36 protein-coding genes and 2 pseudogenes are annotated in these 46785 nt (G+C 66.6%); 24 read left to right on the top strand and 14 right to left on the bottom strand.

From position 1 onward, the window contains the following. Positions 1-24: 24 nt before the first annotated feature. Positions 25-1371, bottom strand: coding sequence for a D-alanyl-D-alanine carboxypeptidase/D-alanyl-D-alanine endopeptidase (gene dacB / locus C666_RS08670; protein ID WP_004337047.1), 1347 nt, complete (start codon positions 1369-1371; stop codon positions 25-27). A gap of 246 nt (positions 1372-1617) precedes the next feature. Between dacB and C666_RS08675 the strand changes: the two genes are divergently transcribed. Next, positions 1618-1959, top strand: a complete 342-nt coding sequence (locus C666_RS08675; protein ID WP_004337049.1) for a hypothetical protein — start codon at positions 1618-1620, stop codon at positions 1957-1959. Positions 1960-1990: 31 nt separating this feature from the next. On the opposite strand, the gene lysA is transcribed toward C666_RS08675, so the two are convergent. Both lysA and lptM read right to left on the bottom strand, forming a co-directional pair. Next, positions 1991-3271 (bottom strand): diaminopimelate decarboxylase, encoded by a 1281-nt coding sequence (gene lysA / locus C666_RS08680; protein ID WP_004337050.1) that lies wholly within the window; start codon positions 3269-3271, stop codon positions 1991-1993. Beyond that, a complete protein-coding gene (lptM, locus tag C666_RS21185; RefSeq protein WP_081593407.1) occupies positions 3268-3447 on the bottom strand; it encodes an LPS translocon maturation chaperone LptM in 180 nt (59 codons plus the stop codon). The genes lysA and lptM overlap by 4 nt, the downstream gene beginning before the upstream one ends. A gap of 36 nt (positions 3448-3483) precedes the next feature. On the opposite strand from lptM, the gene cyaY reads away from it, so the two are divergent. Further along, the gene (gene cyaY / locus C666_RS08685; protein ID WP_004337051.1) at positions 3484-3810 is read left to right on the top strand and encodes an iron donor protein CyaY; all 327 of its coding nucleotides are present in this window, start codon (positions 3484-3486) and stop codon (positions 3808-3810) included. A 15-nt stretch (positions 3811-3825) separates the two neighbouring features. Here the strand turns inward: cyaY and C666_RS08690 are convergent, their stop codons facing one another. Further along, the gene (locus C666_RS08690; RefSeq protein ID WP_004337052.1) at positions 3826-6231 is read right to left on the bottom strand and encodes a penicillin-binding protein 1A; all 2406 of its coding nucleotides are present in this window, start codon (positions 6229-6231) and stop codon (positions 3826-3828) included. A gap of 178 nt (positions 6232-6409) precedes the next feature. Here C666_RS08690 and C666_RS08695 point away from each other — a divergent pair, with 178 nt between their 5' ends. From C666_RS08695 to C666_RS08745, 12 genes and pseudogenes are all read left to right on the top strand, one after another. Continuing rightward, positions 6410-7486, top strand: a complete 1077-nt coding sequence (locus tag C666_RS08695; RefSeq protein WP_004337053.1) for a pilus assembly protein PilM — start codon at positions 6410-6412, stop codon at positions 7484-7486. Beyond that, a complete protein-coding gene (locus C666_RS08700) occupies positions 7483-8088 on the top strand; it encodes a PilN domain-containing protein (protein WP_004337054.1) in 606 nt (201 codons plus the stop codon). The genes C666_RS08695 and C666_RS08700 overlap by 4 nt, the downstream gene beginning before the upstream one ends. After that, positions 8085-8765 (top strand): type IV pilus inner membrane component PilO, encoded by a 681-nt coding sequence (locus C666_RS08705; protein WP_004337055.1) that lies wholly within the window; start codon positions 8085-8087, stop codon positions 8763-8765. The genes C666_RS08700 and C666_RS08705 overlap by 4 nt, the downstream gene beginning before the upstream one ends. Further along, entirely contained in the window at positions 8762-9280 is a 519-nt protein-coding gene (locus C666_RS08710; protein ID WP_004337056.1) for a pilus assembly protein PilP, read from the top strand. Before C666_RS08705 ends, C666_RS08710 begins: the two co-directional genes overlap by 4 nt. Then, positions 9277-11430, top strand: a pseudogene (locus tag C666_RS08715) (type IV pilus secretin PilQ). The gene C666_RS08710 and the pseudogene C666_RS08715 overlap by 4 nt, the downstream one beginning before the upstream one ends. An 87-nt stretch (positions 11431-11517) precedes the next feature. After that, on the top strand, positions 11518-12063 hold the full coding sequence (locus C666_RS08720) for a shikimate kinase (protein WP_028792428.1): 546 nt from the start codon (positions 11518-11520) through the stop codon (positions 12061-12063). Continuing rightward, the gene (gene aroB / locus C666_RS08725) at positions 12051-13133 is read left to right on the top strand and encodes a 3-dehydroquinate synthase (RefSeq protein ID WP_004337059.1); all 1083 of its coding nucleotides are present in this window, start codon (positions 12051-12053) and stop codon (positions 13131-13133) included. The genes C666_RS08720 and aroB overlap by 13 nt, the downstream gene beginning before the upstream one ends. A 117-nt stretch (positions 13134-13250) precedes the next feature. Further along, positions 13251-14375 carry a deoxyguanosinetriphosphate triphosphohydrolase gene (locus tag C666_RS08730; RefSeq protein ID WP_004337060.1) on the top strand — a complete coding sequence of 375 codons (1125 nt, stop codon included), beginning with the start codon at positions 13251-13253 and terminating at the stop codon, positions 14373-14375. A 178-nt stretch (positions 14376-14553) separates the two neighbouring features. After that, a complete protein-coding gene (locus C666_RS20420; protein ID WP_154666251.1) occupies positions 14554-14772 on the top strand; it encodes a hypothetical protein in 219 nt (72 codons plus the stop codon). A gap of 55 nt (positions 14773-14827) precedes the next feature. Further along, positions 14828-19510, top strand: coding sequence for a glutamate synthase-related protein (locus tag C666_RS08735; protein WP_004337061.1), 4683 nt, complete (start codon positions 14828-14830; stop codon positions 19508-19510). A 1-nt stretch (position 19511) separates the two neighbouring features. Continuing rightward, positions 19512-20975: a glutamate synthase subunit beta gene (locus C666_RS08740; RefSeq protein ID WP_004337062.1), complete on the top strand. Its 1464-nt coding sequence runs from the start codon at positions 19512-19514 to the stop codon at positions 20973-20975. A gap of 225 nt (positions 20976-21200) precedes the next feature. Then, positions 21201-23135: an LTA synthase family protein gene (locus C666_RS08745; RefSeq protein WP_028792429.1), complete on the top strand. Its 1935-nt coding sequence runs from the start codon at positions 21201-21203 to the stop codon at positions 23133-23135. 15 nt (positions 23136-23150) lie between these two features. Here the strand turns inward: C666_RS08745 and C666_RS08750 are convergent, their stop codons facing one another. Next, positions 23151-24602, bottom strand: coding sequence for an aminotransferase-like domain-containing protein (locus C666_RS08750; RefSeq protein ID WP_004337064.1), 1452 nt, complete (start codon positions 24600-24602; stop codon positions 23151-23153). 134 nt (positions 24603-24736) lie between these two features. Between C666_RS08750 and C666_RS08755 the strand changes: the two genes are divergently transcribed. Beyond that, complete coding sequence (locus C666_RS08755; protein ID WP_004337065.1) at positions 24737-25339, top strand: LysE family translocator; 603 nt, start codon at positions 24737-24739, stop codon at positions 25337-25339. A gap of 56 nt (positions 25340-25395) precedes the next feature. Here the strand turns inward: C666_RS08755 and C666_RS08760 are convergent, their stop codons facing one another. Both C666_RS08760 and C666_RS08765 read right to left on the bottom strand, forming a co-directional pair. Next, positions 25396-26580 (bottom strand): acetate/propionate family kinase, encoded by a 1185-nt coding sequence (locus C666_RS08760; protein ID WP_004337066.1) that lies wholly within the window; start codon positions 26578-26580, stop codon positions 25396-25398. Further along, positions 26577-27980 carry a bifunctional enoyl-CoA hydratase/phosphate acetyltransferase gene (locus C666_RS08765; protein WP_004337067.1) on the bottom strand — a complete coding sequence of 468 codons (1404 nt, stop codon included), beginning with the start codon at positions 27978-27980 and terminating at the stop codon, positions 26577-26579. The genes C666_RS08760 and C666_RS08765 overlap by 4 nt, the downstream gene beginning before the upstream one ends. Positions 27981-28212: 232 nt before the next feature. On the opposite strand from C666_RS08765, the gene glmU reads away from it, so the two are divergent. After that, on the top strand, positions 28213-29574 hold the full coding sequence (glmU, locus tag C666_RS08770; RefSeq protein ID WP_004337068.1) for a bifunctional UDP-N-acetylglucosamine diphosphorylase/glucosamine-1-phosphate N-acetyltransferase GlmU: 1362 nt from the start codon (positions 28213-28215) through the stop codon (positions 29572-29574). A gap of 57 nt (positions 29575-29631) precedes the next feature. Then, on the top strand, positions 29632-31458 hold the full coding sequence (gene glmS / locus C666_RS08775; protein ID WP_004337069.1) for a glutamine--fructose-6-phosphate transaminase (isomerizing): 1827 nt from the start codon (positions 29632-29634) through the stop codon (positions 31456-31458). Positions 31459-31617: 159 nt separating this feature from the next. Here the strand turns inward: glmS and C666_RS08780 are convergent, their stop codons facing one another. Continuing rightward, positions 31618-31926: an AzlD family protein gene (locus C666_RS08780; protein WP_004337070.1), complete on the bottom strand. Its 309-nt coding sequence runs from the start codon at positions 31924-31926 to the stop codon at positions 31618-31620. Further along, positions 31916-32638, bottom strand: a complete 723-nt coding sequence (locus C666_RS08785) for an AzlC family ABC transporter permease (RefSeq protein WP_028792430.1) — start codon at positions 32636-32638, stop codon at positions 31916-31918. The genes C666_RS08780 and C666_RS08785 overlap by 11 nt, the downstream gene beginning before the upstream one ends. A 130-nt stretch (positions 32639-32768) precedes the next feature. Here C666_RS08785 and C666_RS08790 point away from each other — a divergent pair, with 130 nt between their 5' ends. Further along, positions 32769-33638, top strand: coding sequence for a LysR family transcriptional regulator (locus C666_RS08790; protein WP_004337073.1), 870 nt, complete (start codon positions 32769-32771; stop codon positions 33636-33638). 70 nt (positions 33639-33708) lie between these two features. Here C666_RS08790 and C666_RS08795 read toward each other — a convergent pair whose 3' ends face one another. Then, entirely contained in the window at positions 33709-34404 is a 696-nt protein-coding gene (locus C666_RS08795; protein WP_004337074.1) for an alpha/beta fold hydrolase, read from the bottom strand. 137 nt (positions 34405-34541) lie between these two features. Next, positions 34542-36137: a 4-hydroxyphenylacetate 3-hydroxylase family protein gene (locus tag C666_RS08800; protein ID WP_004337075.1), complete on the bottom strand. Its 1596-nt coding sequence runs from the start codon at positions 36135-36137 to the stop codon at positions 34542-34544. Positions 36138-36276: 139 nt separating this feature from the next. Between C666_RS08800 and C666_RS08805 the strand changes: the two genes are divergently transcribed. From C666_RS08805 to C666_RS08815, 3 genes are all read left to right on the top strand, one after another. After that, positions 36277-36888, top strand: a complete 612-nt coding sequence (locus C666_RS08805; RefSeq protein ID WP_004337076.1) for a TetR/AcrR family transcriptional regulator — start codon at positions 36277-36279, stop codon at positions 36886-36888. A gap of 183 nt (positions 36889-37071) precedes the next feature. Further along, entirely contained in the window at positions 37072-37752 is a 681-nt protein-coding gene (locus tag C666_RS08810) for a TetR/AcrR family transcriptional regulator (RefSeq protein WP_004337077.1), read from the top strand. Continuing rightward, on the top strand, positions 37749-39464 hold the full coding sequence (locus C666_RS08815) for an acyl-CoA dehydrogenase family protein (RefSeq protein ID WP_004337078.1): 1716 nt from the start codon (positions 37749-37751) through the stop codon (positions 39462-39464). Before C666_RS08810 ends, C666_RS08815 begins: the two co-directional genes overlap by 4 nt. A 33-nt stretch (positions 39465-39497) precedes the next feature. On the opposite strand, the gene C666_RS08820 is transcribed toward C666_RS08815, so the two are convergent. Both C666_RS08820 and C666_RS19315 read right to left on the bottom strand, forming a co-directional pair. Then, entirely contained in the window at positions 39498-40553 is a 1056-nt protein-coding gene (locus C666_RS08820; RefSeq protein WP_004337079.1) for an HD-GYP domain-containing protein, read from the bottom strand. 72 nt (positions 40554-40625) lie between these two features. Next, the gene (locus C666_RS19315; RefSeq protein WP_004337080.1) at positions 40626-43274 is read right to left on the bottom strand and encodes an ATP-binding protein; all 2649 of its coding nucleotides are present in this window, start codon (positions 43272-43274) and stop codon (positions 40626-40628) included. 99 nt (positions 43275-43373) lie between these two features. On the opposite strand from C666_RS19315, the gene C666_RS08830 reads away from it, so the two are divergent. Continuing rightward, positions 43374-44810: an aldehyde dehydrogenase family protein gene (locus C666_RS08830; protein ID WP_004337081.1), complete on the top strand. Its 1437-nt coding sequence runs from the start codon at positions 43374-43376 to the stop codon at positions 44808-44810. Between the two features lie 114 nt (positions 44811-44924). Here C666_RS08830 and C666_RS08835 read toward each other — a convergent pair whose 3' ends face one another. Further along, on the bottom strand, positions 44925-45812 hold the full coding sequence (locus tag C666_RS08835) for a pirin family protein (RefSeq protein WP_004337082.1): 888 nt from the start codon (positions 45810-45812) through the stop codon (positions 44925-44927). A gap of 197 nt (positions 45813-46009) precedes the next feature. Here C666_RS08835 and C666_RS08840 point away from each other — a divergent pair, with 197 nt between their 5' ends. Together C666_RS08840 and C666_RS20425 are read left to right on the top strand one after the other, a co-directional pair. Next, a complete protein-coding gene (locus C666_RS08840; protein WP_004337083.1) occupies positions 46010-46549 on the top strand; it encodes a DUF924 family protein in 540 nt (179 codons plus the stop codon). 161 nt (positions 46550-46710) lie between these two features. Further along, positions 46711-46785, top strand: a pseudogene (locus tag C666_RS20425) (electron transfer flavoprotein subunit beta/FixA family protein); the annotation flags it as partial.

A 46785-nucleotide genomic window follows, 5' to 3' on the forward strand; every position in this document is an offset into this window, starting at 1 on the left:
GGGCGCTGAACGCTCCGGGCGCGTTCAGCGCCCGCCGGCCCAGATCCATTCGAGCAGGGCGTCCTGCGCGGCGGTGCTGGCGGCGGCCTCGGGGTGGTTGACCATCATCACCAGCGCATGGCGCCGGCCGTCACGGTCGAGCAGGTAGCCGGCGATGGCGCGCACGCCGTTCAGCGTCCCGGTCTTGATATGCGCCTGTCCGCTTGCGGGGCTGTCGCTCAGCCGCCGGCGCGCCGTGCCGTCGAGGCCCGCCACCGGCAGCGCCGAGATGTACTCGGGCATCCACGGCCGGCGCCAGGCCAGCAGCAGCATGTTGCCCAGGGTGTCGGCGCGGATGCGTTCGATGCGTGACAGGCCCGAACCGTTCTCGATCCGCAGTCCGTCGGCATCGAGGCCCGCCGCGGCGAGCACTTCGACGGCAATGCGGGCGCCGCCGGCCACCATGTCCGCCGTATCGGCCGGAGCGGCGGCAAGGAAGGTGCCGAGGTTGGCCAGCAACTGGCGTGCGATGACATTGCTCGACCATTTGTTCATGTCGCGGATGACGTCGGCCAGCGATGGCGATTCGTGGGTGAGCAGGCTGCGGATGCCGACCGGGGCGACGCCGCTGCGTACCTGGCCGTCGAGCCGGCCGCCGGCTTCCGACCACAGTGTGGCGACCAGCGCGGCGCCGTATTCGGCAGGCGGCAGCGGCGCCGCGCTCCAGGTGCGCGGGCCGCAGGCTGCCGGCAGGCTGCCGCTGAGCACGAGGCGGCGGCCGGGTTCGATCCGCGCTTCGAGATCGCGGTACCAGACATCGCAGTTGCTGGCGGACGTCTGCAGACGGTTTTCGATGACGACACCGGCCAGCGGCGGCTCGGCGACCACGGTCACCGATGCATTGCTTCCGTTGCCCGGGAAGAGCGCGAGCTGCAGGGTGTTGTAGTGCATCAGCAGGCCGTGCGGGCCGCTGTTGTAGGGGCGCAGGCCACGTCCGTCGAAGGCGTCGGGGTCATGGGGCGGCAACTGCAGCACGGAGGCGTCGAGTACGATGTCGCCCGCGATGCGTTCGATGCCCAGTCCGCGCAGGCGCCGCAGCAGTTTTCCGACCCGGTCTTGGTCCAGCACGGGGTCTCCGCTGCCGACGATGTACAGATCGCCGGACAGGACGCCATCGGCAAGGGTGGCATTGCTCGCGAGCCGGGTCGTCCAGGTCCACGCCGGGCCGAGGCGCTCGAACGCGGCAAAGGCGGTGACGAGCTTCATCACCGATGCCGGGTTCATCGGCGTGTTTGCATTGATGCTGAGGCTGGGATGCGTTTCGTCTACCGCCTGTACCCAGACCGAGACCGCATCATCGGTGATGCGGGCGCGCTCCAGCGCCAGTTTCACCGGTGGTGGGAGCCCTTGCGAGGCAAGCGCAGGCGGTGTCGCCAGCGCAGGCACGCCGAAAAAGATGCACAGGCCCAGGCAAATGCGAAACAATAGTGCAGTGCAACACGGTCGATGCGGGAGGGCGGGCAAGCGCCCTTCTGCGCGTCGGTAGAATGAAGCCGATGAAAGTTGAATTCGCCCGCTGGATTTCATGGGTGCCTGCGCCGGGAACTGCTTTGCCGGCGTAATTGCAAGGTTTCGAGAATGAGTGGATTCGGACATTATGCGCGCACGGCTGACGAGCTCGAGCGCGAGATCTACAAGCGCGGGCTGGCGCTGGGGCTGGACTGGGACGATCAGGCGCGATTGCGGGAACTGGCCCGCCAGGCCTTGAGCTATGAGCCGGGAGGGGTGATGAAACTGCTGCGCAGCCCGATCCGGCAGGAAAAACTCACCGGCGAACTGTTCGCCCTGTCCGATCTGATGCTCGGGACCATGCGCCAGAGCGCACAGATCGGTGTGCATACCAGTGGCGGCAGGGCCTGGAAGGCATTTGGCCGGGCGCTCTACCAAGAGGCCGAGCGCCTCGGCAAGGCGGATACCTGAACGGCGCGGCCCGTCCGCCGGGCCCGCCGCGTCAGCTAAGCGGCTTTTCGTCCGCGAACAGCGCGGCAACGGTTTCGCGCGCACGGACCAGATGGGCCTGGCCGCCATCGACGATGATCTCTGCCGCCCGCGGGCGGGTGTTGTAGTTCGAGCTCATCGTCATGCCGTAGGCGCCGGCCGACAGGATGGCGAGCAGATCGCCCTCGGCCACGGCAAGCCTGCGTTCGCGCGCGAGGAAGTCGCCGCTTTCGCAGATCGGGCCGACGACGTCGTAGACCTGCGATTCGGTACTGGGCGCCACGACTTCCACCACTTCGTGCCAGGCGTCGTAGAGCGCGGGGCGGGCGAGATCGTTCATGGCGGCGTCGACGATGACGAAATTCTTCGTCTCGCCCGGCTTCAGGTATTCGATGCGGGTCAGCAGCAGGCCGGCGTTGCCGACCAGCGAGCGGCCCGGCTCGAAGTAGAGTTCCTCGTTGCGTCCCTCGAACACCTTCAATAGCGGTGCCAGGTAGTCGGCAACGACGGGCGGGGCTTCGTCGCGATAGCGGATGCCGAGCCCGCCGCCGAGATCGATGTGGTCGAGCGTGATGCCGTCGTCCGCGAGGCGGTCGACCAGACCGGCCACTTTCTGCGCGGCTTCCGCGACCGGCGCGGGGTCGAGCAGTTGCGAGCCGATATGGCAGGCGATGCCGCTGATGCGCAGGTTCGGCAGCGCGGCGGCGCGGCGGTAGAGGGCCTGCGCGTCGGCGAAGGCGACGCCGAATTTGTTGCCTTTGAGGCCGGTGGAGATGTAGGGGTGTGTCTTCGGATCGACATCCGGATTGACGCGCAGCGCCACCGGAGCCAATACGCCGAGTTCGCCTGCGACGGCGTCGAGGCGTTCGAGTTCGGCGGCGGACTCGACGTTGAAGCAGCGGATGCCGGCCTTCAGCGCCTGGCGCATTTCGTCCCGCGTCTTGCCGACGCCGGAGAACACGACCTTGCCGGCATGGCCGCCAGCGGCCAGTACGCGTGCAAGTTCGCCGCCCGACACGATGTCGAAGCCCGCGCCCAGGCGGGCGAACACCGACAGGATACCGAGATTCGAGTTGGCCTTCACCGCATAGCAGACGAGGGCGCGGCGGCCGGCGAGTGCTTGCTGCCAGGACTCGAAGGCGGCCGTCAGCGCGGCTTTCGAATAGATGTAGCTCGGCGTGCCGAACTGCTCGGCGAGTTCGGGCAGCGCCAGCCCTTCGAGGGTGAGCACGCCGTTTTCGGCGTGCAGCGTCGGCGTCGGGAGCGCGCCGGAAATCTTGTCGTTGGCGGTCATTGGATCGGTGTGTATTGGCCCGGGGCCGGTGGCTGGGCGGGTTTGCTATGATCGGCGCCCGGCGCGGGCTGGCCGGACGGGGTCGGGGGCAAGTAGAGCGACCCCTTGATGCCGCAGGCCGACAGAAGCGCGCAGGCAAGCGCAGTCGCGGTAAGTTTGGCTCGCATCGCCATCATTCACGAAAAACCGGAATGCTATCAGAAGGAATCCGCATGGAAGAGTCCGCATTCAATACGCTGGCCGAAGCCGAGCTCGCGCGCATCGAGAGCGCCCTCGATGCATCGGGCGCCGATGTCGATATCGAGCCCAAGCCGGGCGGGGTGCTCGAGATCGAGTTCGAGAACGGCAGCAAGATGATCATCAACCGTCACACCGCTGCGCGCGAGATCTGGGTTGCGGCCAGATCGGGGGGTTTCCACTTCCGTCCGCAGGATGGCGCCTGGCTCAATACCCGTGACGGTGTCGAGCTGTGGGCCATGCTGGCGAAGCTCGTGAGCGAACAGGCGGGCGAAACCGTCGGGCTGGCGCGTCCCGCCTGACGATGTGGTCTGCCCTCAGCGCCGGATCGGCACCGGCATGCGGTCTTCGACCGGCGCGGGTGCCTGGGCGGCAGGAATGGGGCGCGGCGCCACTGGCGGGGTAGCTTCCTCGGGGGCTTCCAGGGCTGGCTCGTTGTCCGACGCGAACATCTGGCGCAGCCAGTCGGGCGCGAGGGGCGGTTCGGGGGGCTCGTACTCGGCGTACTGGTAATCGCTGCGGCTGCCGTCGCCCGCTTCGATCTGGATCAGCCCGCCCGGTTGGGGACGCTGTATTTCCGGGGTGCCGGCGAGCGCAACCCCCATGTAGTTGATCCAGATCGGAAGTGCGGCCGCGCCGCCCGTCTCGCCCCGTCCCAGGTTGCGCGGCTGGCTGAAACCGACCCAGGACACGGCGACCAGGTCGGGGTTGTAGCCGCAGAACCAGGCGTCGAGGTAGTCGTTCGTCGTGCCGGTCTTGCCGGCGAGGTCGTTGCGCTTGAGGCTGCGCGCGCGCGCGGCGGTGCCGCGCGTCACCACGTCCTGCAGCATCGAATCGATCAGCCAGGCATTGCGCGGGTCGAGCACGCGCGGCGCGCTTTCGCCCGCGACGGGCGGGTCGGTGCGGGCGATGAGCTTGCCGTTGCCGTCATAGATCTCCTTGACCACATAGGGGTCGATGCGGAAGCCGCCGTTGGCGAACGCGGCGTAGCCGCCCGCCAACTCCCAGGGGGTGACGCTGCCGGCGCCCAGCGCCATCGTCAGGTAGGGGGGGTGCTTGGCCGAGTCGAAGCCGAAGCGGCCGACGTAGTCCTGGGCGAAGCGCGGCGTGATGTCCTGCAGCATGCGGATCGACACCATGTTCTTCGAGCGCACGAGGGCATCGCGGATCGTCATCGGTCCGCTGTACTTGGCGTCGTAGTTCTTTGGCTCCCAGGCCTGGCTGCCGGTGACGCCCGCGGGGAAATACAAGGGGTCGTCGGCAACGACGTGGCCCGGTCCGTAGCCGCGCTCGAGCGCCGCCGAGTAGATGAAGGGCTTGAAGCTGGAGCCCGGCTGGCGCTGGCCTTGCGTGACATGGTTGAACTTGCTGCGGTTGAAGTCGAATCCGCCCACCAGCGCACGCACCGCGCCATCCCGGGGGTCGATCGAGACCAGGGCCGACTGTACCTCGGGTACCTGGGCGATTTCCCAGCCGTTGCTGCCGGTATCGCGGATGCGCACGATCGCGCCGCGACGGATGCGGCGCGTCTGCGGCGCCTTGTCCGCCAGCATGGGCGCGGCGAAGCGCAGGCCGTTGCCGCTGATGGTGATCTCTTCGCCGCGGCGGTACACCTTGACCTGCTTGGGGGAGGCTTGAAGCACTGCCGCGGCGAGCAGGTCGTCGTAGTCGTTGCGTTCGGCTAGGAGTTCGTCGAGCTGTTCGTTCGATACGCTGTCCGGCGGAAGTTCGGCGAAGGCCTCGGGGCCGCGATAGCCGTGGCGGCGGTCGTAGTCCATGACGCCCTTGCGCAGTGCGGCGTAGGCGGCCTCCTGATCCTTGCGGGTGACGGTCGTGAAAATGCGGATGCCCAGTTCGTAGGCCTTGTCGCCGAATTGCTCGACCGCGATCTGGCGTGCCATTTCGGCGACGTAGTCGCCATGGATGCTGCTTTCCTGTTGTTTTCGCGCAACAGCCGTATCGCGCTGGCTGCGTGTCGGCGTGGCGACAGCAATGGCGGCTTCGAAGTCGGCATGGCTGATGATGCCGGTTTCGAGCATGCGGCGCAGCACGTACTGTTGGCGGATGGCGGCGCGCGACGGATTGACGATCGGGTTGAAGGCGGAGGGCGCCTTCGGCAGCCCGGCCAGCATCGCTGCTTCGGGCAGGGTCAGCCCATCCAGCGTCTTGCCGTAGTAGGCACGCGCGGCCGCCGCGAAGCCGTAGGCGCGCTGTCCGAGGTAGATCTGGTTGATGTAGAGCTCGAGAATCTGGTCCTTGCTCAGTTCGTGTTCGATCTTGAACGACAGCAGGATTTCATAGAGTTTGCGGTTGTAGGTCTTCTCGCGCGTGAGGAAGAAGTTCCGCGCCACCTGCATCGTGATCGTCGACGCACCCTGGCCGCGTCCGCCGGTGGTCAGGTTGGACAACGCCGCGCGCGCGATGCCCATCGGATCGACGCCGGCATGCTCGTAGAAGCGTTCGTCCTCCGCCGCCAGGATGGCGTGCTTGAGCAGGGCCGGGACTTCGGCGATGCGAACCACATCGCGCCGCTCTTCGCCGAACTCGCCGAGCAGGTGGCCATCCGCCGTATATACTCGCAGCGGGACGCGTGGCCGGTAATCGGTCAACGACTCCAGCGAAGGAAGATTGGGCCAGGCGAACAGCGACATCGCTGCCAGCGTGGCGAGGCCGAGAATCGCAAGCGCCAGCAGCGCTGCGACCGGATAGAGGACCCAGCGCATCAGCAGTCCAGGAAACGTCGATAGAGGGTGCGCATTATACGAGATGGCCCCGGCGCTGGCTGTTTCGCGGTGTGGCGCGTGAAACAGTTCGCTTTACACTTATCCAGGCTTGTTGATACGATTTGAGAGCAAAAATCAAGTCTTGCTCCTAACATAAAGAAATGTAAGGACTTTCTTTGTGATTGAACTCCCCTTTTTCGGCGCTGCGGCACGCCAGCTGGCAGGGCTCGATATTTCATCTTCATCGGTCAAGCTCGTCGAGCTCTCCGGGGGGGACAAGGAAGCTTACAAAGTCGAGCGCTACGCCATCGAGCCGCTGCCGCGCGATGTCGTTGCCGATGGCAACATCGCCAACCTCGAAGCGGTCAGCGAAGCGCTTCGCCGCGCCCTCAGGCGCTTCGGGCCGGGTGTCAGGAATGTCGCCATGGCCTTGCCGGCCTCGTCCGTCATCACCAAGAAGATCATCCTGCCCGCGGGGCTGCGCGAGCAGGAGATGGAAATGGCGGTCGAGTCCGAGGCCAACCAGTACATCCCGTTCGCGATCGACGAGGTCAATCTGGATTTCCAGGTCATCGGCCCGGCTGCGGGCAGCCCGGGCGAACTCGAAGTGCTGATCGCCGCGTCGCGCAAGGACAAGGTCGAGGACCGTGTCGCGGTGGCCCAGGCCGCCGGACTGAAGGCCACCGTGATCGACGTCGAATCGTTCGCGATCGAATCGGCGCTCGAGCTGGTCAGCCGGCAACTGCCCAGCGGTGGCCAGGACAAGGTGATCGGCCTCATCGACGTCGGCGCGAACGTCATGAACGTTGGCATGTTCCGTAACCGGCAGCAGGTCTACGTGCGTGAACAGGCGTTTGGCGGCAATCAGCTCACGCAGGACATCGCGCGGCAGTACGGCATGAGCGTCGACGAGGCCGAATCGGCCAAGCGCGCGGACGCGCTGCCCGACACCTATGCCCGCGAGTTGATGCGCCCCTTCCTCGACAGCCTGGCGCTCGAGGTCTCGCGCGCACTGCAGTTCTTCTTCACGTCCACCCAATACAACCAGGTGGACCACCTCGTGCTGGCGGGCGGATGCGCCCTGATGCCGGGTCTGGCCGAAATCGTTGCCGCGCGCACCCAGGTCGAGACCATCGTCGGCAATCCCTTTGCCGGGATGAGTGTTTCGTCGAAGGTGAGGCCGAAGAACCTGCTGGCCGACGCGCCGTCGTTGATGGTGGCCTGCGGGCTGGCCTTGCGGAGGTTCGACGAATGATCCGTATCAACCTTCTGCCGCATCGCGCGGAGAAGCGCAAGCAGCGGCGAACGCAGTTCTATGCGTTGTCGGCCGCGATGATCGTACTGGGCGCGCTGATCGGCATTCTGGTGCATTCCGTCTATGCGGGCTACATCGAGCGCCAGGCCTCGCGCAATGCCTTCCTGAAGGCCGAGATCGCCAAGCTCGACCAGCAGATCGCGGAGATCCGCCGCTTGCGGGAGCAGATCGATGCCTTGCTCGCACGCAAGAAGGTCATCGAGGATCTGCAGAGCACGCGCGCGGAATCGGTCCATCTGCTCAATGAACTGGCGAAGGGCATGCCGGACGGGGTGTACCTGAAATCGGTCAAGCAGGCCGGGAGCCGCATCACCCTGGTTGGTCATGCCCAGTCCAATGCGCGCGTGTCGCACCTGATGCGCAACCTCGAGGATTCTCCCTTCCTCGAACGTCCGACCCTGGTCGAGGCGAAGGCCGTGACGGTGGATGATCGCCGCCTCAGCGAGTTCACGCTTGGCATCGGCATAGAGCGAACGGCGGTCGAAGAGCCGGCTGCCGACGCCAAGGGTGGCAAAACCCAGGCGAGGGGGGCGCGCAAGTGAAGACAAGCGACACGCTCAAGTCAGCGCGCTCGATCGACTTCAAGCGGTTGGCACAGGATTTCAAGGGGCTTGACGCGAACGACCCCGGCATGTGGCCACTGGCGCCGCGGGTGGCCGTCATGGTCGGCCTGCTGGCGGCGACGCTCGGTGCCTTCTGGTGGTTCGACTGGCAGGAGCAGGCCGAGGCCCTGGCCCAGCGCGAACAGGAAGAAACGCAGTTGCGCGACGGTTGGGTCGCGAAGAAGCGGCAGGCCGTCAATCTCGATGAGCATCGCCGCCAACTGGCCGAGATCGACCAGCAATTCGGCGCCCTGCTGAAGCAGTTGCCGAATCGCGCCGAGATGGATTCGCTGCTGTCCGACATCAACCAGGCCGGTCTTGGCCGCGGGCTGCAGTTCGAACTGTTCAAGCCGGGCAGCAACGTGGTCAAGGAGTTCTACGCCGAGATGCCGATCGACATCCGCGTCACTGGCGACTATCACGAGCTCGGCGAGTTCGCCAGCGACGTCGCCCGCATGCCGCGCATCGTCACGCTGAACAACCTTGCGATCAATGCCGACAAGGACGGCCGGCTCAAGCTCGAAGCCAAGGCGATCACCTACCGCTACCTGGACGAGGAAGAGATTGCCAAGCAGCGCCAGGATGCCAAGGCTGCGACCAAGGGGAGAAAACGATGAAGCGCGCATTGATCCTTGTGTGCGCAGCCGTTCTTGCGGCCTGCGGCAGCGGCGAGCAGGAAGACATCCGGGCCTGGATGGACGAGCAGGCCAAGGGGATGCGCGGTGCGGTCAAGGCCCTGCCGGAGATCAAGCCCTTTCCCATCGTCGAATACGCGGGCATCGGCGCGGACGATCCGTTCCGCAAGGGGCGAATGGAAGTGGAGAAGCGGGCGAATACCGCATTGCGGCCGAACCTCGACCGCCGCAAGGAGCCGCTCGAGGCCTATCCGCTGGAGTCGCTGCGCATGGTCGGTGTGCTGTCGCAAGGCAAGAGCGTCCATGCCCTCGTGCTCGCGGGCAAGAACCTGCATCAGGTCAAGGTTGGAAACTACATGGGGCAGAACTTCGGCGTGGTCACCGGCATCAGCGACGGTGACATGACCTTGAAGGAGCTCGTCGAAGACGTGCAGGGTGACTGGGTCGAGCGGATCAGCACGCTGACCCTGCAGGAGCGGCAGGAGGCCGGGAGATGAAGAAACACATTCGCGTTTTGGTTCTGGCAGCAGCCTTTGCTGCGGGCCTGATGTCGGGGCCTGCAGCGCTTGCGCAGGATGTGGCGCAGGCGCAGAGCCAGCCGAACCAGATCGAGAGCCTGGATGTCGCCGAGCACGGCGATGCGCTCTACCTGCGCCTGACGATGAAGGAGCCGCTCGCCAGTCCGCCGCCGAGCTTCAGTGTCGCGAATCCGGCGCGCATCGCGTTCGATTTCCGCGATACGGGCAATGCGCTGGGGCGCAATGTGCAAAGCGTCGAGCAGGGCGACCTGCGCAGCGTGAACATCGTCCAGGCGGGCGACCGAACGCGGCTGGTGCTCAACCTGGTCCGGGTCAGCCCCTACGAGACCCGCATCGATGGCCGGAACGTCATCATTGCCATCCGGCCTGCCAGCACGCAGGACACGCAAGCGTCCGTCGTGGTGCAGGCACAGGGCAACTTCGCTGCATCCCGGGTTGCGGCTGGAGGTGGTGTGGCGGTGCGTGACATCAACTTCCGTCGCGGTACGGAAGGCGAGGGGCGGGTGGTGGTTGATCTGTCGAATGCCGAAACCGGAATCGACATCCGCCAGCAGGGTGGCAATCTCGTCGTCGATTTCCTCAAGACTTCCCTGCCCGAGCACTTGCGCCGGCGTTCCGACGTGATCGATTTCGGCACTCCGGTGACGGCGATGACCGCGCAGCAGTCGGGCGACAACGTGCGCCTGACGGTGACACCGAACGGCTTGTGGGAGCACAACGCCTACCAGAGCGACAACCGCTTCGTGCTCGAAGTGAAGCGCGTGGTCGAGGATCCGAACAAGCTCGTGCAGGGCGCGCGCGGGTAGTACCAGGGCGAGAAACTGTCCCTGAACTTCCAGAACATCGATGTGCGCTCGGTCCTGCAGGTCATCGCCGACTTCACCGATTTCAACATCATCACTTCCGATTCGGTGCAGGGTAGCCTGACGCTGCGCCTCAAGGATGTGCCCTGGGATCAGGCACTGGACATCATCCTGCAGGCCAAGGGCCTGGACATGCGCAAGAACGGCAACGTGATCTGGATCGCGCCGGGTGATGAATTGGCAGCGCGCGAGAAGCTGCAACTCGAGTCCAAGGCGCAAATCGGCGACCTGGAGCCCCTGTCGACGGAGAGCTTCCAGATCAACTACCACAAGGCAAAGGAGATTCAGGCTTTCCTGAGCAGCAGGGACCAACCCTTTCTGTCGAAGCGTGGTGCGATCAACGTCGATGAGCGCAGCAACAAGTTGTTCGTGACCGACGTTGGGTCGCGTCTGCATGCATTGCGCCGTGTCGTTCAAGAGATTGATGTCGCGCCGCAACAGGTGCTGATCGAAGCGCGTATCGTTGAGGCCAACAAGACTTTCGCGCGGGACCTTGGTGTGCGCCTGGGGTTTGGTGATCGAACCAATCGTAGTCTTGGCAACGGGGCTAAGCTGGGGTTCGGTAGTTCCGAATTTGCATCGGTCAATCCTGACGGAACGATCAACACGGGAGATGATGCATCGATCAATTCGATCATCCGGCGAGTGGGCGAAAGTGCGACTAGTGGGCCGGGTGCCGTTACCAACAGCTTCGGCAATTTGAACCTAACACTGTTCAACAGCAGTCTGACGCGCTTTCTCAATCTGGAACTCAACGCCCAGGAGACGGATGGTCGCATTCGTCTGGTGTCGAGCCCCCGTGTCCTGACGGCTAATCAGGTCGAGGCGCTGATCGAGCAAGGTACCGAAATCCCCTATGAAGAGGCGAGCAGTTCGGGGGCGACCAGTGTGTCGTTCAAGAAGGCCGTGCTGTCGCTGAAGGTCAAGCCGCAGATTACTCCGGATGGCCGTCTGCAATTGTCGATCGAGGTCAATAAGGATTCTCGCGGAGAAGATACGCGTGCAGGGCCGGCGATTGACACCAAGAAAGTCAAGAGCGAAGTGTTGATCGAGAATGGCGGGACGGTCGTGATTGGCGGTATCTATGAAGAAACCGATACGAGCACGACCCAGCAGGTGCCTTTGCTGGGTGATATTCCGGTCCTGGGGCATCTGTTCAAATCGAACATGAAGAACTCCGAGCGCCGGGAGATGCTCGTCTTCATCACCCCGCGCATCGTCGCCGACGCACTCACGCTGCGGTAAGTTTTCACACTGCTGATACAATGCCGGGGCGGGCATCCTCGAAGGGTGCCCGCCCCTTTTTTCATCTGGACTTCCGGCGAATCGCGCGTGAGCTGCTTGATACTGATCGGCATGATGGGAGCCGGCAAGACCACGGTCGGCAGGGAGCTTGCGCGTCGGCGCAAGGTCCGCTTCGCCGATTGCGACCAGGAGATCGTCGCCCGTACCGGGGTGAGCATCCCGACCATCTTCGAGATCGAGGGCGAGCAGGGCTTCCGGCGCCGCGAGACGCAGATGATCGATGAGCTCTCGCTCGAACCGGACATCGTCATCGCCACCGGCGGCGGCGTGGTGACCACGCCGACCAACCGCGCGCTGATGCGCGGCCGCGGCGTGGTGGTCTATCTCAACGTGCCGCCGCAGATCCTGTACGAACGTACCCGCCACGACCGCAACCGCCCCCTGCTGCAGGTCGACGATCCGCGCCAGCGCATCGAGGAGCTCTATCGGCAGCGCGACCCGCTCTACCGCGAGGTCGCGCACCTGGTCATCGACGGCGGCCGAGGCAATCCGGGGACGATGGTGCGGATGATCGAGAATGCGCTGCAGAAACTCGCGCAGCAGACACTGAAGAACACGCCATGCGAACCCTGAACGTCGCCCTCGGCGATCGCGCCTACCCGATCCACATCGGCCGCGGCCTGCTCGACCGCGCCGAACTGATCCTGCCGCATCTCAAGACGAAGCGTGTCGCGATCGTCACCAATGACGTGGTCGGACCGCTCTACCTCGATCGGCTGCGGAGCACGCTGGAAGCCGCCGGCGTGCGGGCTGCGTCGGTGGTCCTGCCCGATGGCGAGGTGCACAAGGACTGGCCGACGCTGAACCGCATCTTCGACATGCTGCTGGCCGAGCGCTGCGAGCGCTCCACTACGCTGGTCGCACTCGGTGGCGGCGTCGTCGGCGACATGGGCGGCTTTGCCGCCGCCTGCTACCAGCGCGGCATGCCTTTCATCCAGATTCCGACGACGCTGCTTGCGCAGGTCGATTCCTCGGTGGGCGGCAAGACGGCGATCAACCACCCGCTGGGCAAGAACATGATCGGCGCCTTCTACCAGCCGAAGCTGGTGCTCGCCGATATCGACACACTGGCGACGCTGCCGGCGCGAGAGCTGTCCGCCGGCCTGGCCGAGGTGATCAAGTACGGGCTGATCCGCGACGGAGAGTTCCTCGGCTGGCTGCAGCACAATCTCGAGCGTCTGATGGCGCGCGACCCTGAGGCGCTGGTCCATGCGATCGAGGTGTCCTGCCGCAACAAGGCCGAGGTGGTGGCCGCTGACGAAACCGAGCAGGGCGAGCGTGCGTTGCTGAACCTCGGCCACACTTTCGGTCACGCCATCGAAACCGGGCTGGGCTACGGTGAGTGGCTGCACGGCGAGGCCGTGGCGGCGGGGACGCTGATGGCAGCGGAGCTGTCGTGCCGCCTGGGCTGGCTGGACGAAGCCGGCGTGGAGAACATCGCCGCCTTGTTCGAGCGTGCGGCGCTGCCGGTCCGGGGGCCGAAGCTGGGTGTCGAGCGCTACCTGGAGCTGATGGCGCACGACAAGAAGGTCGAGGCCGGCAGGCTGCGCTTGGTGCTGCTGCGCGCGCTCGGCCAGGGTGTCATCCATGGCGATGCGCCGCAGGCCGACATCGTCGCGGCGATCGAGGCGCGTTGCCGCTGAGCCGGGGCGGTATGCGGTCGCCTCCCACTTCGCCGGCATGTCCGGCCGCGGGCGGGCGTGTGGCGGATACGCCTCGTGCGCTGAACCTGGCCTGATTTCCGAGTCGAGGACGAACCGATGCTGCAGCTTGCCCCCTATGCCGTCACCGAAGGCAATTCCCGCGGACGCATCCATGACGAACCGGCGCCGGTCGCGCGGGGCAACTTCCAGCGCGACCGTGACCGCATCGTCCATTCGACCGCTTTCCGGCGCCTGGAGTACAAGACCCAGGTGTTCGTCAATCATGAAGGCGACCTGTTCCGCACCCGCCTGACGCACAGCATCGAGGTCGCCCAGATCACGCGCGGCATCGCCCGCCAGCTCGGCCTCAACGAAGATCTTGCCGAATCTATCGCCCTCGCCCACGATCTCGGCCACACGCCCTTCGGTCATGCCGGCCAGGATGCGTTGAACGCCTGCATGAAGGAGCATGGCGGCTTCGAGCACAACCTGCAGTCGCTGCGCACCGTCGACCGGCTCGAAGACCGCTATGCCGGCTTTGATGGCCTGAACCTGATGTTCGAGACGCGTGAAGGCATCCTCAAGCATTGTTCGCACGCCAACGCCGAGCGCCTGGGCGACGTCGGCCAGCGCTTCCTGGACGGCACCCAGCCTTCGCTCGAAGCGCAACTCGCCAACCTGGCCGACGAGATCGCCTACAACAACCACGACGTCGATGACGGTCTGCGCTCCGGCCTGATCACGCTCGAACAGCTCGACGAAGTGCCCTTGTTCGCGGCGCAGCGCCGCGAGGCCGAGGCGCGCTGGCCCGGCCTCGCGGGACGTCGACTGATCAACGAGACCGTGCGCCGCATGATCCACCTGATGGTGATCGACCTGCTGGAGCAGGCCCGTGCCAACATCGCCGCGGCCGGCGTGGCCTCGCTCGACGAGGTGCGCGCGGCGCCACGGCTGGTGGCGTATTCCGATGCGCTGCAGCCGCGCCTGCGCGAGCTCAAGCTCTTTCTGCGCGAGCAGCTCTACCGCCACTACCAGGTGCTGCGCATGACCAACAAGGCGCGCCGCATCGTGGGCGAACTGTTCGCGGCCTTCATGGAAGATCCGCACATCCTGCCGCCGCAATACCAGGCGATGGCACGCGAGGACAAGGCACGCGCCATCGCCGACTACATCGCCGGCATGACCGACCGCTATGCGATGAAGGAGCACCGGCGCCTGTTTGCCGTCGGCGAGATCTACTGAAACTTGCCGTAGGAGTGGGTTTAGCCGCGACAGCAGCCGTGGAAGCGGCATCGCAGCTCTGTTCGCGGCTGAAGCTCCTACGGCGGGGCTCCTTGGGAGGCTCTGCGAGCCGGGCTGCGCAGCTCACCGCCGTTCCAGAATGGTGCCTGTTCTGGCCCGATTCCTGCTTGAAAAGCCCATGTCGCAGCGCAAAAAAATTCTTGAAGCCAGTGTTTCCGGGGCGTATAGTTTTTTTGTCAAGCAGGTTTTCGATTTAGATGACCAAAATGGTGCATGCGGTGGTTCCATCGTGGTGCATCGGTCGATAAAACCAGAGTTTTTGCACCATTGTGGTGCGGGACATGAAGCCGGTGCGCACGCGCCCGGCTTTTTTGTGCGCGTTCGGTTTGTCTGCTGAACTTCGAATGAGAGGCCAGCGCGTGATTTCTTCTGTCGTTTTTGAGGAAAAGAAGATGGATCTGCCCCAAAAGCAGGGTCTTTACGACCCGGCCAACGAACATGATGCCTGTGGCGTGGGTTTCATCGCCCACATCAAGGGCAGGAAAACGCATGACATCGTCCTCCAGGGCCTCGAGATCCTGAAGAATCTCGACCACCGCGGCGCGGTCGGCGCCGACCCCCTGCAGGGCGATGGCGCCGGCATCCTGATCCAGATCCCGGATCAGCTCTACCGCGAGGAAATGGCAAAGCAGGGCGTGACCCTGCCGCTGTCGGGTGAATATGGCGTGGGCATGGTCTTCATGCCCAAGGAAGCCGCATCGCGCCTGGCCTGTGAGGAAGAAATCGAACGCGCGGTCGCGGCCGAAGGGCAGGTCGTGCTCGGCTGGCGCGACGTGCCGGTCAACCCCGACATGCCGATGTCGCCGACGGTCAAGGCCAAGGAGCCGGTGATCCGCCAGATCTTCATCGGCCGCGGCCCCGACGTGATGGTCACCGAGGCGCTCGAGCGCAAGCTCTACGTCGTGCGCCGCCGCGCCGCGAACGCCATCGGCGCCCTTGCCCTCAAGCACGGCAAGGAGTTCTACATGGTGTCGATGTCGGCGCGCACGGTGAACTACAAGGGCCTGCTGCTGGCCAACCAGGTCGGCGAGTACTACCTCGATCTGGTCGACCCGCGCACGGTATCGGCGCTGTCGCTGGTGCACCAGCGCTTCTCGACCAACACCTTCCCGAAGTGGGATCTGGCCCACCCCTTCCGCTACATCGCCCACAACGGCGAAATCAACACCCTGCGCGGCAACTACAACTGGATGCGCGCGCGCGAGAAAGGCGTGCATTCGCCGCTGCTGGGCGAGGACCTGCAGAAGATCTGGCCGTTGATCTATCCCGGCCAGTCCGATTCGGCTTCCTTCGACAATGCGCTCGAACTGCTGGTCATGAGCGGCTATTCGCTCGCCCACGCGATGATGATGATGATTCCCGAAGCGTGGGAATCGCATGCACAGATGGACGAGAAGCGCCGCGCCTTCTACGAATACCACGCCGCGATGATGGAGCCGTGGGACGGCCCGGCCGCGGTGGCCTTCACCGACGGCCGCCAGATCGGTGCCACCCTCGACCGCAACGGCTTGCGCCCGGCACGCTACCTCGTCACCGACGACGACCTCGTCGTCATGGCGTCCGAATCCGGCGTGCTGCCGATTCCGGACAGCAAGATCGTCAAGAAGTGGCGCCTGCAGCCGGGCAAGATGTTCCTGATCGACATGGAACAGGGCCGCATCATCGGCGATCAGGAGCTCAAGGAGTCGCTCGCCAACGCCCGCCCGTATGCCGATTGGCTGCGCCGCATCAACATCAAGCTCGACAGCCTGGCCGCTCCGGTCGGCAGCGTGGCCGACGCCGAGGGCGGACGCGTGGCGCCGCTGCTCGATCGCCAGCAGGCTTTCGGCTACACCCAGGAAGACATCAAGTTCATCCTCGAACCGATGGGCAGGGCGGGCGAGGAGGCGACCGGCTCGATGGGCAACGACTCGCCGCTGGCGGTGCTGTCGAGCAAGAACAAGCCGCTCTACAACTACTTCCGCCAGCTCTTCGCGCAGGTCACCAACCCGCCGATCGACCCGATCCGTGAGCAGATGGTGATGTCGCTGGTGTCCTTCATCGGGCCGAAGCCCAACCTGCTCGAGATCAACGAGATCAATCCGCCGTTCCGCCTCGAAGTGAGCCAGCCGGTGCTGGATTTCGACGGCATGGCCAAGATCCGCAACATCGCGCGCTACACGCAGAACAAGTTCCGCTCGGCCGAGCTGGACATCTGTTATCCGGCGCAATGGGGCAAGGAAGGCGTCGAGGCGCGCCTGGCCTCGCTCTGTGCCGAAGCCGAAAACGCGGTGCTGGGCGGCAACAACATCCTGATCGTGTCCGATCGCAAACTGACGGCCGAGCGCATCGCCATTCCCGCGTTGCTGGCGCTGTCGGCCATCCACCAGCACCTGGTGGCGAAGGGTCTGCGCACCCGTGCCGGCCTGGTGGTCGAGACCGGTTCGGCACGCGAGGTGCATCACTTCGCGGTGCTGGCCGGCTATGGCGCCGAGGCGGTGCACCCCTACCTCGCGCTGGAAACCCTGCAGCACCTCGCGGGCGATACGGAAAGCGCCGCCAAGTACGTCAAGCACTTCGTCAAGGCCGTCGGCAAGGGCCTGATGAAGGTCATGTCCAAGATGGGCATCTCGACCTACATGTCCTACACCGGCGCGCAGATCTTCGAGGCCGTCGGCCTGCAGCAGGCGCTGCTCGACAAGTACTTCACCGGCACCACCAGCCAGGTCGAAGGCATCGGCGTGTTCGAGGTCATGGAAGAGTCGATCCGCCAGCACAAGGCCGCGTTCGGCGCCGACCCGGTGCTGCACGACATGCTCGACGCCGGTGGCGAGTACGCCTTCCGCATCCGCGGCGAAGAGCACATGTGGACGCCGGACGCCATCGCCAAGCTGCAGCACTCGACGCGCTCGGGCAAGTTCGACACCTACAAGGAATACGCCCGCATCATCAACGACCAGAGCAGGCGGCACATGACGCTGCGCGGCCTGTTCGAGCTGAAGGCCGCCGCCACGCCGGTGCCGCTGGAGGAGGTCGAGCCGGCCAAGGAGATCGTCAAGCGCTTCGCCACCGGCGCGATGTCGCTCGGCTCGATCTCCACCGAAGCGCACACCACGCTCGCGGTGGCGATGAACCGCATCGGCGGCAAGTCGAACACCGGCGAGGGTGGCGAGGACCCGATGCGCTTCAAGCCGCTGACCGAGGCGATCAGGCTGTCGCAGGTCATCGGCGAGAAGCGCATCGCGCGCGACCTCGACCTGCAGGCGGGCGATTCGCTGCGCTCGGCGATCAAGCAGGTCGCCTCGGGCCGTTTCGGCGTCACCACCGAATACCTGGTCAATGCCGACCAGATCCAGATCAAGATGGCCCAGGGCGCCAAGCCCGGCGAGGGCGGCCAGCTGCCCGGCCACAAGGTGTCGGAGTACATCGGCTTCCTGCGCCATTCGGTGCCCGGCGTCGGCCTCATCTCGCCGCCGCCGCACCACGACATCTACTCGATCGAAGATCTGGCGCAACTGATCCACGACCTCAAGAACACTAATCCGGTGGCCAGCATCTCGGTCAAGCTGGTGTCCGAGATCGGCATCGGCACGGTGGCGGCCGGCGTGGCCAAGGCCAAGGCCGACCATATCGTCGTCGCCGGCCATGACGGCGGCACCGGTGCGTCGCCGTGGAGTTCGATCAAGCATGCCGGTTCGCCGTGGGAACTGGGTCTCGCCGAGACCCAGCAGACCCTGGTGCTGAACCGCCTGCGCTCGCGCATCCGCCTGCAGGTCGACGGCCAGATCAAGACCGGCCGCGACGTCGTCATCGGCGCGCTGCTGGGCGCGGACGAATTCGGCTTCGCCACCGCGCCGCTGGTCGTCGGCGGCTGCATCATGATGCGCAAGTGCCATCTCAACACCTGCCCGGTGGGCGTGGCGACGCAGGACCCGGTGCTGCGCGCCCGTTTCTCGGGCCAGCCCGAGCACGTGGTCAACTTCTTCTTCTTCATCGCCGAGGAAGTCCGCGAACTGATGGCTCAACTGGGCGTGCGCAGGTTCGACGAACTGATCGGCCGCGCCGACCTGCTCGACATGAAGGCCGGTATCTCGCACTGGAAGGCGCAGGGTCTGGACTACTCGCGCATCTTCTACCTGCCGCCGGTGCCGGCCGACGTGCCGCGCCTGCATGCCGGGGCCCAGGACCATGGCCTGGAAGGCGCGCTCGACCAGCAGCTCATCGCGCTCGCCCAGCCCGCGCTGGACAAGGGCGAGAAGGTTAACATCGACCTGCCGGTGCGCAACATCAACCGCACCGTCGGCGCGATGCTGTCGGGCCGGCTGGCAACCGCCCATGGCCACGCCGGACTGCCGAGCGACACCATCCACATCCGCCTGAACGGCACCGCGGGCCAAAGCTTCGGCGCCTTCCTGGCGCGCGGCATCACGCTCGAACTGGTGGGCGAGGGCAACGACTACGTCGGCAAGGGCCTGTCGGGCGGGCGCATCATCGTGCGCCCCAAGGCCGAGTTCCGCGGCGACACGCCGCACAACATCATTGTCGGCAACACCGTGCTGTACGGTGCGACCGAGGGCGAGGTGTACTTTGCCGGCGTCGCCGGCGAGCGCTTCGCGGTGCGCAACTCCGGCGCCACCGCGGTGGTGGAAGGCGTAGGCGACCATGGCTGTGAGTACATGACCGGCGGCACGGTGGTGGTGCTCGGCGAGACCGGGCGCAACTTCGCCGCCGGCATGTCGGGCGGCGTCGCCTACGTGCTGGACGAGGACGGCAGCTTCGAGCAGCGCTGCAACATGGCGCAGGTCTCGCTGGAGCCGCTGCCCGACGAGATCGCCGCGCGCCAAGGCTCGGAGTCGGGCGACGAGCTCGAATCCCATGGCCGCGTCGACATCGACCACCTGACGATGGGCGACGAGCTGATCCTCAAGGGCCTGATCGAGCGCCACGTCCGTTTCGCCGGCAGCGTCCGCGCCCGCGAAATCCTGAACAACTGGGCTGTCTGGCGGAAGAAGTTCGTCAAGGTGTTCCCGCATGAGTATCGTCGCGCGCTGACGGAAATGGCCGAACAGCGCGAAGCAGAGAAGGAGGCCGCATAAAATGGGCAAGCCAACCGGATTCATGGAATATCAGCGTCTGTCCGAAGCCTATGCGCCGGTCGACAAGCGCCTGAAGAACTACAAGGAATTCGTCGTCCGCCTGAATGATGAGCAGGCTGCCATCCAGGGCGCGCGCTGCATGGACTGTGGCGTCCCGTTCTGCAACAACGGCTGCCCGGTCAACAACATCATTCCCGACTGGAACGACCTCGTGTATCGCGGCCATTGGCGCGAGGCGATCGAGGTGCTGCATTCGACCAACAACTTCCCTGAGTTCACCGGCCGCATCTGCCCCGCACCCTGCGAGGCGGCATGCACGTTGAACATCAACACCGACGCGGTGGGCATCAAGTCTATCGAGCATGCGATCATCGACAAGGCCTGGGACGAAGGCTGGGTCGTGCCGCAGCCTGCGGACGAGAAGACCGGTCGCAAGGTCGCGGTGGTCGGCTCCGGCCCCGCCGGCCTCGCCGTCGCCCAGCAACTGGCGCGTGCCGGCCACGACGTGACGGTGTTCGAGAAGAACGACCGCGTCGGCGGGCTGCTGCGCTACGGCATCCCCGACTTCAAGCTGGAAAAGTGGCTCATCGACCGCCGCGTCGAGCAGATGCAGGCCGAGGGCGTGCGTTTCCGCACCGGCGTGCTCGTCGGGGCCAAGGACATGCCCGCCGGTATCGTCAACGACGCCAGGGAAGTCATCAGCGCCGAGCAGTTGCAGCAGGATTTCGACGCCGTCGTGCTGGCGGGCGGTGCCGAAGTGCCGCGCGACCTGCCGGTGCCGGGCCGCGAGCTCGGCGGCGTGCATTTCGCGCTCGAGTTCCTCATCCCGCAGAACAAGCAGGTGACGGGCGACACGCCTAACCCGATCTCGGCCAAGGGCAAGCATGTGGTCGTCATCGGCGGCGGCGACACCGGCTCGGACTGCGTCGGCACCTCCAACCGCCATGGCGCGGCGAGCGTCACCCAGTTCGAGCTGATGCCGATGCCGCCCGCGCAGGAGAACAAGCCGCTGACCTGGCCGTACTGGCCGACCAAGCTGCGCACTTCGTCCTCGCACGACGAAGGCTGCGAGCGCGACTTTGCGGTCGCAACCAAGGAGTTCATCGGCAAGAACGGCAAGGTCAAGGCGCTCAAGGCCTGTCGTCTGGAATGGAAGGACGGCAGGATGTCCGAAGTGCCGGGCTCGGAATTCGAGATCAAGGCCGACCTGGTGCTGTTCGCGATGGGCTTCACCAACCCGGTGGGCGGCGTGCTGGAAGCCTTCGGCGTGGACAAGGATGCGCGCGGCAATGCCAGGGCGAGCACCGATGGGGACGGCTGCTACACGACCAGCGTGCCCAAGGTGTTCGCCGCTGGCGACATCCGCCGCGGGCAGTCGTTGGTGGTGTGGGCAATCAGGGAAGGGCGCCAGTGCGCGCGCGCCGTCGATGAATTCCTGATGGGCGGGAGCCTGTTGCCGCGCTGACGGCTGGCGGATGTAAGGGATTGCGAGGCGACCTGCGGGCCGCCTCGCCGTCTTTCCGGGCGAAGCGCATTGGATTCCCGCGCCGGGGCGGAGCGCTGATTCCGTGGGGCAGCAATACCTTGTGGCAATTCCGCGTGCCGGATCGCCGCATGTCCGGGCTGCATTGCTTATCACGATTATGTTACAGCGGTATTATTGCGCTCCGACTTCGTCCGGAGTGCCGCCGTGCCGTGTTCCACCCGCTCTCCGTCATCGGCCGTTCCGGCCATCGCCGCCACGAAGGCACGTGAATGGGTGTGCGTGCTGGGGCTCGTGGCGTTGTGGTACCTGGCCGCACAGGCCGGTGCCGCTTTCTTCATCGGCGTGTCGCCCGCAGCGCAGGCGTGGGCGCAGGACCTCGGCGCGCATCTGCTCGTGGGCGGGCTGCTGTTCGCTATGGCACGCAGCCTGAAGCGCTTTGCGCTGGCGATGATGGTGTTGTTCTCGGCGTTCACGGTGTCCAATGCGATCAAGCTCGCGGTGCTCGGCGGGCCGGTGATGCCGGACGATTTCATCGCGGCGAAGAATCTCTTCCTGTTGCTCGAAGGCTGGCAGTTGTGGGGCAGCGCCGCCATGCTGGCGCTGCCGCTGGCGGCGCTGCTGTGGATGTTTGCCTGGCGGCAGCCGCGGGCGTGGCTGGCGCTGGCGGGCGTGGTGCTGGCGGTCATGGCGGTGGCGAAGCATCCCGTGCCGGTGGTCGGGTGGATGGATGCCCGCTTCGGCGACTGGGTGTGGAACCAGCGCGGCAACTATGAAATGCGCGGTCTGCCGATCCACCTGGTGCAGGAGACGGCGCGCAATCTCTCGCGGCGCACGCCGCCGCCGCAGATGGATGAAGTTGACCAGGCCATGAGGCTGCTCGGCGCGAAGGCGCCCAGCGGCTTCTTCAAGGCGGCGCAGCGGAGAAGCGACGGCACGGGCCGCAACGTGCATATGATCGTGCTCGAATCCTTCTGGGACCCGCTGCCATTGAAGGCAGCCGGCCTGTCGTCCGATCCGCTCGATCCGGAGTTCCGCAGGCTGTGGAGGGCCGGGGGCGGCGCGAGCGCGCTGTCGCCGGTGTTCGGCGGCTATACCGCGAATGCCGAATTCGAGGCCCTGTGCGGCTTTCCGGTGCACACCGACGGCGTGTTCTTCGAGGGCCGCCTGCGCCGCGACGTGCCCTGTCTGCCGCGCCACCTGGGCGAGGCCGGCTACCGCAGCATCGCCTCCCACCCCAATGCCGCGCCGTTCTGGAACCGCGTCAATGCCTATCGCCGCGTGGGCTTCGATCAGTACTGGTCCGACCGCGACTTCGCGCTCGACGACATGAATGGCGAGTTCCTCAGCGATGCGTCGCTGTATCGCCAGGTGCTCGAGCGCATCGGGCCGGATCTGGACGGCGGCCCGCCGCTGTTCAACTACGTGCTGACCTACTTCGGCCATCTCGACTATCCGCTCAACGAGGCCCGCCCGGACATCATCGATGCCAAGGCCGACAACGTGCTGGTGCGCGCCTATGCCAACACCGTGCATTACAAGTCGCGCGAGCTGATGGCCTTCCTGCGCGAACTGCGCCAGCGTGATCCCGATGCCATCATCGTGCTGTTCGGCGACCATCTGCCCTCGCTGGGTTGGAACTACGGAGGCTACGCCGAATCCGGCCTGCTCGCGGCGGATCGCAGCGAGTTCGACGATGCGATGTTCAAGACGCTCGTCGCAACGCCGCTCGTCGTCATCAACGGCCGCCGGGGGCCGGTCCGCACCGGCGACCTGCCGATCTACGCGCTGCCGGCCCTGATCCTCGATCTGCTCGGCGACGAGCGCGAAAGCATGCTGCGTTTCGCCGCGCATGCCGACGATGCGGTGCGCGTACGGCCGTTGCCCGGGGTGCGTTTCAGCCTGGAGGGCAAGGCCTTGACGGTGTGCCGCGATGGCGAGGTGCAACTGGGGTGCGAGGCCTCACGCGCCTGGATCGAGGCCGTTTCGCTGCTCAAGCGCGATCTGTTCAACGGTGAGCAGCATGCCCTGAAGGCCCCCGAACGCCTGCGCCGCCTGCAGACCGTGGAGCTGGAGATCGAAGACATCGGCGGGGGAGACGTGTCCGAGCCGATCGGCGACGACACCGACAACGACGTCTGAGCGGCGCTGCGCCGCTCAGCGCAACTGCCCGCTGGCCAGTTCGCCCAGCGTCATCAGCGCGTGCACGTGGCGGTCGGTGAACGGGTAGCAGCCCGACAGGCGCAGGTGACGGGTATAGCGGCCGGAAGGCGAATAGAGCTTGCCCGGCGTCATGCTGATGCCGCGCCGCAGGGCGAGGTCGAACAGGCGGTTGGTTTCGCAGCCCTCGGGCAGCTCCACCCAGACCAGGAAGCCGCCGCTGGGCTGCGTAGCCCGCGTGCCGGTGGGAAAGGCATCGTGGATCAGGCCGCGCAGGCGCTCGGTCTGGGCGGCATAGGTGCGGCGCAGGCGGCGCATGTGCTGGCCGTATCCGCCGCTTTCGAGAAAGCGGCCGACCGCCTCGCACAGCAGCGCCGGCTGCGCGACCGAGGCGCAGAACTTGAGTTCAGCCAGTTCGCGGCCGTAGCGCCCGCCTTCCATCCAGCCTATCCGCATGCCCGGCGCCAGGGTCTTGGTGTAGGACGCGCACACGATGATCCAGCCGTCCCGGTCGAAGGCCTTGGCGGTGGGCTGCAGCGGGGCGCTGAACTGCAACTCGGCGTACAGCGCGTCTTCGATCACCGGCACGCGGTAGCTGCGCGCCAATTCGGCCAGCCGCCGCTTGGCCGCCGGGCTCATGCTGCTGCCGAGCGGGTTGTGCACGGTCGGCATCGCGACCACCGCCTGCAGGCGCTTTTCAGACAGCAGCAGTTCGAGCGCATCCAGCGACAGCCCGCCTTCGGGGTGGGTGGGGATCTCGATTGCCTTCAGGCCGAGGCGGTCGAGCAGCGGGATCAGGTTGAAGTAGGTCGGGGATTCGAGGCCGACCGTGTCGCCGCTGCGGGTGGTGGCGCGCAGCGCCAGTTGCAGCGCTTCCATGCAGCCGTTGGTGAGCAGGATGGCATCGGGCTGCAACTGCATGCCCAGCTCGGCGGCGTGGCGACAGATTTCCCGGCGCAGCACCAGCGGCCCGGGCGGCAGCGAATAGTCGGTCAGCAGCTCGGGGTGGCGGCGGGTCAGGCCGGCGACGATGCGGCCGAGCTTTTCGCCGGGATAGAAATCGCTGCCCATCGGGCAGGCGAGCGACAGGTCGATGGTGTTCGGGCGCATCTGCGCTTCCAGGACCGTCGTGATCCGGTTCAGCACCGTGCTTTCGGCCGCCATTGCCGAACTGGGTTCGGCCGCCGCGGCCTGCGGCGCGGGCGGCACGGCCAGGCGGGTGCGGACGAAGTAGCCGGCCTGGGGCCGCGCGTCGACCAGCCCCTGGGTTTCGAGCTGGCGATAGGCGGCGATCACCGTGTTGATGCTGATGCCGCGGCTGGCGGCGGCCTCGCGTACCGAGGGCAGGCGCGCGCCGGCGCCCAGGCGGCCGTCGCGGATCGCTTCGCGCAATTCTTCGCTCAAGGCCTGGTAGAGCGGTGGCGTGGCCGGACTGGCGGCAGAGGACACAGTGCGGGCTCCCAGTGATGGCTACAGATGTCTTGAATGGCTGATTGTACCCAGTTTATTTTTTTAAAACTGGCTCTGTAACCATCGATTCGTGGTTCGTATAGTGTGTTCCCGATGACGCCGAGGAGCGCAACATGATCGACCTGCCGCTGATGACTTACGTGGCCACGATGTCCGTGACGCCGGGGCCGAACAACATCATGCTCGCCGCCAGTGGGGTCAATTTCGGCTTTCGCCGTACCTTGCCGCACATGTTCGGCGTCAGTGTCGGCAGCAGCGTGCAGGCCTTGATCGTGGCCAGCGGCCTGGCCTGGGTGATGGCGTGGCTCGATACCCTGCGCCTGCCGCTGGTTGCAGCAGGCTGCAGCTATCTGCTGTGGCTGGCGTCGCGCCAGGCGCGCGCAGGGCAGCCGGGCCAGGGCGGGCGGGTTGCGCCGCTGGGCTTCCTCGGTGCGGCGCTGTTCCAGTGGGTCAACCCGAAGGCGTGGATGATGGTGCTCAACGCCGCCATCCTGTTCCTGCCGCGGGATGCGGGCTGGCAGGCCGCGGTCGTGCTGGCGCTGGTGTGCATGGCGGTCAACCTGCCGTGCATCGCGTTGTGGGCGGTGGCGGGCGCGCGCCTGCGCGAATGGCTGCAGCAGCCGCTGGCGCTGCGCGCCTTCAACTACACGATGGCGGTGCTGCTTGCCGCGACCGCGGTGTGGATCGCGGCCGACGAGACGGGCTTGCTGCGATAGTGCCGTTTCGGCGCCGCTGGCGGGCGCGGCCCGGCCGGCCGCGCCCGTGGCCGGGGTCAGAGCCCCAGCGCGTCGGCCGTGTAGCGCGCGATCATGCGCTCTTCGTTGGTCGGCACCACCGCCACCGCGACGCGGCTGCCCGCGGCGTCGATGCGCTGGGCATGGTCGGCATTGGCTGCGGCGTCGATCTCGATGCCCATCCAGGCCGCCAGCTCGGCAACCTTTTCGCGCACCGGGGCGGCATGCTCGCCGATGCCGCCGGTGAACACCAGCGCATCCAGGCCGCCGGCCGCCGCCGCCAGCGAACCGAGTTCGCGTGCGATGCGGTAGCAGAACAGGTCGACCGCTTCCTTGGCCTCGGGGGCGTCGGAGGTGAGCAGGGTGCGCATGTCCTGGCTGATGCCGGACACGCCGAGCAGGCCCGATTCCTTGTACAGCAGGTTGGTCAGCGCCTTGGCGTCCATGCCTTTCTGCTCCATCAGGTAGAGCATCACGCCAGGGTCCAGGCTACCGGTGCGGGTGCCCATCATCAGGCCCTCGACGGCAGTGAAGCCCATCGTCGAGGCCATGCTCCTGCCGCCGCGCAAGGCGCACATCGAGGCGCCGTTGCCCAGGTGGGCGATGACGACCGCGCCTTGCGCACGCTCGCCGATGATCTTGGGCAACTGGCGTGCGACGTAGTCGTAGGACAGGCCGTGGAAGCCGTAGCGCTTGACCCCCTCGGCCGAGAGGCGGCGCGGCAGCGCGAAGGCCTGGGCCACGGCCGGCTGGGTGCGGTGGAAGGCGGTATCGAAGCAGCCGACCTGGGGGATGGAGGGCATCAGCGCCGTCACCGCACGTACCGCGCGCAGGTTGTGCGGCTGGTGCAGCGGGGCGAGGGGGACGAAGCGCTCCAGCTCGTCGACGAGCCCGGCGTTCAGCACCACCGGCGCGCTGTAGTGCTCGCCGCCGTGCACGATGCGGTGGCCGGCGGCGGCGATGTCCAGGTTCGGATTGTGCGCCGACAGCAGCTGGAAGACGTGGTCCAGGGCATCGCGGTGCTGCGTGCCCTGGCTGCCCGAGGTGCGCACCGCTTCGTGGATGCGCTCGCCGGCGGCGGTCTTCAGCGTGATCTCGGGGGTGGCGCCGATGCCTTCGACCTGGCCGGAGACGGCCGGCGCCACAGCGACTTCGCCGTTGATCGGGTAGAGCGCGAACTTCAGGCTGCTGGAGCCCGCGTTGAGGACGAGAACGGCTTTCATGGCTTGATCATCTCCCGCTTGCGGTGCGCCATCAGTTGCACCACGGCGCACGAGGCGGCACGGGTTTCGGCGGTGTCGGCACGGCTGGTCAGCACGATGGGCACGCGCGCGCCCAGCACCACGCCGGCCATCAGCGCGTTGGCGAGATATTCGAGCTGCTTGGCCACCATGTTGCCGGATTCGAGGTCGGGCACGACCAGGATGTCGGCATTGCCGGCGACGACCGACTTGATGCCCTTGGTCTTGGCCGCGACCAGCGACACGGCGTTGTCGAAGGCGAGCGGGCCGTCGAGCAGGCCGCCCTTGATCTGGCCGCGGTCGGCCATCTTGCACAGCGCGGCGGCTTCGATGGTGGAGCGGATCTTGGAGGTGACGGTTTCCACCGCCGACAGGATGGCGACCTTGGGTTCGGGCAGGCCGAGGATGTGGGCGAGTTCGATCGCGTTCTGGATGATGTCGACCTTATCCTCGAGTGTCGGCTCGATCATGATCGCCGCGTCGGTGATCATCAGCGGATGCGGGTAGGTCGGCACGTCGGCGAGGAAAACGTGGCTGATGCGGCGGCCGGTACGCAGGTTCTTGACGACCTGGCTCATCATCTCGTCGGTGTGCAGCGAGCCCTTCATCAGCGCTTCGGCATGGCCGTCGCGGCACATCGCGACGGCGGTCGCGGCCGAGGCGTGGCTGTGCTCGGCATCGACGATGCGGAAGCCCTTGATGTCGATGCCGTGTTCTTCGGCCACCGAGCGGATCTTGTTCTCGGGTCCGACCAGGATCGGATCGACCAGGCCGGCCTTGGCCGCCTGTACCGGACCGGACAGCGATTCCTTGTCGCACGGGTGTGCCACCGCGATCGGAATCGGCGACAGGCCGGCCGACACCGACAGCAGGTGGCGGTAGCGCAGTTCGCGGTCGGAAATGGTGACTTCGGGCAGCGTCACGCGCTGGCGCTTGATCTTCTGGGTCGGGGCCATCACTTCGGCGATGCCGTCGATGACCTTCAGGCCGTCCTGGTTGACCGCCAGGCAGTCGAAGATGATGTGGTGGTTGTGCTCGAACTTCTCCTTGCAGGTGACGGAAATCGTCAGCGTGTCGCCGATCGTGATCGGGCGCCAGAAGTTGAGTCCCTGCGACACATATACCGTGCCGGGGCCGGGGAATTCGGTGCCGAGCACCGTGGAGATCAGCGTGCTGCCCCACATGCTGTGGCCGACGACCTCGCGGAACTGGCTCGAGCGGGCGTATTCCACGTCGACGTGGGTGGGATTGACGTCGCCGGACATGGCTGCGAACAGATGGATGTCCTCCGGACGCAGGGTGCGGACCAATTGGGCGAAATCGCCGACCTGGATCTCGTCGAAGGTGCGGTTCTGGATGAACTGGGTGTCGGAATGTTCCATGGCGGCTCTCTTTCGTGTGCTTTCTGTATATGCGTCGCAGCGCGCGATTCTAGCCGCTGCGCGTGACCAATATAAGCACAAAAATGCGTCAATTGTGCAATGCGTCAATTTACCCAGGATTTGCCGCGCGAGCGTTGTGGTTTTCACGCATTCGCCATGCATTCGCTCACAAATTATGCTGCGTTGCAGTGGTACACTCCGCGCCACTCCACCAACTCGCTGGAAGGCTCTCATGGAAGTCGTCGTTCTCGCTGCTGGCCAGGGCAAGCGCATGCGTTCGGTTCTGCCCAAGGTTCTGCAACCCATCGCCGGCAAGCCGATGCTGGCGCATGTGCTCGATACCGCCCGCACGCTCGATGCGCAGCGCATCTGCGTGGTCTATGGGCATGGCGGCGAAGTGGTGCGGGAGCATCTCGATGCGCCCGACCTGGCGTGGGCGCGGCAGGAGCCCCAGCTCGGCACCGGGCATGCGGTGCAGCAGGCCCTTCCGCACCTGACCGACGGCGACATGGCGCTGGTACTGTACGGCGACGTGCCGCTGATCGGTGTTCCGACGCTGCGCCGCCTGGTCGCTGCCGCCGGCGGCGAGCGCCTGGCCCTGCTGACGGTGAAGATGGACAACCCCGCCGGCTATGGCCGCATCCTGCGCAACGGCGCCGGCCAGGTCACCCGCATCGTCGAGGAGAAGGACGCCACCGACGACGAGCGCAAGGTGCAGGAAGTGAATACCGGCATCCTCGTCGCCCCGGTCGCCCGGCTGCGCGACTGGCTCGGCCGCATCGGCAACGACAACGCCCAGGGCGAGTACTACCTCACCGACATCATCGGTCTGGCGGTCGCCGACGGCATCGAGATCACCAGCGTGCAGCCCGATGCCTTCGCCGAGACGCTGGGCGTCAACAACAAGGTGCAGCTCGCCGAACTGGAACGCATCCACCAGAGCAACATCGCCCGCCGCCTGATGGAAGAGGGCGTCACCCTGATCGACCCCGCGCGCATCGACGTGCGCGGCAGCCTCAGCGTCGGGCGCGACGTCGAAATCGACGCCAATTGCGTGTTCGAGGGCACGGTGGAACTGGGCGACAAGGTGCGCATCGGCGCCAACTGCGTCATCCGCAATGCGCGCATCGGCGCCGGCAGCCGCATCGAGCCCTTCAGCCATGTCGACAGCACCACCATGGGCCAGGACTGCGTGATCGGCCCCTACGCCCGCACCCGCCCGGGCACCGTGCTCGGCAGCGACGTGCATCTGGGCAACTTCGTCGAAATCAAGAACAGCGTCATCGCCGACCATTCCAAGGCCAACCATCTGGCCTACGTGGGCGACGCGGACGTCGGCAGCAAGGTCAACATCGGCGCCGGGACCATCACCTGCAACTACGATGGCGCCAACAAGCACCGCACCATCATCGAGGACGAGGTCTTCATCGGCTCCGACACCCAGCTCGTCGCGCCGGTGCGCGTCGGCCGCGGCGCCACGCTGGGCGCCGGCACCACGCTGACCAAGGATGCGCCGCCCGACCAGCTCACTGTCACCCGGGTCCGGCAGATCAGCCTCGAGAACTGGAAACGCCCGGTGAAGCAGCCGCGCTGAGCGCCGCCCGCTTCGCCTTCGCATCCCGACCACTCACGTCTTCAAGGAAGCCCCGCCATGTGTGGCATCGTTACCGCCATTGCAACGAACAACGTCGTCCCCGTCCTGCTGGAGGGGCTGCGCAAACTCGAATACCGCGGCTATGACTCGGCCGGCCTTGCCGTGCTGTCGGGGGAACTGACCCGCCTGCGCTCCGCCGGCCGCGTCGCCGAACTTGCCGCCCTGGCCGACGCCAGCCGGCTTTCCGCCACCATCGGCATCGCCCACACGCGCTGGGCCACGCACGGCGTGCCGTCCGAGCGCAACGCCCATCCGCACATCTCCGATGGCCTTGCCGTGGTGCACAACGGCATCATCGAGAACTTCGAAGCCATCAGGGCCGACCTGCAGGCGCGCGGCTATGTGTTCACGTCCGAAACCGACACCGAGGCCATCGCCCACCTCATCCACAGCAAGCTGCAGGGCACGCCCGACCTGTTCGAGGCGGTGCGTCAGGCCACCAACGAACTCGTCGGCGCCTACGCCATCGGCGTGCTCGCCGAGGCCGATCCCTTCCGCGCCATCGTCGCCCGCCGCGGCTCGCCGCTGCTGCTGGGCGTGGCCGAGGACGGCATGTATGCCGCGTCCGATACCGCCGCGCTGCTGCAGGTTACGCGCAAGGTCGTGTATCTGGAAGACGGCGACCTGGCCGAACTGCGCCGCGACAGCTACCGCGTGGTGCTGGCCGACGGCACGCCGGTCGAGCGTGAAGTCCACCTGTCCAGCCTGTCGGCCGATGCGGTCGAGCTGGGCCAGTTCCGCCACTACATGCAGAAGGAAATCTTCGAGCAGCCCCAGGCGCTGGGCAACACGCTGGAAATGATCGCCGGCGGCGGCGCGATCGCCGCGCAACACTTCGGCGCGCGCGCGCCGGAGGTGTTCGACGGCGTGCGCCGCGTGCTGGTGCTGGCCTGCGGCACCAGCTACCACGCCGGGCTGGTCGCGCGCTACTGGATCGAATCCATCGCCAAGCTGCCCGTCACGGTCGAGATCGCCAGCGAATACCGCTACCGCGACTCCGTGCCCGAATCCGATACCCTGGTCGTCGTCATCTCGCAGTCGGGCGAAACCGCCGACACCCTGGCCGCGCTCAAGCATGCCAAGGCGCTCGGCATGGAACGTACGCTGGCGATCTGCAACGTGCCCGAATCCGCCATCGTGCGTGAAACCGCGCTGCGCTTCATCACCCGTGCGGGTCCCGAGATCGGCGTCGCCTCGACCAAGGCCTTCACCACCCAGCTCGCCGCCTTCGCGCTGTTGACGCTGGCGCTGGCCAAGATCAACGGCCGCCTGTCCGAAGAGGATGAGAACCGCCATCTCACCGCGCTGCGCCACCTGCCGGTCGCGGTGCAGAAGGTGCTCGAACTCGAACCCGAGATCGAGAAGTGGGCGCAGCGCTTCGCCGGCAAGGAGCACGCGCTCTTCCTCGGTCGCGGCAGCCACTGGCCGATCGCCATGGAAGGCGCGCTCAAGCTCAAGGAAATCTCCTACATCCACGCCGAAGCCTACGCCGCCGGCGAGCTCAAGCACGGCCCGCTGGCCCTGGTGGACAAGGACATGCCGGTCATCGCCGTGTCGCCCGCCGACGAACTGCTGGAAAAGCTCAAGTCCAATCTGCAGGAAGTCCGCGCCCGCGGCGGCGAGCTGTACGTGTTCGCCGATGCCGGCAGCGAAATCCCCGAATCCGAAGGCGTGCACATCCTGCACATGCCCGAACACTACGGCATGCTGTCGCCGGTGCTGCACGTCATTCCGCTGCAACTGCTGTCCTACCACGCGGCGCTGGTCAAGGGCACTGATGTAGACAAGCCGAGAAACCTGGCGAAGTCGGTGACGGTGGAGTAAGCCCGCGGCGCCCGGGCCTGCCGTTCCGGCCTGCCCGAAGGCGAAAAGAACGCGAGAACGCCCGGCCAGCCGCCGGGCGTTTTTTCTTGAATCCCCCGTGAGGCGCCTTGGGCAGCGGCGGTTGCGGCTCTCGCGGTTCTGTCGTTTTCCGGCGGATGCTCAGATCTGCCTGAAAAGCGCCGCCGCCGCAATGCCGGCGGCGATCGCCGGCAGGGGCTTCTTCAGCACGAGCATGACAGCGGCCGTCGTCGCCAGCGCCAGCCTGGCGCCGCCGTCGCCCTGCACTGCCAGCGGCGCCAGCAAGGCCACCAGCACGGAGCCGGACATCGCGCCGATGAATTGCCTGACGCGGCGGCCGATCGGCACGAAGGACATGATGAAGACGCCGCCCCAGCGCGTGGCTAGGGTCACCACCGCCATGACGGCCACGATGAGCATCAGGCCCCAGCCCAGGGGCTCAACGCTCACGGGACTGCTCCGTCCAGGCCATGCCCAGCACGCCGCCGGCCAGCGCACCCGCCATGACATGGCTGTTTTCGGGCAGGTACCTGCAGGCCGCCAGGGACGAACAGGCCGCCACGGCCCAGATGACGAGCGTGCGCAGGCTTTTCCGTTCGCCGGCCACCATGGCCAGCAGGAAGCAGCCCATGACCATGTCCAGCCCCCAGCGCCGGGCATCGGCAATGACGTCGCCTATCTGCGTGCCCAGCCAGGTGCCCAGCACCCAGAACAGCCAGAGCGCCAGGCCCCCGCCCAGCAGCATCCCCAGGCCCGGCTGCCCCCGTCCGAATGCCTGCATCGCCAGGGCCCAGTTCGCATCGGACGCCAGCACCATCACGCCATAGCGCCGGGCGGGCGGAAGCTGACGCAGCCAGGGGTAGAGGGTGGCGCCCATCAACAGGTGGCGGGCATTGATGGCGAATACGGTCAGCGCCAGGGCGACGATCGGCACTTGCGCGCCCCACAGGTCCAGCACGGCAAACTGCGCCGCGCCGGCAAACACCAGGGTGCTCATGAGGACCACCCAGGCAGCGTCCAGGCCGGACTGCATGGCCGCCAGACCGAACGCGGCTCCGAAGACCAGCACGAACACGGCGATGGGGACCATGTGCCTGAACCCCGCCCATACCAGGTGGCGGTCGAGCTTGCACTGCGGAAGGGGTGTGTTTGTCGCGTGCATCGTCGCGTCGGGTCCGGGCGTTGATCGTGGACTGCGTTTTCAGGCCCCGACTGTGGCTTGTTCTGGACGTTCGGAAAAGCGCAAAATTCATATCGCTTCTATTCGATTACCTGATGAAAAGACGGCCGACATGACCCTGCATGATCTCCAGATCGACTGGCTCAAGTGCTTCGTCGCGGTGGTGGACACCGGTTCTCTCTCGAGCGCGGCGGGCGAGGTGCACCGCTCCCAGTCGGCGGTCAGCATGCAGCTCAAGAAGCTGGAAGAAGCGCTCGGCCGGCGCCTGCTCGACCGGGGGCCGCGCAAGCTCCAGCTCACGCCGGACGGGCAGACGCTGCTGGGCTACGCTCGGCGCATGCTGGACTTGCAGGCCGAGGCTCAGGCCGCCTTGCATGGCGAGGAACTGACCGGGCGCGTGCGCCTGGGGGTACCGGACGACTACGCCGCCAAGTATCTGACGCCGGTGCTCAAGCGCTTCGCGCCCAAGCACAGCGGTGTCGAGATCGAGCTGAATTGCGAACAGTCCACCTCCCTGATCCCCCGCGTGGCCGGTGGTGACCTCGATCTGGCGCTGGTCTCGCGCGACCACGCCCGGCGCGGCACGCTGCTGTTCCATGAGCCGATGGTGTGGGTGGGATCGGCCCAGTTCGAGCTGTGGCGGCGCGACCCGCTGCCGATCGCGGTGTACGAGGAAGCCAGTCTTGCGCGCCGAGGCGCGATCGAGTCGCTGGCGCAGCAGGGGCGGCGCTACAAGGTCGTCTACAACAGCTCCAGCCTGGTTGGCCAGATCGCGGCGGTGGAAAGCGGCCTGGCGGTGGCGGTACTGACCCAGTGCAGCGCGCCGGCGCATCTGCAGGTGCTGGGCGCCGCACATGGCCTGGGGCCGCTGGCGCCCATGGAAGCGGCGGTCTACCGCAGCCGTGAGTCTCGCGGCAACAAGGCGGTGGACAGCCTTTATGGACTATTGGTCAAGACGCTGCGCTTGTCGGCGACCATTTGATGCAGCGGGCGGCCGAGAGGGTGGGCATGAGGCGCTGAGCGGAGCTGGAACCGAGGCCGGCGGCCCCCCGTCAAGCGGTGCGGGTCTTCTTCAGCCAGCCCGACAGGGTCTCCGCCAGGGCTCGCGGAGCCTCCAGGGGAATCATGTGTCCCGAGCCTGGAATCACGGCCAGTTCGGCGTCCGGAATACCCGCCACAAGCTCCTTTGCTTCCTCGATGCTTCGCAGAAGGTCTCCGTCGGCCGCGACGATGAGCGTCGGGCAACGAATCTCCGACAGCACGTCGATGTCGCTGTCGCGCTGAATCGCGGCCTGGCGCGCAAAGACGTCCTTGCCGAGCTTGATGCTCATGGCGCGCACGCGTTCGATCAAGCCCTCGTCCCGGCTTCTGCTCGGGTGCACGGAGGCGGTGACCGATGCCCGGCCCAGGCCGCTGAACCTGGCCGAGGAGAGTTGGCGTAAGGCCGAGGCCTTGCGCCGCGCCTGTTCGGGGCTGTCTTCCCGTGCCGAGGTTGCGATCAGGGCCAGCGCCTGCACGCGGTCGGGCGCCAGCCGCGCCATCTCGCGCGCCACATAGCCACCCATAGAGAAACCCACCAACACGAAGTCGGCCGGCGCCTGATCGAGAACGGCCAGCGCCATGCCGGGTATCGAATCGCCGGTATCCAGGTTTGCGAACTGCAATGGCCGGGGGGCGTCGAGGAGCGCGACCATGTCGTCCCACAGCGTGCTGTCGGCCATGAAGCCCGGGACGAACAAAATGGTCATGCGATTGGCTCCTGGTGTGCGCTGGTCGGATGCCGGGCTGCGGCCGGCGCCGTTGCCGCAAGAATGAGGGGGCTCGACGGGGCCGGCCGATTGCGTCTGCTTCGCAGCCGGCCCGTCTGATCGTGGCAAGAATACGCTCAGGCGCGCTGGTTCGCCTGCGGCAGCGGCACCATGAACGTCTGACCGGGCTGGCTGCACCCTGCATCACAGCAACGCCCGGGCTGCTTGTTCTTGCTGATCGCCCGGTTGTCCTCGGCCAGGACGCCACGTTCCAGGAGCCGCTCGACCAGTTCGACTTTGCTGCCCACCGGATAGTGGCGCCAGATCTCCTGCTTCAGCGCGGTCGGGGAGCCGCCGCCGTGCAGGCTGATCAGCGAGTACCAGCCGCCCTGGTAGGAGGCGGTCAGATCCTCGATGAAGCGGGAAACCTCGATCCGCTTGTCGTACGGGATGCCCGGGTTGGCGCGCAGCACTTCCGCAAGCGTTGCCGCCGTCGCGGGGTTGTGGTCCTCGTCGGGCCCCGGCAGGGCGACGATCAGGCCGCCGGATACTTCGTGGGCGAGCCGGTGCATGTCGTAGATCTGGGTCGAGAGCAGCAGCTTGCCGATGTTCGAATACACGGGCTCGGGCATGAAGCTCTTCGAGTACGGGTCCTGCACCGAATAGACGCTCGCCGCCACGCCACAGGCGTAGAAGCCCTCGGTGATCTTGATCAGTTCGACCATCGGATCGCGCAGGTTGGCCTTCTTGTCCGGGTCCAGGCCGTTGGCCTCGCACATCAGCGCACCCGCACCGATGAGCAGGTCGCCGAAGCCGGCACGCGCGGCGATGCAGCTATGGCGGTGATGGGTCGCATAGTTGTAGGTGACGTCGCCCGAGAACTCCCATTCCCCGGCCAGGAACACCCGCTCCCACGGGACGAACACCTTGTCGAAGATGACCACGCCGGTCGATTGGCCGTACTTGCGCGAGAACAGCGGCGCGCCGTGTTCCGGCTTCTCGCCGGGGCGTCCGGCCGGACGGGCGACGATCGTGATTCCGGGCGCGTCGACCGGCACGGCACAGCACAGGGCGAAGTCCTTGTCGTCCTCGCGCATGTTGCGCGAGGGCATGACCAGAAACTCATGCACGTAGGGGGCACCGGTGACGATGGCCTTGGTGCCGGAAATCACGATGCCCCTGGCGTTGCGCTCCACGATGTGGACGTAGACGTCCTGGTTCAACTGCTGGTTGGGGCGCTTGCTGCGGTCGCCCTTGGCGTCGGTCATCGCGATGCCCAGGGTCAGGTCCTCATCCTGAACCTTCTGGAGGTAGGCGGCGAATTTCGCCCGGTACGCCGTCGAACCCCGGGCGTCGTCCAGTTTGGCCATGGCCTGCCCGATGCCGTTGAGGGCGTCGTGCGCGAGGTAGCGCTGGGCACAGCCCGTCTCCTGGCAGAGCACGCGGATGGCTTCCAGCTTGTTGAGCAGGTCGCCGGCCGATTCGTTGATGTGCAGCATTCGGTTGACCGCCTTGCCCGACGCCGTCTGCTTCGCGAGCATCAGCGGCGCCAGGGCCGGGTCGTGGGCGAAATCGTAGGTGACCGCCAAGGCGTTGATTCCGGGCTGCAGCGAGGGGGCATCGACGACCGATTCGATCAACTGCCCATCGACATAGACGGTGGGCTTGTACTTCCGCAGGGATTCCCGATACCCCTGACCGTCCATCAAACCGCGGGTGTTCGTGGCAGACATGTCGCCTCCTTGTTGGTTTATGTTCATTAAATTGAACAGTGTTCAATTTGAAGCGCAGTGTAGAATCGCGCCCATGTCCGAGTCAACGACTGTTCGCAAAGCGGGAGCCCGTGCCCGCGCGACCCCTGCCGAACCGCGCGTGCTCAGGGAGCGTGCGCTCAACCAGGCGCGCCGTACCCTGATCCTGGATGCCGCGCGCACGGCGTTTTTCGAGTTGGGGCTGGATGGCGCGAGCCTGCGCGGGATCGCCAAGCGGGCGGGTTACACGCCCGGCGCCATCTACAGCTACTTTGCCAATCTGGAAGAGATCTACGGCGCGCTGCTGGGCGAATCCTTGCAGCGCCTGAACGGGGTCGTCGAGGCGGCCGGCGCGCAGGCTGTGGCGCCAGATGCGCTGTTGCGGGCCAAGGCCGGGGCTTTCTACGTGTTCTACCGCGACAACCCCAAGGAGCTGGACCTGGGCTTCTATCTGTTCAATGGGGCCGAGCCCAGGGGACTGACGCCCGGGTTGAACCAGACGCTCAACGAGCAGTTGATGGCGGCCCTGCGGCCGGTCGAGACCCAACTGACGGCACTGGGCCTGGGCACGGACGAGGCGGTCAGCGAGACCACGGCCGTATTTGCGCATATCGTCGGCGTGCTCGTGCTGAACAACACCGGCCGAATCCGCCTGTTCAGGCAGAATCCGGACATCCTCTTCGAGCGTTACATGGACGCGCTCATCGAACGTCTGCCGGCTCCCCGTTCCTGACGCGGGTGCCGGGGGGCTGCGGCCGGACAAGCCTTCCAGGCGCGGCGACCGTCCTCCGGTCCGGCTGCGCGGTCACGTCATGCGCGTGCGCGGTCCGACACTCGATGCCGGGGACGCATCGGAGCTTGCGCGTCCTGAAGAAGTGAATTAGGGTTCACTAACTGAATCAAAGTTCATTTCATCATGGCCTATCGCAAGACCGAACGCGTCGAGGCACGCCTCGCCGACAACCGCCAACGCATCCTCGACGCCGCACGCCGGCTGGTCTCCGAGGGGGGCTGGGCGGAGGCGCAGATCAGCCATGTCGCCTCCGCCGCCGGCATCGCCACCGGTTCGGTGTACCGCTACTTTCCGTCCAAGGCAGATTTGTGCGTCGAGGTGCTTTCCGTGGTCTCCCAGCGCGAGGTCGATGTCCTGGAAGCCATCGCCAACAGCGCCGATGCGCCTTGCCAGACGCTGCATGTGGCGGTCTCGGCCTTCGTCGAGCGCGCGATGCGCAACCGGCGACTGGCCTACGCCCTGATCGCGGAGCCCTGCGACCGCGAGATCGACGAGGCGCGTCTCGTGTACCGCCACGCCATCAGCAAACAGATCATGCGCATCGTCAAGGACGGCCAGGCCGCGGGTGATTTCCGCGCCGACCTGGACCCCAGCATCGCGGCCACCGTGATCGTGGGCGGCTTCATGGAAAGCCTGATCGGCCCGCTTTCCCCGCTCAACGCGGATTTCGACCGCTCGGGCACGCACGGGCCCGACGCGGTGCGTGCCCTGGCCAGCCAGATCGCCGATGTCTGCTGCGCGGCCGTCACGGCACAGCCCGGCAAAGCTGCTTCATCCGAACCCCACCCAAGGAGACAGGCATGAACGCCCCCGCCCCCGCACAGCGTGTCCTCGAAACGGCCGCCGATCGTCATTCGACCCACGTCGTCAAGAACCAGGCGGCGCTGCCGAGCGGCTTCAATGCCTTCGACGGCGACGTCGTGCTGAAGGCCGCCATCGAGCGCGAAGCCCCGTGGGCGGCATCGCGCTGCTCGGCCATCGGCCAACTGGCCGGCGACGATGCGGTCCAGGAACTGGCTCGCCAGGCGAACCGGAACATTCCCGAGCTGAAGACCCACGACCGCTTCGGCAACCGCATCGACTGGGTCGACTTCCACCCGGCCTGGCACGAACTGATGTCGCTCGCCTGGCAGCACGAGGTGCCGACCCTGTCGTGGACGAGCAGGGAAAAGCATCCGCACTATGCGCGCGCCGTCCTCTCCTACCTGTGGAACCAGGTCGAGCAGGGCACGGGATGCCCGACCGGGATGGCCTACGCCTCCTACGCCGGCTTCAGCCACGAGCCCGCACTGAAGATCTGGGCCGAGAAGTGCCTGGGCACGGTCTACGAGAACAGCCGCCGCGAAGTGGCCGACAAGCCCTCCGTGGTGATCGGCTATGCGATGACCGAGAAACAGGGCGGCTCGGACCTGCGCGAGACGCAGACCACGGCGGTGTTCTCGCACACCGCCGACTACCACGGGGCCACCGCCCACTGGTACGAGCTGACCGGCCACAAGTGGTTCTGCTCGGTGCCGCAGTCGGACGGGTTCTTCACCCTGGCCAAGGTCGATGGCGGCGTCACCTGCTTCTTCCTGCCGCGCACGCTGCCCGATGGCAGCTACAACCGTTTCTTCATCCAGCGCCTGAAGGACAAGGCGGGCAATCGCTCCAATGCCGGCAGCGAGGTCGAGTACAGCGGCACGCTCGCGATCCGGGTCGGCGAGGAAGGGGCCGGCATCCGCGAGATCATCTCCCACTCGCACCTCACCCGCCTGGACTTCGCAGTCGGCTCCGCCGGCCTGATGCGCCAGGTGCTGACGCTGGCCCTGAACCACACGACCACCCGCAACGGCTTCGGCTCCAGCCTGGCCAGGCGGCCGATGATGGCCAACGTGCTGGCCGACATGGCGGTGGAGGTCGAGGCCGCGACCCTGATGGCATTGCGCATCGCCAAGGCGACCGATTACATCGACACCGACGCGCGCGAAAAGGCCTTTGCCCGCGTGACGACGCCAATGGCGAAATACTTCAACTGCTCGCGCGTGGTGGCCGTCGCCAACGAAGCCTTGCAGTGCCACGGCGGCAACGGCTTCGTCGAGGATGGCCCGATGGCCCGCCTGTACCGCGAAGCGCCGCTCAACAGTGTCTGGGAAGGCACGGCGAACATGATGTGCATGGACGTGCGTCGCGCGATGCTGAAGGATGCGAGCTGCCGCGACGCCTTGTTCGCCGAGCTGGCGGACGTGCGCGGGCTGGATGTGCGCTTCGATGGTTACGTGAATGCGATGCGGCCCTTGCTCGATGCGATGCTGCAGGACGAGTTCCTCGCCCGTCCCGCGGCCGAAGCGATCGCCCGCTCGCTGCAAGGCGCCGAGCTGCTGCGGCATTCGGCGCCGGAGGTGGTCGACGTGTTCATGAAGACCCGGCTGGGCGGCAACACCCACAACTGGGGCGTCATGTTCGGCACGCTCGGCCCGGGGGTCACCCAGGCGCAGGCGGACGCCATCGTCGAGCGCGCGCGGGTCAAGCGCTGAACGTCGCCGACGCGCTCGGCGCCGGCGCGTGCTTCAGTCGGGCTCGCGATAGCGTTTGCGGATGCGCAGGATGTCGTCCAGGCTCGACAGGAAGACCGCCAGGATCCTGGGGTCGAAATGCCGCCCCGATTGTTCCTGCATGTAGGCCACCGCCTGTTCGATGCCCCAGGCTTTCTTGTAGGGGCGGGCCGAGGTCAGCGCGTCGAAGACGTCCGCCACCGCGGCGATGCGCGCCGACTGTGGAATGTTCTCGCCGGCCAGGCCGTCGGGGTAGCCGCTGCCGTCCCATTTCTCGTGGTGGCCGAGGGCGATCTCCCGCGCCATGCGGAGCAGGCTGGAGTCGTCGCCGGCAAGCAGCTCGGCGCCGATCACCGGGTGCAGCTTCATGATCTTCCATTCCGTGTCGTCCAGCTTGCCCGGCTTGAGCAGGACGGCGTCGGGGATGCCGATCTTGCCGATGTCGTGCATCGGGCTGGCGTGCAGCATCAGTTCGACCTCGTCGTCATTCCAGCCCAGGCGGCCGGCGAGCAGGGCGGCGGCATGGCTCATGCGCAGAATGTGCTGGCCGGTCTCGTTGTCGCGGTACTCGGCGGCCCGCCCCAGGCGCTGGACGATCTGCAGGCGGGTGGCGACCACTTCCTCGGTGCGCAGGCGGACCATCTCCTCGAGAATGGCCTTCTGCTCATGGGTACTGCGGTATGCGCGGCGCGCGTCGAGCAGGTTGCGCACGCGCATCAGCAGTTCGCTGCGGTCGAAGGGCTTGTTCAGGTAGTCGCGAGCGCCGGCGGTGAGTGCCTTGATCAGGTGTTCGCGGCCATGCTCGGCGGTCAGGATGACGATGGGCGGCAGCAGCGGGTCGTTCAGCGCGTACAGTTGCTCCATGACCTGGTAGCCGTCGAGGTAGGGCATGTTGATGTCGAGCAGGATCAGGTCGGGGCGCTGGCGGTTGTAGTGCGACAGCACCTCGCGCGGGTCCTCCACGCAGATCAGCCGGGTGTAGCCCTGGCTGCTGAGCAGCTTGTCCAGGAGCCTGAGGTTGGCCGGCTCGTCGTCGACGATCAGGATGGGCGAGTCAACGTGCGTGTTCACCGGGCAGGACTCCTGTTGCCGCGAGGTTTCTGCCCAAGAGAAGGGGGTGCCGACGGGTAGGCCCGGGGGGCGTCATCCGTTCTCTCTCTTCGGCAGGTAGAGGTCGATGCTGGCAAGGAAGCGCCCGATATCCAGCGGCTTGGTCAGATAGTCGGTGAAGCCGGCCCCGATGCCGCGTTCGATGTCCTTCGGCATTGCGTTGGCCGACAGGGCGAGGACGGGGATGTGGCGCAGTTGCAGATCAGCCTTGAACACCTGCAGTACGCCATAGCCGTCCATGCCCGGCAGGTTGATGTCGAGCAGGATCAGATCGGGCTTGACGGTGAGCGCCAGCTCGATGCCCAGTTCCGGCGTATGCGCGGTGACCAGGTGGATGTCGCGCAGCCTGCTGAGGATCTGCGTCACGAGTTTCAGGTTGACCGGGTTGTCGTCGATGTACAGGATGTGCCGCTGCCGGCCGCCACTGCCGGATTCCGCCGGTTGCGACCGCCGGGCCGGCGGGGCTGCGGCCGGTGTCGCATCCGCCTGCGGCAATTCGATCCAGAAGCGGCAGCCCCGGCCCGGTTCGCTGTCGACGCCGATCCTGCCGCCCATGGCCTCGACCATCCGGCGCGAGATCGCCAGGCCGAGGCCGGTGCCTTCGACCGGTCCGTGCTCGGCGTCCAGGCGGTTGAAGGGCTGGAACAGGCTGCCCAGCTTGTCGGCGGCAATGCCGGGGCCGGTGTCGGCGACCGTGATGCGCAGGCGCGGGCCGGCCGTGTCCACCGTCAGCCGGACTTCGCCTTGCGGATGGTTGTACTTGATCGCGTTCGACAGCAGGTTGAGCAGCACCTGCTTGAGCCTCACCCGGTCCGCGCGCACCGCGCCCTGCGGGCCGGACGGCAGATGCAGGCTGATCTTCCGGTCGGCGGCCAGCGGCCGCAGCAGTTGTTCGCACTCGTCGGCCACGGCGTCCACCAGCACGGTCTCGATGGACAGCGTGATGCGGCCGGAATCGATCTTGGCCAGGTCGAGCACCTCGTTGATCAGCCCCAGCAGGTGGCGCGCCGCCTTGAGGATTTCCTGCACGCTGTCCTGCTGGTCTTCGTTCAGGCGCTCGTCGAACTCGAGGATCTGGGCGAAGCCGAAGATGGCGTTCATCGGTGTGCGCAGTTCGTGGCTCATGCTCGACAGGAACTCGGATTTCGCCTGGTTGGCGCGCTCGGCTTCGGTCCTCGCGGCCTTCACCGCGAGCTCGGTCTCCTTCTGCCGCGAGATGTCGAGGATGGTGGTCAGGCGCAGTTCGCGGCCGCCGAATTCCAGGTCGCGCCCGCGCACGATGGCGGGGAAGGTCGTGCCGTCGTGGCGCAGCATGACCGACTCGTAGGATTCGGCCCATTTCTCGCCGATCAATTGCAGCGCCATCGGCACCGCGCTCGGCGCGGTGAAGGACATCACGGGCTGGCCGAGGGCGTCGTCGCGCCGGCAGCGGAACAGTTCGAGCCAGCGGTCGCTGACGTCGACGATCATCCCCCGGTCGCAGACGACCACGCCTTCGTCGACATTGTCGGCGAAGAACTTGTGGCGCTCCCGGCTTTCCTGCAGCCTGAGCTCCGTCGCCTTGAGGAGCGTGATGTCGGTGCGGATCGACACGTAGCGGACCGGTTTCCCGCTGTCGTCGACGATCGGCACGATGGTCGTGCTCACCCAATACGGCTCACCGTTCTTCTTGCGGTTGCAGACCTCGCCCTGCCAGGTTCTGCCCCGGGTGATGGTGCGCCACAGGGCGGCGTAGAACTCGTCGGAGTGCCGGCCTGACTTGACGATGCTGTGGTTGGCGCCGAGCAGTTCCTGGAGGCTGAAGCCGCTCAGCTCGCAGAACTTGTCGTTGGCATAGATGATGCGGCCGTCCGCGTCGGCCATGCTGACGATGGCGTGCTGGTCGATCGCCCGGCGCATGACGCTGAATTCCTTGAGCTGCGTGTCCAGCTGCCGGCAGCGCAGATGCGTACGCCACGCCCGGTCGCGGGCGGCGCGCACGATCGGGCGGGCGATGGCGGCGAGCTGGCCGGCGGCGATGGGCACGGCCAGCCAGAATTCGTCGTCTTCCGCCCCGTCCGGCGGCGGCCAGGCCGTGGGCGGCGCAAGGAAGACCAGCGGCAGCCGCCACCGGGCCACCGCCTTGCGTGCCGCGGCGATAAGGCCTTGCGCATCCGCCGCCACGGCGAGATCGACGACCAGCAAGGCCGTCTCCGGGATGGCGGAGGCATCCGCCAGCGCGCCGGCTCCGAGGAAATGCGCCGTGCAGCGTGCGGCTTCGAGTTCCTTCGCGCAGGCTGCTTCGGTCTCGGCCGGGCTGCCGACGACGATTGCCGGCAGCGGCCGGCCGAGCCTGTCGTCGTGAATGCCGCCGGCCAGCCGCGCCACATCGACGGCCTCGGCCGGTGCGTGCAGGATCCGGCGCACGGACGGCAGCGGCGAATCGCCGCCGTGGTCGATCACGATCAGGGCCGCCGCGCCCGCCAGGCCTGCGGCCAGACCGCCCCGCGCCGTATCCGCATGGCGGGCGAGCCATGCCCCATCGGCAACGACGATGTCCTCGGCGCCCACTCCATCGGCCGGAAAGGCTTCGACGAGCTGGAAGCGCTTGCCCGCGAGCAGATCGTGCAACGCCATCCGCATCGACGGCGGCAGGCCGAGTCCGATCAGCCGCATCGTCTCCGATGCGCTGCCGTTCGTCATGTTTTCCGCTTGCTTTCCTTGCCTTTGCATACTCGTTGGGAATGGCCGGAGCAGCCGCTATGATGCTGGGTCTGAATTCAATCGGAAAGGGAAAATATCATGCCTGCCCGCCATGTCCTGCCCGACGAACGTTTTACCCGCCTGCGCCTGGGCTGCGAGCATGTCCGCACGGCGCGGCGCCGGCCGGTGATCAACCCTGCCACCGGGGCCGCGTTTGCCAGCGTGCCGGTGGCAGGGCCGGAGCACCTGGACGCCGCCGTCGCGGCAGCGCGCGCGGCCTTCCCGGCCTGGCGCGCCCTGTCCTGGGACGCGCGCCAGGCGCGGCTGGAGGATCTGGCCGGAAGCATGCAGCGGGCGCGGGACGAACTGGCCGACCTGCTGACGCTGGAGCAGGGCAAGCCGCGCCATTCCGCCGCGGCCGACGAGGTCGATTACGCCATCGGCTGGCTGCGCGAGGTGGTCACGCGGCGCCTGACCGACGAAGTGCTCGAAGACACGCCGCGGCACCGGGTCGAGAAATCCTGCGTCCCGCTGGGCGTGGCCGGGCTCATCGTGCCGTGGAACTTTCCGCTCTGCCTCGCGGTGTGGAAACTGGCCCCGGCCCTGATCACCGGCAACACCGCCATTCTCAAACCCTCGCCGCACACGCCGCTGACCGCCCTGCGGCTGGCCGAACTGGCCGAAGGCATCCTGCCGCCGGGTGTGCTCACCGTGCTCACCGGGGATGATGAACTGGGCCGCTGGATGGTCGAGCACCCCGGCATCGCCAAGATCAGCTTCACCGGTTCGGTCGCCACGGGACGCAAGGTGATGGCGGGCGCCGCGGCGACCCTCAAACGCGTGACATTGGAACTGGGCGGCAACGACCCGGCCATCGTGCTGCCCGACGCCGACATCGATGCCGTCGTCCCCAGGCTGTTCTGGGGCGCCTTCGGCAACTCCGGGCAGTGGTGCGTCGGCATCAAGCGGCTCTACGTGCATGACGACATCTACCCGCGCCTGCTCGCCGCATTGGCCGACTATGCCCGTGGCGTGCAGATGGGGGACGGCATGGATCCGGCCAGCCAGCTCGGGCCGCTGCAGAACGCCGGCCAGCATGCGAGGGTGCTCGGCCTGCTGGCCGACTGCAGTGCCCGGGGGTTTCGCTTCGCGCTCGGCGGCGGAGCCGGTCCCGGTCCGGGCTACTTCGTCCCGCCCGCGATCGTGGACAATCCGCCCGACGACAGCCGCGTGGTTCGGGAAGAGGCTTTCGGTCCGCTCCTGCCAGTGCTGCGCTACCGTGACTTCGATGACGTCGTGCGCCGCGCGAACGACACCGAATATGGTCTGGGAGCCTCGGTCTGGGGCCGCGACCTGGCGCTCGCGCGGGCCTTGGCCGGACGCCTGGAAGCCGGCACCGTATGGATCAACGAAGTCTATGTCCACGGCGTGGACTTCCCGTTCGGGGGCCACAAGCTGTCCGGCCTGGGGGTCGAGCACGGCGCCGAGGGGCTGGCCGCCTATGCCGACGTCCGGGTCTTCATGAGTTCGCGCTGAGTCTTGCCATGGGCGCGGGACGGTGGGGCGCTCCTTCCGGGGAACGCCATGCCTGCTGGCGGCGTCCAGTCTGGCAGTGTGCCGAAGGCATGGCGTGCTCGCCGTCGCGGATGTTCAGGCGGGTCGGACGGGCCACGGCAGCGGCGGGGCGGATAACCGCCTGCCACCGTCCTCTGGGACGCGGCCGAAGCGCGCCGCGCCGGATTCCCAGTCGGCCTGGGCTTGGGCGACGTAGCCGCGGTCGTGGCCGACGAAGTTCCACCACATCGTGATGTCGTGCCCGAACGGGGCGCCGCCCAGCAGCAGGGCGCGGCTGCCCAGGGCGAACGAGAGATCGAGGCTGTCGCGTCCCTGGCCGAGGTAGGCGAACTCATCCCCGGCGAGCGGGCTGCCGGCGGCCGATACCCGCCCTTCCAGCGGCAGCAGGCCATACTCGAATCCGGGGTCCAGCGGCAGCGTGGTCGTGCCGCCTGCCGCGGAGGCCAGATCCAGTCCCAGGAGCGGCGTGAAGATCCGCGTCGGCGCCTGGTGCCCCGCATGGCGGCCCGCCAGCAGGGTACAGGCCACGCCGTCCTGCGACCAGCGCGGCAGCGAGGGGTAATGCTCGAATGCGGGAGCGGTGCCGGCATGCTCGGGCGGCAGCGCGATCCAGAGCTGGGCCGCGTGCAGCCTTTCTTCTCCGGGCAGGGTGTCCTCGGTATGGACGATGCCCGCTCCGGCCGTCATCAGGTTGACCTGCCCGGGTTGGATCACCTGCTCGCTGCCGAGGCTGTCGCGGTGCAGGATGCGGCCTTCGACCACCCAGGTGAAGGTCTGCAGGCAGGTATGGGGGTGGGCGCCCACATGCATGCCTTCGCCGGGGCCGAAGCGCACCGGGCCGACATGGTCGAGAAAGCACCAGGCGCCCACCATGCGGCGCTGGCGTGTGGGCAGGGCGCGGAGGATCGTCAGGCCCTCCCCGAGTTCGGCTTTTCGCAGGGGGATGCGTTCGATCGTGGTCATGGGCGGATGCCGGGCGGTGGGGGTGGAGGGGGCGCCGGCGAATGACGGCCGGGCCGCGGCTGATGGTCGTACTGTAGTGCCGGGCCCGGGAAAGGCAAGCGTTTCCGGGCGTGCGCGACTGTGGTGGAATGGACGGTCGGCGCATTGCCAGGGAGGTGCCAGCCATGCAGCAAGACCATTCTCATCAGGAGCGGACGATGCACGAACAGATTCTGAAGTTCTGGTTCGAGGACATCGAACCCGGGCAGTGGTGGAACGTCGATCCGGCATTCGATGCCGAGTTGCGCGCGTGCTTTCTGCCCTTGCTCGTGTCGGCGTCGCTGGGCGAGCTGTCCGGCTGGCGGACATCGGCCAGGGGGCGGCTGGCGGAGATCATCGTGCTCGACCAGTTCTCGCGCAACATCCATCGCAATACGCCGGCGGCCTTCGCCCAGGACCCGATGGCGCTGGCGCTGGCCCAGGAGGCGGTGGTGGGCGGCGCGCTGGAAGCCCTGTCCGCGCCGAGCGAACGGACTTTTCTGCTGATGCCCTACATGCACAGCGAATCGCCCCTGATCCACGTCGAGGCCGACGAGCTGTTCGGCCGCTGGGCACCGGAGGACAACCACCGTTTCGAATTGCTGCACAAGGCGATCATCGACCGCTTCGGCCGCTATCCCCACCGCAACGCGATTCTCGGCCGCGTGTCGACGCCGGAAGAGATCGCGTTCCTGAAGCAGCCGGGCTCGGGCTTCTAGGGGGCGTCATCACGTAGCCAGCGAGGACCCCGCCAGCCTTTGCGTTAGCAGCTTCTGAAGCCTGTGTTCGGAAATGGCGAACCTGCCCCGGCAGCGGAAAAACTAGACTTTCGCCGTGTTGGGTCTGCAGGTGTTGATATCGACGATAAAGGAGGATGACTTTGAAGATTCTCGTACCCGTCAAACGCGTTGTTGACTACAACGTGAAGGTTCGCGTCAAGGCCGACGGCGGCGGT

This window comes from Thauera linaloolentis 47Lol = DSM 12138, from assembly GCF_000310205.1.
GTDB lineage: Bacteria > Pseudomonadota > Gammaproteobacteria > Burkholderiales > Rhodocyclaceae > Thauera > Thauera linaloolentis.

What these genes read in the sequence shown, in the direction of transcription:
- C666_RS08700 (WP_004337054.1), top strand. Translation starts at nt 7,483, where the DNA reads ATGATCCGTATCAACCTTCTGCCGCATCGCGCGGAGAAGCGCAAGCAG.
- C666_RS08835 (WP_004337082.1), bottom strand. Translation starts at nt 45,812, where the DNA reads ATGACCACGATCGAACGCATCCCCCTGCGAAAAGCCGAACTCGGGGAG.
- C666_RS19315 (WP_004337080.1), bottom strand. Translation starts at nt 43,274, where the DNA reads ATGACGAACGGCAGCGCATCGGAGACGATGCGGCTGATCGGACTCGGC.
- C666_RS08800 (WP_004337075.1), bottom strand. Translation starts at nt 36,137, where the DNA reads ATGTCTGCCACGAACACCCGCGGTTTGATGGACGGTCAGGGGTATCGG.
- glmS (WP_004337069.1), top strand. Translation starts at nt 29,632, where the DNA reads ATGTGTGGCATCGTTACCGCCATTGCAACGAACAACGTCGTCCCCGTC.
- C666_RS08830 (WP_004337081.1), top strand. Translation starts at nt 43,374, where the DNA reads ATGCCTGCCCGCCATGTCCTGCCCGACGAACGTTTTACCCGCCTGCGC.
- C666_RS08710 (WP_004337056.1), top strand. Translation starts at nt 8,762, where the DNA reads ATGAAGCGCGCATTGATCCTTGTGTGCGCAGCCGTTCTTGCGGCCTGC.
- C666_RS08740 (WP_004337062.1), top strand. Translation starts at nt 19,512, where the DNA reads ATGGGCAAGCCAACCGGATTCATGGAATATCAGCGTCTGTCCGAAGCC.
- C666_RS08790 (WP_004337073.1), top strand. Translation starts at nt 32,769, where the DNA reads ATGACCCTGCATGATCTCCAGATCGACTGGCTCAAGTGCTTCGTCGCG.
- C666_RS08815 (WP_004337078.1), top strand. Translation starts at nt 37,749, where the DNA reads ATGAACGCCCCCGCCCCCGCACAGCGTGTCCTCGAAACGGCCGCCGAT.
- C666_RS08730 (WP_004337060.1), top strand. Translation starts at nt 13,251, where the DNA reads ATGCTGCAGCTTGCCCCCTATGCCGTCACCGAAGGCAATTCCCGCGGA.
- aroB (WP_004337059.1), top strand. Translation starts at nt 12,051, where the DNA reads ATGCGAACCCTGAACGTCGCCCTCGGCGATCGCGCCTACCCGATCCAC.
- C666_RS08735 (WP_004337061.1), top strand. Translation starts at nt 14,828, where the DNA reads ATGGATCTGCCCCAAAAGCAGGGTCTTTACGACCCGGCCAACGAACAT.
- C666_RS08760 (WP_004337066.1), bottom strand. Translation starts at nt 26,580, where the DNA reads ATGAAAGCCGTTCTCGTCCTCAACGCGGGCTCCAGCAGCCTGAAGTTC.
- lysA (WP_004337050.1), bottom strand. Translation starts at nt 3,271, where the DNA reads ATGACCGCCAACGACAAGATTTCCGGCGCGCTCCCGACGCCGACGCTG.
- C666_RS08840 (WP_004337083.1), top strand. Translation starts at nt 46,010, where the DNA reads ATGCACGAACAGATTCTGAAGTTCTGGTTCGAGGACATCGAACCCGGG.
- cyaY (WP_004337051.1), top strand. Translation starts at nt 3,484, where the DNA reads ATGGAAGAGTCCGCATTCAATACGCTGGCCGAAGCCGAGCTCGCGCGC.
- C666_RS20420 (WP_154666251.1), top strand. Translation starts at nt 14,554, where the DNA reads ATGTCGCAGCGCAAAAAAATTCTTGAAGCCAGTGTTTCCGGGGCGTAT.
- C666_RS08755 (WP_004337065.1), top strand. Translation starts at nt 24,737, where the DNA reads ATGATCGACCTGCCGCTGATGACTTACGTGGCCACGATGTCCGTGACG.
- C666_RS08690 (WP_004337052.1), bottom strand. Translation starts at nt 6,231, where the DNA reads ATGCGCTGGGTCCTCTATCCGGTCGCAGCGCTGCTGGCGCTTGCGATT.
- C666_RS08785 (WP_028792430.1), bottom strand. Translation starts at nt 32,638, where the DNA reads ATGCACGCGACAAACACACCCCTTCCGCAGTGCAAGCTCGACCGCCAC.
- C666_RS08675 (WP_004337049.1), top strand. Translation starts at nt 1,618, where the DNA reads ATGAGTGGATTCGGACATTATGCGCGCACGGCTGACGAGCTCGAGCGC.
- glmU (WP_004337068.1), top strand. Translation starts at nt 28,213, where the DNA reads ATGGAAGTCGTCGTTCTCGCTGCTGGCCAGGGCAAGCGCATGCGTTCG.
- lptM (WP_081593407.1), bottom strand. Translation starts at nt 3,447, where the DNA reads ATGATGGCGATGCGAGCCAAACTTACCGCGACTGCGCTTGCCTGCGCG.
- C666_RS08810 (WP_004337077.1), top strand. Translation starts at nt 37,072, where the DNA reads ATGGCCTATCGCAAGACCGAACGCGTCGAGGCACGCCTCGCCGACAAC.
- C666_RS08765 (WP_004337067.1), bottom strand. Translation starts at nt 27,980, where the DNA reads ATGGAACATTCCGACACCCAGTTCATCCAGAACCGCACCTTCGACGAG.
- C666_RS08795 (WP_004337074.1), bottom strand. Translation starts at nt 34,404, where the DNA reads ATGACCATTTTGTTCGTCCCGGGCTTCATGGCCGACAGCACGCTGTGG.